A 55,966-nucleotide genomic window follows, 5' to 3' on the forward strand; every position below is an offset into this window, starting at 1 on the left:
TCGTCACGGTGCGTCCCTCCTCGGGCAGGAAGGCACGGGTGAAGCGGTCGACCGAGGCGAAGAAGATCTCGCCGCTGATGCGATAGGTGATCCTGCCGTCGCTCTCGCTGCGTTCGACCGCGAACATGCGGCGGACCTTGCCGGCGAAGAAGATGCCGGAGAGCAGCACGCCCGCCACCACGCCCTGCGCCAGGTCGTGGGTGAAGACGACGACGCAGACCGTCACGATCATCACCACGCTCGAGGTCGGCGGATGGCGGCGCAGGTTGGGAATCGAGTTCCAGCTGAATGTGCCGATCGACACCATGATCATGACCGCGACCAGCGCCGGCATCGGGATGCGCCCGACCAGTGGCCCCAGCACGGCAAGCAGGAACAGCAGCGCCGCGCCCGCGACGAAGGTCGAGAGGCGCGTGCGACCGCCCGAGGTCACGTTGATCACCGACTGGCCGATCATGGCGCAGCCGCCCATGCCGCCCACCAGGGCCGCCGCGATGTTGGCGCCGCCCTGGCCCAGGCACTCGCGGCGCTTGTCGCTGTCGGAATCGGTCATGTCGTCGACGATCTGCGCCGTCAGCATCGATTCGAGCAGGCCGACCGCCGCCATGGTGAGCGCATAGGGCAGGATGATGCGCAGCGTCTCCCAGGTGAACGGCACCTGCGGCAGGGCGAGGCTCGGCAGCGCCTCCGGCAGCTTGCCCATGTCGCCCACCGTATGGACCGGCAGATCGAGGCCGATGCTGAGCGCCGCCAGCACGACGATGGCCACCAGCGGCGAGGGCACGGCGGTGGTGAGGCGCGGCAGCAGGTAGATGATGGCGAGGCCGGCGGCGATCATCGCATAGGTGTGCCACGACACGCCGACCAGCTGCGGGAGCTGCGCCATGAAGATCAGGATGGCGAGCGCATTGACGAAGCCGGTGATCACCGAGCGCGAGACGAACTGCATCAGCAGGTCGAGGCGCAGGAAGCCGGCCGCGATCTGGATCAGGCCCATCAGGATGGTGGCGGCGAACAGGTAGTCGACGCCATGTTCGCGCACCAGCGGCGTCACCACGACGGCGACCGCGGCGGTGGCCGCCGAGATCATGCCGGGCCGTCCGCCCAGCAGCGAGATGACGATGGCGATCGCCACCGAGGCCCACAGGCCGACCTTGGGATCGACACCGGCGATGATCGAGAAGCCGATGGCTTCGGGGATGAGGGCCAGCGCCACGACCAGGCCGGCGAGGAAATCGCGGCGCGCCTGGCCGAGGCTGCCGAACCATTGCGTTCTGAAATTGCTGAACATCGAGCCGTCTATGCACATGCACATGGCGCCACGGGTCTTCCTCGCCTGGAGGCGAAGATGGTGTGTGGGACGTTCCATGTGAGAGTTGCCCGGCGGATCGGCGGCCGGAATAGCCACCCGGGGTTTCACCGGGTCCATGCGAGTGAGCGCGTGCGTAGACCACGCCCGGCGCTCGATTGCAATCCCGATGCATTGACGCGCCTTCTGCAACTTCCTCGGCCCGGGATGCGTTCAACGCCCCACGTCATGTAAGGAGCAAGCGATGGCTGCGAAGAAGAAGGTCGCGAAGAAGGCGGCGAAAAAGAAGGTAGCGAAGAAAGTCGCGAAGAAGGCCGCGAAGAAGAAGACGGTGCGCAAGAGCGCGGCCAAGCGCGAGCTGATCGACACGGGCACCAACAAGCTGTTCGTGCGGCGCAATGCGCTCGGCACCTCCTTCAAGGAAGTCGAGGATGTCGGCCGTTCGCTGACGGCCGATCGTCGCCGCAAGGCCAAGACCGTCGCCAAGCGCGGCCAGGGCGACAAGGGCGACCGGCGCCGCTAGCACGGAGGAGGCTCTTCATGAGAGTTCGCAAGTTCGGACTGGCCGACGCGACGCTCGAGCGCTCACCCGGGCAGGAAGGCGACATCTTCGCGGGCAACGTGATCGACCAGCGCCAGGGCGGGCCGATCACGATCGGCTATGGCCGCTATGGTCCAAACCAGCGCCTCGACGAGACCATGGCGGTGGACGACGTCATGCTGATCCTCGAGGGGCGGATCTCAGTCACCAGTCGCGACGGTACCGTGACAGGCGGGCCGGGCGAGTTCATCTACATGCCCAAGGGCGAAGCGGTGACCATCGTCTCGCACGAGGAGGGGGCGTTGACCGCCTACGTCACCTACCCGCACTGGCAGGAAGCGCGCGGCTGACGGGCTCAGGCGCTTCGCGCCGACAGGCGATGCTCGAGGAAGAAGCGCACGAACTCGGCGCTGGCGTCGGGACCGCGCGGATCGGTAAAGGAGCCGGCCGCGCTGCCACCGGACCAGGCGTGGCCGAGGCCCTGCAGCACCCACAGCTCACCAACGTCGCGTCCCTGCGCGTCGAAGCGAAGGGTCCGGGTGAAAGCGATGCCGGTCGCGGTCTCGCCGCGGGAGACCTGCGTGCGCACGCCAGGCCCGCCCGACGCCTGTTCGCTGGCCTGGTCGCCGTTGACCGGATTGACCGTCTCGTCACGATCGCCGTGGAAGACGATGGTCGGGACCACGGGGCCGGTTCGCACGGTAAGCCGTGCCGCAGGCGCGCCCTGCCGCATGGCCGAGAAGGCGGCATGCATGTCGCGCGCCGCGCCGCAGGCGAGGCCCGAATGGATGCCCACCGCGGCATAGAGGTCGGGATAGGTGGCGCCCATGATCGCTGCGGCCGCGCCGCCGGCGGACAGGCCCGCGACATAGACCTGGTCCTCGTCGACGGCCTGGTCACGGATGATCTGCCGCGTGAGCTCGGCGATCAGGTGAGGCTCTCCCAGGTCGCGGATCTGGTCGCCGACCTTGAACCAGTTCCAGCACTTGCTGGGGTTCGCGGTTTCAGGCTGCTCGGGATAAGCCACAAGGAACCGCCGCTCGTCGGCGAGTTCGTTCATGCGCGTGCCGGCGGCGAAGTCGTCGGGCGACTGCGTGCAGCCGTGAAGCATGACGATCAGGGGCAGGGGCCGCCGGTCGTGGCCGGCGGGCACATAGAGTTTGAAGCGCCGGTTGCCCGCGGCATTCGCCACACTGTGATACTCGAATGAACCGGGGGAGGTCTCGGAACGGGGTTCCGTGAGGGCTCGCATCGCTTCGACGAGCTTGCCGTCACGCGCCAGTCGGAGGACCTCGATCACGTCGGCGCGGTGTAACAACATGGGTACTCTTTTCTATACGCTGGCAGAGGACTGTTCGAGGAGCGCCTTTGCGGCCACTTACAACGGTCGCCCTCGGTCCCGCCACCTTCAACTACGCATTTGCCGGCGTCGAGTTGCGCTCAATGCGTCGTTTGTCGCAACTCCCGGCCCCCCAAACGGTTGAGGAGAAAGGTCCGGCAGCTTTGGGAGGCAGGCGTGCGTATTTTTTCGGTGGCAGTCATCGCGGGTGTCGGCATCGCCCTCTCGACGGGAGCGTTCGCCGAGTCCTGGCGGGCGAAGCCCGTCCTCGAGTCGCAGTCTCCGCTGCTCTGCCGGCAGGCCGATGTATCGAAGCTGTTCTTTGCGTTCGCGGAAATGGGCAGTGACCTTTCGGTGAAGGCGGGCGAGTCGGACGCTTTCCTGGTGCCGGTGTCGGCAGACGGTTCGATCTCACGGACCCTCTCGATACCCGTCGGGCAAAAGACCTTCACCGTCGACCTCACCGGGAACGCCAAGGGCCGCGACCTTCAGGTCTACAATCGGGACTATGCCTGTCTCTTCAAGCTCGAGCCGCTGCCCTGACGCAGCCCTAACAAAGAGGCAGCTTCGCGTGGTGGGGTTTGGCGAGGGGCGCGCTGCCCTGCGCCACTTGTTGCGCCCGAAGGGCCTTGCGGCGCGCTTTCTCCTCGGCGGTGAGGGGCTGCTTGGCCTTGGCCTGGCGGCAGGCGCGCGCGCCGGGCGGCGTTGCCACGCCAGCCTGGTTCGGCGCGGGTGATGCGACAGGCCCGGACGTCGTGCCCGGCGCCGACGGCGGCGCCCCGGACTCCGTCGTCGGCACGCCATCGTTCGCAGCCATCGCCGACGTGGTGGACGCCACCACCAGGAATGCGCAGAGCATGTGCCTCAAGGACATGATCCCTCCATGGATATGATGGACGTGACATGGCCGGAGCATTGCGTCGACAAGGTGTGAGGCCGTGGGCGGCGGCAAGGCACTGGCTGCGGCAAAGAGGATGCCCTTGTTTGTAATTGCGAACCATTCGCACTTCCAATATCGTCGCCGCCGTGCCGTCCGACACCACCACCACCCTGTATGTGGAGCATCGAGGCTCGCTGGTCGATTATGCGACTGGCATCGTGGGCTCGCGTCCGCAGGCGGAGGAGCTGGTGCAGGAAGCCTGGCTGCGCTTCGACGAGGTGGCGCGGCAGCGCTTCCTCGATGAGCCACTGGGCTATCTCTACCGCATCGTCCGCAACCTGGCGCTCGACGGCCGCCGCCGCAGCGCGCGCGAGACCGAGGCCCTGGCGAACGGCGTCGCCGAGGCCGTGACGCTGCCCGGCGCCGCGGCCACGCCGGAAATGCTGACGCTCTACCGCGACGAGCTTCGCTTGCTCGAGCAGGCATTGGCCGAGTTGCCGGAGCGCACGCGGCGCGCCTTCGAAATGCACCGCCTCGAAGGCTGCAAGCTCAGGGAGATCGCCGCGCATCTCGGCATCTCCCTGCCGCTGGCGCACAAGCTGGTCTCGGACTCGATCCGGCACTGCAAGAAGCGACTGGGCTGGAAATAATTTCCGCGCCTCGCATTATTCCATAGAAAACCGGACGGTCCGGTCGTTGGCAGTGTGCGGGGCAGCTCTCCGCATGAGGAGGGATGGAGCGCGTGACGGATGCCGACGCCGAACGGGCCTCGAACGAAGCAACCGACTGGCTGATCCTCCTGCAGGAGGAGCCGGACGATGCCGACCTGCGCCAACGGTTCGACGAATGGCTGAAGGCCCGACCGGAGAACGCATCGGCCTGGGCCTCGACGCAGACCTTTTCCGACATCGCCGCCCTGCTGCCCGCCGCGCGCGAGGCCGGCGTCGTCATCGCGCCCACGAGAGCCGGGGCGAAGGTGTTGCCGATGAGGCCGCGGAGCACCGGGCGCCGCTGGGCGATGCCCGCTCTTGCTCTCGCGGCTGCCGCCTGTCTTGCCCTGTGGGCCGGCCCCGGACTGCTCCTGCAACTCCGCGCCGATCACGTCACCGGCACGGCCGAGCTGCGCCAGCTAGAGCTGCCCGATGGCAGCCGCGTGACCCTGGCGCCGGCCAGCGCCATCGCCGTCGCCATGGCCGACGAACGCCAGGGGCGGCGCGTACAGCTCCTCTCGGGCGAGGCCTTCTTCCAGGTGCGGCCCGATCCTTCGCGCCCCTTCCGGGTGACGGCGCGTGACGTCGAAGCGACCGTGCTGGGCACCAGCTTCGACGTGCGTCTCAGCAGCGACGATGTCGCCGTCTCGGTCGAGGAGGGTATCGTCGCCGTCGCCGCCGCCGGCGCTCCGCCCGAGTCCGCGGCGAAGCTCGTTGCTGGGCAGTTCGTGCGGGTCACGAAGGGTGGTGGAACGACGAGGGGCAGCGAGCCGCCCGAACTGGTCGCGGCCTGGCGGCAGGGCCAGCTCTATGCCCAGGAGACGCGCCTCGGCGACGCGATCGACCAGCTGCGTCGCTACTTCGGCGGCACGATCGTGCTGACCGACGGCGGGCTCGCAGAGCGCCGCATCACCGGTGCCTACAATCTCGCCGACCCCGAGGATGCGCTGCGCGGCATGGCGCGTGTGCATGGCGCCAAGGTGCGCCGCGTGACGCCGTGGCTTCTGGTCGTCTCCGCTTCGTGAAGCCGAAAGTTTCGCCCGAACGATTTTGTTAGAAAAGTCGACGGGCCGCTCGTTGCCTCAGTGAAGGAACGAGGACGCGCTGCCCCTCCATCGCCCGTCGATGTGCCGCGTCGGATGTTCCTGCTCTGCGGGGAGATGTTGCGGCGATGGATACGCGTTTGGGTTCTCTTGGCGTAAAGGCGGCACTGGCTACGTCCGCGATCACGATGACACTGGCGACGGGCGCAGCGCCCGCCTTCGCGCAATCGTCCGACGTGCAGACCGTGCAGGCGCCGGCGCAGCGAACCTTCAACATCACGGCACAGTCGCTCGCCAGTGCGCTGCCGTTGTTCGGTCAGCAGTCCGGCCGCCAGATCTCGGCCGACAGCGCACTCGTGCGCGGTCTCGCGACGCAGGGCGTGCAGGGCACGATGAGCGTTGACGAGGCGCTGCAGCGCCTTCTCGCCGGCACCGGACTCACCTACAGCCTGCTTGGCGGCACGACCATCGCGCTCCAGCGCGTGGGACAGGCGCCGCTCGATCCCTCGACCCTGCAGCTCGATCCGGTGCAGGTGCAGGGCGTCTTCCCGGTGCCGTCGCAGGCGATGATCGACAACATCCCGCCCGCTTATGCCGGAGGGCAGGTGGCAACCGGCGGCCAGCTCGGCTTGCTGGGCAATCGCGACGTCATGGAAACGCCGTTCAACCAGACGAGCTACACCGCGCAGAAGGCGCAGGACCAGCAGGCGCAGACCATTCGCGACGTGCTGATCGACGATCCCTCGGTGCGCATCGTGCGGCCGACCGGGAACAACGGCGCGCAGAACATGACGATCCGCGGCTTCACCGTCGAGAGCACCGACATCGCCTATGGCGGCCTCTATGGCCTGCTGCCGTCCTATTCGATCGGCGTCGAACTGGCCGAACGCATCGAGGTGCTGAAGGGGCCCAGCGCGATGCTGAACGGCATGGCGCCCACCGGCGCGATCGGCGGCACCATCAACGTGGTTCCCAAGCGCGCGCACGACGAGCCGATGAATCGCGTGACCGCCGCCTATAGTTCTGCTGCTCAGTTCGGCGGCGCCGTCGATGTCGGCCGCCGCTTCGGGCCGGAGAAGGAACTGGGCGTTCGCCTCAACGGCGCCTATCGCGCCGGCCAGACGGCGGTGATGTGGAACGCCGAGGAATTGGGGCTGGGCTCGATCGGCGTCGACTATCGCGGCGACGGGTTCCGGCTCTCCTTCGACGGCGGCTACCAGTCCCAGTACATCAGCGGCGGCGTCGGCTATGTCAGCGTGGCGGCGGGCGCACAGGTCCCGGGCGCGCCCGACCTCAACAACAACTTCATCCTGCCCTGGACCAACACCTATTCGCAGGATCTGTTCGGCGCGCTGCGGGGCGAGGTCGATGTCTGGCCCGGAGTGACGCTCTATGGCGCCATCGGCGCGCACGACAATCGCTGGAACTCGCTGTGGTCAGGCGATCCCATCGTCTCGAGCCTGAGCGGCGCCAGCACGCAGACGCCCTATTCCAATACCTCCTACGAGACCAAGTGGACGAGCGAGATCGGACTGCGCGGCGAGGCCGAGACCGGCCCGGTCGGGCATACATTCGCCGTGAGCGCGACGCGCTACCAGCAGGTTTCCGGCTTCGGCCGCGGCATCGGCACCGCCTATGCGTCGAATATCTACACGCCGAACGTCATCGCGCGCCCCAACATCACGACCCAGTCGCCGCGCAAGTCGAGCACGCTCCAGCTCACCAGCCTCGCCGTTGCCGACACGCTCTCCTTCGCCCAGAAGCGCGTCCAGCTCACGCTCGGTGCGCGCTACCAGCAGATCATGGGCGAGAATTTCGACCTCACGACCGGCAGCACGACGTCGGGCTACCTGCAGGACGCGATCAGCCCCTCAGTGGCGCTGGTCGTGCGTCCGTGGAAGGAGGTGTCGTTCTACGGCAACTTCATCCAGGGCCTGCAGCCGGGCACGGTCGTCGGGCCCACCTACGCCAATGCCGGTCAGGTCTTCGCGCCCTACCAGTCGACGCAGTTCGAGGTCGGCACGAAGATCGACTGGGGCACGTTCACGACGACGCTCAGCGCCTTCCAGATCAGCCAGCCCAGCGCGATCGCCAATGCCGCGACCAACACGCTCACGCAGAATGGCCTGCAGCGCAATCGCGGCATCGAGGTCAACGTGTTCGGCTCGCCGGCCGAGGGCGTGCGGCTGCTGGGCGGTGCGATGTTCCAGGAGGCGATCCTGGCGAGCACGGCGGGCGGCCTGAACGACGGCTGGCAGGCGGCCGGCGCGCCCAACGTGCAGGTCAACCTGGCGGGTGAGTGGGACACACCCTTCGTCCGCGGGCTGACGCTCGACGGCCGCATCATCTACACCGGCCCGCAGTATGTCGGCCTCACCAACCCGCGGCAGAGCATCCCCGACTGGGTGCGCTTCGACGTCGGCGCGCGCTATGTGATCGCCGACGCGCAGAGCCCGACCGGCAAGCCTGTGGCGATCCGCTTCAATGTCGAGAACCTGCTCGACACGAATTATTGGTCGATGGTGTCGTCCACCACGCGCCTCAACGTCGGCACCCCGCGCACCTTCCGCCTCGCCCTGACGGCGGACTTCTAGGGCGTCGTTGCGCGGTGGCAGGGATGGGCACGGGTTTTCGCGCCTCGATGGACTGGCTGCACACCTGGGCCGGGGTGGTGCTGGGCGGATTGCTGTTCGCCATCTTTTGGATGGGAACGCTGTCGGTGTTCGATCGCGAGATCGATCGCTGGATGGCGCCGATGACGCGCCTCGCGCCGACCGATCAGATGACCGCGGTCGAGGCGCTGCGCGCTTCCTACGAGGCGGCGGCCGCCGCCAGGGCGACTTCGTGGTTCGCGCAGCTTCCAACGGAACGTGCTCCGGTGCTGCAGGTCACGTGGCGCGAGGGAGCGCGCCAGCTCGTGCGCCTGATCGACCCCGCCACCGGCACCGCGCTGCCCGATCCCGGCACCTGGGCGGGCACGGGCTTCCTCTATCCCTTTCACTACATGCTGCATGTCCGGCTGGGCTACTGGATCGTCGGCGTGGCGGGGATGGCGATGCTGCTGCTCTGCGTCTCGGGCGTGGTGATCCACCGCAAGATCTTCGCCGACTTCTTCACCTTCCGGGCCGACAAGCAGCCGCGCCGTCTGGTGCTCGACCTGCATAATGTGACCGGCGTGCTGGGCCTGCCGTTCCACTTCATGATCACCCTGTCGGGCGTGATCATCTTCTATGGCGTGTATTTTCCCGGCACGATCCAGTTCGCCTATGGGGACGAGGCCCGGGCCTTCGCTCGCGAAGCCTACGGGAACTATGACAGGCCGAGGCTCGGCAAGTCCGGCGCGCTCGCCTCGCTCGACGGCATGGTGGCCGAGGCGCGGCGCCTTTGGGACGGCGAGACGCCGCGATACCTGTTCGTCCGTCATCCCGGCGATGCCGCCGCCGTGGTGCAGGTGGCCCGCCACGGCGAGGATCGCGTCGCCGGCCGTTCCGACATCGCCTATTTCGACGCGACGACCGGCGCGCTGCTGCAGCAGCGTATCGCGCCGCAGCCGGTCCTGTCGGCGCAACGCTTCATCGCCGGGCTGCATCTCATCCAGTTTCGCCACTGGACCCTGCGCTGGGTCTACTTTGCCCTGGGCCTCACGGGCTGCGCGCTGATCGCCACCGGCTACCTCTTCTGGTTGGAGTCGCGCAAGAAGAAGGACGGCCGCCTCGGCCCGCGCGGCGTGCGCCTCGTCGAGGCGCTGACCGTGGGCTCGGTGAGCGGCATCGTCATCGCCACGCTTTCATTCTTCGTGTCAAACCGGCTGCTGCCGCTGGGCGCGGTCTTCCTCGGCGAGGATCGCGCGACGCTCGAAATGTGGGTCTTCCATCTCGTTTGGCTGGGCACGCTCGCGCATGCCGCTCTGCGGTCCAGGCGGGCCTGGAGCGAGCAATTCGGGGCGATCGCGGCCCTCGCACTCGCTGCCGTGATACTGAACTGGATCACCACTGGCGATCATCTCGGCCGCAGCCTCGGCCAGGCTCATCTCTGGCCGGTGGCCGGAATGGATATCCTGTTGATCGGCAGCGCAGCAACGACCGCGTGGGCGGCCTTTGCCCTGGGCCGGCGGCGGGCGCGCGCAACTTCGCTTGGTCCTGCCCGTTGATTGCCTCGCGCATCGGGAGGAAATTGGAGTTCATGAGCAGCCTGCAGGACGCCACCAAGGTCGCCGCCGCCTTGCGCGGCCAGAAGAAGTACCGCGAAGCTATCGACCTGATCGAGAAGGCGCTGGCCGCCGCACCCTCTGAGGATTTTGCGCGACTCGATGCCAACCGCGAGGGCTTGCGCGCCGCCGAAGAAGCGGGCCTGCACGACGTCGCCAGACGGTTTGCCGATGCCATTTCCCTCAGGCAAACAGAAGACGATTCCGACGAGGATTGAGTGAGGGACCTTGCCTCAAGCGCACGCCGACGTGAACGCCACGGGCGAGCCGGTGATCAGCATCGCGCCCGCACCTGCGAGCACCGTCGCGAGCGTGACGCGTCTCTCGAAGTCTGACGATGCCGACCGGGTGAGCCGCAGAAGCGCGAGGCCTGCTGCGACCAGCAGCAGCCAGGTCACGACCAGGACCCAGCGCAGCAGCGCGGCCCCGAACAGTTGGATATCCTGCCAGCCATAGGCGCAGCCCGCGCCCTGCAGCGCGTAGAGCAGCGAGAAGCCGAAGGCCCAGAGCAGGAAGCCGGCGCTGATCCGCGTGAGCAGGGTCACGACATCACCGACGGAGCGAGAAGGCAGACGAGCACGATCGCGAGCGTCGCTGCCGAATAGTCGCTGAACAGCCGCGCCACCCGGAGGTCGAGCGTGCGCCGGGGCGAGACCTGGCCGGCTGCGATGCGGGCGCGGCCGAAGGCCACACACAGCAGAGCGATGAGGGCGTGCAGCAGGGAATAGGCGAGCAGCGCCCAGCTGCAGGCGGCATAGGCATGCTCCTGCGGCGCGGGCAGCACCGTGACGCCGAGCGTCACCAGCGCGACGATCGTGCCCAGCTGCGCGGCAACTCCGGCCAGCGCCGCGCGTCCGGCCGGGGCCAGCGCGCCGTCGGCGCTCGCGGCGAGGCTTCGGCGAGCGAACAGGCTGCCTGCCGTCGCGGCCACGACTGCCACGAGGCCGGCCCCGAGACCGCCGTCGATGCGCTCGGGCGGCGGCCAGTTTGGCGCGATGACCCAAAGGAAAGCGTAACCGAACAGCAGGGAGGCGAGCGCTGTTCCGTCGGCCACCAGCAGGAAGGCGCTGCCCCACCAGCCAGGCGCGCCCGCAGCCTCGCGATGAATCGCCGCCGTCTCACCATGGCCGATCGCCAGCGGCCCGATGTCCTGGCGCCAGTCGAGCACCCAAGCCCAGCGCAGGCCGAGCGCCACGACGGCCGCGAGGGGGAGGATCGACAGCCAGTATTGGCCGGCCAGCAGGCAGAGGAAAAAGCAGCCCGTCACCGCGGCCGTGACGATCGGCAGGCGCGTGTTGCCGGGCAGCACGACGACGTGATCGATCGCGCCGGTCGTGGTCTCCACCGCCATCGTCTCGCGCCAGCCATGGCGTGGTTCGCCGAGATAGCCTTCGCCGCGTGCCAGCGACGTCGCGAGGGTGGGGGCGTCGGCCAGCGGCTCCCGATCGGTGACGGTGGGAAGGCTCGCGATGTTGTAGGCGGGCGTCGGGATCGGCATCGCCCATTCGAGCGTGCCGGCGGTCCACGGATTGCGGCGCCGGCGGCGCGCGTAATAGAGGTGCAAGGCGACGTCGATGGCGAACAGCGCGAAGCCGAAGGCCATGACGAAGCTGCCGACCGAAGACAACAGGTTCAACAGCGTCCATCCCGCCTCTTCGGGATAGGTATGCACGCGCCGCCGCATGCCCAGCAGGCCGGTCAGGTGCATCATGAAGAAGGTCACGTTGAAGCCTGTGAAGATCAGCCAGAACGCAGCCTTGCCCAGCAGGTCGTCGCGCGTGCGGCCGGTGAAATGCGGCAGCCAGTAGTAGGCGCCGGCGAGCATCGGGAAGATGAAACCGCCGATCAGCACATAGTGCAGATGCGCGACCACGAAGTGGGTGTCGTGCGCCTGCAGGTCGAAGGGCACCATCGCCAGCATCACGCCGGTCATGCCGCCGATCACGAAGATCACGAAGAAGCCCAGCAGGTAGAGCATGGGCAGCTTGAGCTCGGGCCGGCCGTTCCACAGGGTTCCGATCCATGCGAAGACCTGCACCGCCGTCGGCAGCGCCACCAGCGCCGAGGCGGCCGAGAAGAAGCCCAGCGCCATGTGTGGGATGCCGGTGGTGAACATGTGGTGCACCCACAGGCCGAAGCTGAGGAACGCTAGTGCCAGCAACGCCGCCACGATCCAGCCGTAGCCCAGGATGCGTGTGCGGGCGAGCACCGGTAGGACGGTGGAGATCACGCCGGCCGCGGGCAGGAAGATGATGTAGACCTCGGGATGGCCGAACAGCCAGAACAGGTGCTGCCATAGCAGCGGACTGCCGCCGCGCGCGGGATCGAAGAACGGCCAGTCGAAGGCGCGTTCCACCTCGAGCAGGATCGAACCCAGGATCAGCGGTGGAAAGGCCACGATCATCATCAGCGCGGTGATCAGCAGATACCAGGCGAAGAGCGGCATGCGGTCGAGCCGCATGCCGGGCGCGCGCAACTTCAGGACCGAGACGGTGATCTCGATGGCGGCCGAGATCGCCGAGATCTCGACGAAGGTGATACCGAGCAGCCAGACGTCGGCGTTGATGCCCGGCGTATAGGCCTTGGAGGAGAGCGGGGTGTACATGAACCATCCGCCGTCGGGCGCCACGCCGAACGCCATCGAGGCGATCAGGATCGTGCCGCCGAACAGGTAGCACCACCAGCCGTAAGCGGAGAGGCGAGGGAAGGCCATGTCACGGCTGCCCAGCATCTTCGGCAGCATGTAGAGCGCCAGCCCCTCGAACATCGGGATGGCGAACAGGAACATCATGATGCTGCCGTGCATCGTGAAGAGCTGGTTGTAGATGTCGGGCCCGACGAAGGCGCTGCCGGGGGTCGCCAGTTGCGCCCGGATCATCATCGCCAGCACGCCGCCGATTGCGAAGAAGACGAAGGCCGCCACCACGAAGCGCTTGCCGATGTCGGAATGGTTGACCGACACGGCGGTGCCGCGCCAGCCCGTCGGCGCGCCCCAGATCGCCTCGAGGACGCGGTGGCGTCGCAGCGCGTTCATCGCGTCCCCCCGCGCTGGAAGGCGGCCCAGCCCGCTTCGTCGTGCGCGATCACGCGGAACAGATGGCCGGAATGTCCGCTGCCGCAGAACTCCGCGCACTGGCCCTCGTACACACCCGGCTCGGCGGCCTGGATGCGCAGCACGTTCACATGGCCGGGGATGGCGTCCATCTTTCCGGCGAGCCGCGGCACCCAGAAACTGTGGATCACGTCGACGGCGGCGATGCGCAGCACGACCGGCTGGCCGGCGGGCATGTGCAGCTCGTTGTGCGTCACCCGCGTCTCCTCGTCGGTGCGATGGCTGAACTCCCATGACCATTGCCGCCCGGTCGCATCGATGACGACCGTGCCGGAGAGACCGGGCGCGATGATGCGCTCGCCCAGCATCAGCGCGTAGCCCACCAGCGCCAGCAGCACGACGATGGGCATGGCGACGCCGAGACCGCCGATCCACAGGGTCGGGCTGGTGCGGCTCTCGCTCCCGCGGCGCAGGAAGGCCAGCAGCAGCAGCACGAAGACCAGCAGGCTGAGCGCCGTCGCACCGGCCAGCATCGCCCACCAGAAGGTGGCCACGCGCGCCGCCGCCGGTCCCGCCGCGTCGAGCGTCGACAGCGGTCCGGAACATCCGCCGACAGCCATCGTTACCAGCGACGCACCCAGCGGATGGAGGAGGGACCGATGGCTATTGTTTCCGAAGGTTCCCCGCCGCGAGAGGCAGAGGTCCGAGTCGATCCGATCGAGGCTCAGTCCCATTTCCACCGGACCGAATCGCGCATCGCCGTCGCCGGCCATCCGATCCACGCCATGCTGGTCACCTTCCCGATCGCGCTCACCATGTGCACGCTGGGCGCCGACGGCTTCTACTGGTGGACGGGCGACGGCTTCTGGGCGCGCGCCGCCCTGTGGGCCAGCGGCATGGCCTTCCTGCTGGGCGTCGCGGCCGGGCTCGCCGGCACGGTCGAACTGCTGCTGGTGCCGGGTATCCGCGCCCGCTCCGCGAGCTGGACGCACTTCGTGCTGGCGGTGATGCTGCTCTCCATCCTCGGCGCCAACTGGGGTTACCGCCTTGCGGGCTACGAGCAGGCCGTGCTGCCCTGGGGCGTTCTGCTCTCGCTGCTCGCGGCGGGGTTCACCGCCATCACCGGATGGCACGGCGGCAAGCTGGTCTTCGACTATCACCTCGGCACCTCGTCCACCGGCAAGAGATGACCACGCGGTGACAGGAGCCACGCCGGCACGATCTCGTCGCCGACGAGCGGCTTTCCGAGCACCAGGAGCAGGATCACCAGCATCGTGAGGCCGGAGACCATCAGCAGCGGCGCCGGGTGCGGCGTCGTATAGTCGCCCTGCCGCTCGCCGACCTGCAGGGTGATGTGCCCGAGCCAGGCGTGTGCGAGCACGAGCAGGCCGACCAGCGCCAGCTTCACGAACATCCACGGCACGAAGACGTCGCGCAGGAAGATTAGTGCCGTGCCCAGAGCGATCGCGATCACCGCCGCCGGCGTCACGACACCGACATAGGCCACATGCGTCACCCGTCGGCGCCTCGAATATTGGTGCTGGTCGTCCCCCCGGCTGTGGCGCGCGAGCAGCAACGGCAGGCCGACAAGGCCGGCGCACCAGATCGACAGGGCGGCGATATGGAGGAATTTCAGCGCCGCGATCATGCCGTGCCGGCGGCCCGGATCCAGACCCGGCGCGCGATCAGCGCCGTCGCCAGCGCATAGGGGATGACGCCGGGCACCCACATGACCAGGCCCGCGAGCTGCTGGTCGGCGACCTGCTCCAGCCCCCAGGGCAGCGTCGACGCGGCATGGCTCGTATAGAGCGGCGTGCGCGCGAAGGTGAGCAGTGCGCCCAGCATGCCCATCTGCGCCATGGCGAGGATCGAAAACATCGACGCCGTCACCGGCGGCGCGGCGAACAGCTCCCGCCAGAACCAGATCGCGGTGCCCAGGAGGGTGAGCTGCATGAGCCAGTAGATCGCGGTGTCGCCGAGCGCGCGGTCGTAGAGCGCGGGGAGGTGCCAGGCCCACAGGGTCGCGGTCGAGGCTACGAAGGCGATGCCGAGATGTTTCGATCCACGCCCCGGAAAGGCGAGTGCCGCCAGCGGGGCGGCCACCGCGACCAGCAGCACGTGATGCACGGCGCGCGCCGAGAAAAGCGCGACGCTGAGTGCGCAGAGCGGCGACACGAACGTCACAGCGAGGATGCCGACCGACGCGAGCAAGAAGCGCGGATGCGACGACCGCATCGCCACCGCGGCCGCGACGGCGAGCGCCACCAGCAGCACCGGGTCGAAGTTCCAGCGGCCGATCCAGTCGTAGGGGTGAGGAGGAGCGCCGCAATAACTGGTCATGGTTCTGCGACGCCGTCCGCCGATAAAAGAGGGTCTTGATTCGGAACGCAACTGGCGGGCGGGAGTTCCCGCCAGCGCATCGCGTGTGACTGGAAGGTCCCTCGCTGCGCTCGCAATGATGGACCTTTCGCTTCCTTAACGAGACTTCTGCCTCAGCGCGTCATTGCCGTAGGCCAAGGCGAGGGCGAGCAGGGCGCCGCCGACGATGTTGCCCGCCGTGCTGACCAGGAGATTGAGGAGGCCCGAGGACCAGTCGACGCCGCCCGGCAGGCCGCTCAACCATCCCATCGGGATCAGCGACATGTTCGCGACAGAATGTTCGAGGCCGGCCGCGACGAACAGCATGATCGGGCCGACGATGGCCAGGATCTTGGCCGGTAACGTGTTGGCGTTCATCGACATCCACACCGCGAGGCAGACGAGGGCGTTGGCGAGGATGCCCGAGCAGAAGGTAGCCTGTGGCGACTTGTCGAGCTTCTCGCCGGCGACGCTCCGCGCCGCATCGCCCACGCCTCCCTCCAGCCCGCCGCTGGCCGCGAACAGCAGGGCGACGACGACGCTGCCGGCGAGATTGCCGAGCCACACGACGGTCCAGGCGGCAGTCATTCGGCCGGCGGGCAGCGCGCCCGTGGTCGCCGGCAGCACCATCATCGTGTTGCCGGTGAAGAGCTCGGCGCCCGCGATCATCACGAGGATGAGCCCGACCGAGAAGGCCAGTCCGGACAACAGCCGCACCGGACCCGTCGCCGGGCCCTCGCCGAGGCCAGACTGGGCGACCAGCGAGATCACCGATCCGAACGCGATGAAAGCGCCGGCGAGAACGGCCAGCACCGCCATGCGCGGCCACTCCTGCTGCGCCTTGGCCGCCAGCGTCTCGGCCGCGGCCTGTGCGATCGCTTCTCCGACCGGATCCTTGCCTGTGTCGTCCATCAATGCGACCTCGCTGGAGTCCGGTCCGCTCAGGCGGCCTCGATGCGAACCGGCACGGCCTTGACCGCGGGGGTCTTCGACTTGCGATCGTGGTGCTGCAGGGCGATCAGCGGGTTGAGTTCGGGATAGTAGCCCGCGATGGTGCCGTCCGGCAGGTCGAACGGGATGACCTCGAGCCCGTTGATGCGTCGGACATGCCCGTCATCGGCGTCGCCCACGAGGGACACGCGCTGGCTCGCGACGAGGCCCGCGCGTTCGATGTCAGCGGCATTCATCAACACGACGTCGCGCGTGCCCTCGATGCCGCGCAGCCGGTCGCTGTAGCCATAGATTGTCGTGTTGAACTGGTCGTTCGAGCGCAGCGTGATCAGGCGATAGCGGCCGGGCGCGTCCTCGACGTCGGTGGCCGCCAGCATCGCGGGCGCGGTGAACTGCGCGCGACCACTCTCGGTCTTCCATTCCCGCTCTCGCGCCGGGTTGCCGCGATAGAAGCCGCCCGGCTCGAACATGCGCTCGTTCATGTCGAAGAACTGCTCGGGATAGGTCTCGGCGATCAGGTCGCGCACCAGCGCGTAGTTGGCCGTCCAGTCGTCCCAGCGGACCCGGGAATTGGGCGCCAGCGTTTCCTTGGCGATGCCGGCGACGATCGCGGTCTCGGACAGGAGATGCTCGCTGGCCGGCGCGCGATGGCCGAGCGAGCCGTGGATGTGGCTGAAACTGTCCTCGATCGTCACCGTCTGCGGACCGCTCGCCTGCATGTCCTCCTCGCTGCGGCCAAGGCAGGGCAGCAGGTAGGCGACACGGCCGCTGAAGAGATGGCTGCGGTTCAGCTTGGTGGCGATCTGAACGGTGAGATCCATCCGCTCCCAGGCCGGCTCGATGCGCGTCTGGTCGGGAATGGCGCGCAGGAAGTTGCCGCCCAGCCCGATGAAGGCCTGCACCTCGCCGGCAAGGAGTCCCTCGCAGACGGCGACGGTGTTCATGCCTTCGGTGCGCGGCGGATCGAAGTCGAACATTGCCGCGAGCTTGTCGAGCGGCACCAGTTCGGGCTTCTCGGCAATGCCCACCGTGCGTTGGCCCTGGACATTCGAATGGCCGCGCACCGGGCAGATGCCCGCGCCCTCGCGGCCGATATGCCCCCGCATCAGGAGCAGGTTCACCAGCATGGCGATGTTCTCGAAGCCGTGGACATGCTGGGTGAGGCCCATGCCGTAGACGCCGATCACGCGCTCCGCCTCGACATAGACGCGGCCGGCTCCCTCGATGTCGGCGCGGCTGAGGCCCGATTCCTGTTCGATCCGTTCCCAGGAGGTCGCATCCGCCTTGGCGTGGAAGGCCTCGAAGCCGGTGCAGTGCTGGGCGATGAAGGCATGGTCGATCACCGTTCCGCCCTGGCGTTCGTCTTCGGCCAGGACGAACTTGCAGAGCCCCATGATCGCGGCGATGTCGCCACCGGCGCGCGGCTGGAGATACTGGCAGCTGATCGGAGTCTCCTGGCCCGTCAGCATCTGCAGCGGACGCTGCGGATTGACGAAGGAGGTGAGGCCCTTCTCGCGGATCGGATTGAAGGTCACGACCTTGCAGCCACGCTCGACCGCCTTCTGCAGCGGATGCAGAAAGCGCGGGCTGTTCGTGCCGGTGTTCTGGCCGAAGAAGAACATGGCGTCGCACTTCTCGAAATCGTCGAGCACGCAGGTGCCGACCGGCGAGCCGATCAACTCGTTGAGGGCCACCGACGTCGTCTCGTGGCACATGTTCGAGCTGTCGGGCAGATTGTTGTGCCCGTACAGCCGGGCGAACAGGGCGTACAGATATGAGGTCTCCAGCGAGGCCCGGCCGGAGGCGTAAAACACCGTCTTCTTGGGATCGCTCGCCTTCAGCGCCGTGCCGATCGCCGTGAACGCGTCCTGCCAGGTGCAGGGCACATAGCGGTCGCTCGTGGCGTCGTAGCGCAGCGGATGGGTGAGGCGGCCCTGCTGTTCGAGGTCGTGGTCGGTCCAGCTCCGCAGCTCGCTCACGGTATGGCTGGCGAAGAAGTCGGGCGTGCAGCGATGGGTGGTCAGTTCCCACAATGTCGCCTTCGCGCCGTTCTCGCAGAATTCGAAGGCGTGCGGATGTTTTGGCTTGCCCCAGGCACAGCTCGTACACATGAAGCCGCCGGTCTTGTTCTGCTGGCGCAGCGTGTCGAGCGCGCCCACGGACGACATCTCGCGGCCGATCGTCTCCACGATGCCCCGCAGCGACCCCCAGCCGCCGGCGCTGCCGTCGTAATCGGTGTGTTCCGGCTGATCCGTCATCGCCCTTACCCTGCATTTCAGTCGGTATGCAAAGCGAGGGCGACGCAAAGGTTGCGAGGGATTCCGGCCTGTTACCTATTGGCAGACGACAGACGCGCGCGGAGAGAGCGACGTAGCGCCAGGAGCTTTGCGTGGTCCTTGTCCCCCGCGGCGGCGGACACTGCGGCGAGCGCGGAAGCGAGCGCCTCCAGCACGTCCGGGTCTGTGCCTGCATAGTGCGCCACGGAGGAAAACGCGCCGGCGGCCACCGCCTCGAACGAGACGGGCGCCGCGACCACGCGCAGCCGGCCGTCAGCGTCATGGCGGCACCCCGAGGGAATCGGCCGATCAGCCAGGCGCACCAAGGCCTCACGGAGCCGGTCGATGCAGTAGAGCGCGGTCGTCGGGTCGTTGATGCCGGAGGAGAGCGCGCGCTGCGTGATCTCGACGATCCGCCGGATTGAGAAATCCAGATCCTGATAGGGCGTGCGTTCGATCCCGACGATGAGGGTGGCGCGCAGGGCGTCGCGCTTCTCTTCTTCGGGAGCCTTCGTCGCGATGACCCGCAGCAGCGGATCACGCTCGGTCACGAAGGTGCCGGGCCGTGCCACGACGTTGACGATCAGGTCGTCGTGGCTTGCAAGGCGCAGCATCGCGGCGCTGTCCACGGACTGAACGTATCCGCTCGTCTTTGGATGGATGACCAGCCCCTGGTCGAAATCCGGAGGCTCGGCTTCCGTCTCCGGCTCTCCATGGCCGATCTTCTCCGGGAACAGGCGGTCGATCGTGGCGGCGGTCTCATCCGCGAGCGATGCCAGCAGCGTCTCGAGGCGGATCGAGCTGGCGGTGTGGTGAATGAAATAGATCAGCACGGCGAGGCTGGCGACGGCGAGCACGACGCCGATCGCCACGGCCAGATGCGGCACGAAGCTCGCCCCCTCAACGCCTTTGACGGTGCGCAGTACGAGCAGGCAGTAGACGAAGGTACTGATGAAGGTGCCGAGCACCAGCTGATTGCCGCGGTCGCGCATGAAGTTGCGCAGCAGCCGCGGCCCGAACTGCGAAGAGGCGAGCTGCAGCGTCAGCATGGTGATCGAGAAGGTGAGGCCCGCGACCGTGATCATCGACGTCGCTACCGCCGACAGGATGGCGCGGGCGCCCTCCGGCCCGAATAGATAGATGAACTCGAAGCGTCCGTAGGCGTCCGCCTCCATCGCGGCGTCCAGTTTGACCGCCCCGAAGGAAAGCAGCACGGCGCCTGCCGCCATCAAGCTCGGCAGGAACCAGAAGCTGCCCCGCAGGCTCTCCCAGATGGAAACGAGGCGTGTCACAGACAGAAAGGCGCGCATCGGCATCAAACGCTGACCGCTGGCGATTGCTCCGCACGGGACGCCGCAAAAGCGTCGGCGTCGTCGTGTCGGAACCCCGTGCATCGCATCGCGTTCAGGAACCAAGGTGTAACGAGACCCGTGTCGTGGCTCGTATGTGGCACCGCCTTTCCCGCCGTTACGCTGCGGCCCTCGAGCTGCACCGCTGCCCCTCGTTCGAGGAGGGAGAAAGCATGAAAACAATGACATCCACCGGACAGGAGATCACTTCGCTCACCGGCGACGTGCTCAAGGAAGTCTCAGCGATCGCGAACGGCCCGTGCCTCTCGCTGTATCAACCGACCCACCGGCGCCATCCCGAGAACCAGGAAGACCCGATCCGCTTCCGCAATCTCGTGAAGGAGCTGGAAGCCTCCCTGCATCAGAAATATCCGGCGGCCGAGGCCAAGCAGCTCCTAGAGCCGTTCCACGCGCTGGCGCAGGACGGCGAGTTCTGGAATCACGCGCTGGAGGGATTGGCCGTGCTAGGCGCGCCGGGCTACTTCCGGGCGCTGAGGTTTTCGCAGCCTGTCGACGAACTGGTCGTCGTGGCCGACAGCTTCCACACGAAGCCCTTGCGACGCTTCCTTCAGACAGCTGATCGCTACCATGTGCTCAGCCTCAGCCTGCACGGCATCCGGCTGTTCGAGGGCAACCGGCGTTCGCTCGACGAGGTCGATATGACGAAGGCGGTCCCCGGCACGATCGACAAGACGACGGGCGAAGAGTCGCCCGAGGGCGCCGCCGGCGGGGCGGGGCTTCCCCTGCGGCATGGGCTGGGCGGCAAAGGGACCGAGGCGGACAACGAGGCGGACCGCTACTTCCGGGCCGTCGACCGCGCGGTGCTCGAGCACTACTCGCGGCCCTCGGGCCTGCCGCTCATCCTGGCGGCGCTGCCGGAGCATCACCATCGCTTCCACGAGGTCAGCCAGAACCCCTTCCTGGTCGCCGGGGGCATCAAAATCAATCCGGAGTCGCTGTCGGCGGACAAGCTGCGCGAGCTCGCCTGGGAGGTCGTCGAGCCGCAGTATCAGGCGCGGCTTGAGACACTTCACGGAGAGTTCGAGCAGGCGAAGGCGCGGGGCACCGGCAGCGACGAGATCGCCGAAGTCGCCGAGGCTGCTGTTGCCGGTCGCGTCGCGACCCTGATGGTCGAGGCCGGCCGCGAGATCGCCGGCCGTCTCGACGTCGAGACCGGGCGCATCGAGAAGGCCAAGCTGGATGCTCCCGATGTCGACGACATGCTCGACGATCTCGGCGAGCTGGTTACGAAGATGGGCGGAACCGTGCTGGTGGTTCCCGCCGAGCGGGTATCGCTGCCGACCGGCCTGGCCGCGACCTACCGATACTGAGCGGGGTCTACGCCCGCGCCGGGAGCGCGCCCTTGGCGGCGCGGATCTCGGCGACGGCGCGGTCCCACGCCGCGAGGCGTTCGGGGCCGGCCGGATGGGTGTCGAGCATGCCAGTGTCGCGGCGTCCCGACGCGCGTGCCATGGTCACCAGCAGGCCGCGTGCCTGGTCGAGGTCGACGTTCGAGCGATAGAGGATCACCGCCGCTAGATAGTCGGCCTCGCGCTCCTGCTCCTTGGAGTAGGAGATGCGGCCGATCGCGCCGCCGACCTGGGCTCCGGTATCCATCGCCGATCGCGTGATCTGGCCGACATAGGGGCTTCTGTAGGACGCGGCAGCGCCGGCGGCCCCCAGGAGGATGGCGCCGATCAGCGCGCCGGTCGTCGTGTTGCGCTTGTTCGTGGCGAGGTGGTTCGCGGCCTGATGGCCCATCTCGTGGGCAAAGACGAGGCAGACTTCCTCCTCGTTGGATGCGTACTCGACGACGCCGCGGTTAATGAAGATCGATCCGTTGGCGCCTGCACCCGCGTTCATCGAGCGGTTCGCCGTTGCGGTTATCTGCCAGTTGCACACGCCCACATTCATCTCGCGGCATGTCTGTTCGGCCGTCGGGCGGATTCGGTCCAATGCCGAGCGCATGATCTCTCCGGCCTGTTCGTCGGTCAGCGCGCGGCGCGCCGGCGGGCCGCCCGCACCCTGCACCTCGCTCTGCGCCAGGCTGAGATGATTGTCGCTGACCTGCGGCAGCTGATGCACCGCCCCGGCACACCCGCACAGCATGCACGCGCCCCCAAGCGCGAAGAAGGATCGCCGATTCATATACGCCCCCAAGCGCCGCCCCCGGTTGCAGCGTTCGGGGCGACGCTACCTAGAGGTAGGGCGCGGAGTCAACGCCGCGGTCTCTTCGCCGCGAAACAGACTACCGCCCGTGCTCGCCCGCGAGGTTGGCGGGTCTCATGATGAGGAACGCGGCGAGGGCCACCAGCATGAGGACGGCGACAGCGAGGAAGGCAAGGCCCCAGGCCATCGGCGACATGCCGCCGGCGAGGTCGAGCGTCCAGCCGACGACGAGGGGACCGACGAAGCCGCCCGCATAGCCCAGGGTCGAATGCACCGCCAGGGTAGCGCCGCGCCGCGCAGGCTCGGCATTGCCGGCCGCGCCCGCCGTGACTGACGAGGAATCGAGCCAGACGACGACGCCGTAGGCGATCACCAGGAACACCGCCAGCCAGTAGCCGGTCGATCCCGCGAAGCCCAGGATCGCGGCGAAGCCGATCGACAGGATCATCGCCGTGGCGACGAGGCGGCGGCGGCCGAAGCGGATCGAGGCTTCATTGCCCAGAACGCTGGCGAAGGTCCCGAGCAGCGCCATCACGGTCACCACCAGGGCGGGCGACAGCGTGCCCTCGGTGACGCCGGTGCTGCCTGCGACGAAGGCCAGGAAGGCGACGCCCCAACCGCGCAGCGCACTCATCTCGAGGGTATGGACACAGTAGACGACCGAATAGGCGAAGGCCGACCTGTTGCGGACCACGGGGCGGAAGTCGAACAGCGCCCCCTGTGCCTTGGCGCGCGGCGCCGGGGTCTTCGCCGGCACCGACAGCGCCACCATCGTCCAGGCGGTCGCGGCGGTGAGGGCGGCGAAGGCGAAGGTCCAGCGCCAGCCGATCTGGTCGGCCAGCACGTCGCCCAACAGGTAGGAGACCGCACCGGAGATGCCGATGCTGGCGGCATGCCCGGTGACGGCGCGCGACATCAGCTTGGAATCGACCTGGTCGGCCAGCAGCTTGAGGCCCGTCATGTAGGTCCCCGCCCAGCCGATGCCCGCGAGCGCGCGCGTAAAGAAGGCCGACCAGAAGCCGTCGGCGAACAGGCCGAACATCAGGTGGCCCGCGACCGTGCAGGCGACGCCGAACAGATAGACCTTCTTGCCGTCGATCCGGTCGGTGAGAGTGACCAGCACCGGCACCGCCACCATGTAGGCGCCGAAAAAGATCGCCGTGATCCAGCCCGCCTCGCTGTTCGACAGGCTCCAGCGCTGCATCATCTGCGGCAGCAGCGCGGGCCAGAAGCCGGCACCGATCTGCACGAAGATCTGGGCCGCGCAGACGATCGCGACCAGGCGCGCGCCGCTCGTCGTCCGGGTCGGAACTTCAGTCTGCATGGCTGGCCGTCGGTTGCGGTACCGGGATCATCCAGAGTGCCGCGAACGCCGTGAGGCAGAGGGCGGAGGAGATGATGAGGACTCCGGCCCCCAGCCGGTCGATCAAGAGGGCGAAGCCGAAGGGTGCCCCGGCCGACAGGAAGCGCGATGGGGCGCCCAGCAGCCCCAGCCGGTAGCCGTAGCTCTTGGGCCCATAGAGCGCGAGGGGCACCGTGCCGCGGGCGATGGTGATGACGCCGTTGCCCATACCGTGCAGCACCGCGAAGACGCTGGCCGCGATACCGCCGCCCAGGCTGAGCAGGATCGCGCTGCCCAGCGGATGCGTCGTGGTGGCGAGACGGCCCGAGGTCAGCGGATGGAGGTGTCGCAGCGGCCCGGCTTCGAGTAGGCGTGCCGCGACCTGGGCAGGGCCGATCAGCGCGCCGGCCGCGATGGCTTGAGTGGGCGTGGCGCCGGCCGCTTCCATGATGCGTGGGAAGTGCGCCGCCATCCCCGACGAGACGATCCATGCGCCCGAGAAGGCGATGGCCAGCAGGACCATCGTGCGGTCGAATTGCACCGGCTCGTCGACCGCCTTGAGGGTGGCGGCGAGATCGGTCGGGCGCGGCAGCAGCAGGAAATTGCAGGGAAGGCCGATCACGACATGCGCGGCGGCCCACAGCAGGCAGGTCTCGCGCCAGCCGATCTCGGCGGCGCCCCAGGCGGTGAGCGGCCAGGCGACGGTGCTGGCAAAGCCTGCCAGCAGGGTGATGCCGGTGATCGCACCGCGCGCATCCTTGCCGTAGAGCCGTCCCAGCGCGCCGAACGCGGCGTCGTACAGGCCGAGCCCCATGCCGATGCCCAGGAGAGTCCAGGCGACGGCGAAGGGCAGGAACGACTGCGCCTGCGACAGCAGCACCAGCGCCGCGGCGAACAGCAGGCTCGACGCCGACAGCACCCCGTTGCCGCCGGCCCGGTCGATCATCCGTCCCACCTTCGGCCCGATCATCGCGGAGATGATCAGTGCCGCGGAGAAGGTGCCGAAGAACAAGTTGGTCGTGATGCCGATGTCGCGCGCCATCTCGTCCGCCAGCACGGCCGGCAGATAGTAGGTCGAGCCCCAGGCCAGCGTCTGCGCCGTTCCCAGGACGATAATCGACGAAAGCTTGCGACGATCCATCACGCGGCTTTGGGGCCGGCGCAACAGCCGGTGGCGGCGGGCGCTGGCTTGGCCGGCGCACAGCATCCCGACGCCGCCGCAGGTCCGGCCGACGCGGCCGGGCCGTTGCAGACACCGGTTTCCGGCAGCACCAGCTCGACCTTGCGGGCCGCGTCATGGTCTCCCGCCAGCTCCGCGGCGATCGAGCGGACCTGCTCGTAGCCCGTCATCATCAGGAAGGTGGGCGCCCGTCCGTAGGACTTCATGCCGGCGAAGTAGAAGCCCGCCTCGGGCTGCGCCAGCTCACGCGCGCCATGGGGACGAACGGAGCCGCAGCTATGTTCATTGGGATCGATCAGCGGCGCCAGGATCGGCGGGCATTCCAGGGCGGGGTCGAGCGAGAGTCGCAGCTCGCGCAGGAAATCGAGCTCGGGCCGGAAGCCGGTCGACACCACGAGCTCGTCGACGATCACGGCACGGCCGCAGCAGGCCGAGCCCGCCGCCACGCGCAGCCGGTCGCCATCGCGCCCGATATGGCCGACCGCGAAGCCGGTCTCGCTGCGGATCTTTCCGCTGGCGACCAGCGCGGCGAAGGCGGAACCCAGCGCCCCGCGCACCGCGAGCTGGTCGGCCGCGCCGCCGCCGAAGGACCTGGCCGGATCGGTCGAGCGCAGCAGCCAGACGATCTCCGTTGCCGGGTTTTCGTCCTTGAGGCGGGCGAGGTCGATCAGCGTGCCGACGGCCGAATGGCCGCCGCCGAGGACCGCAACGCTGCGGTCGGCATAGCGGGCGCGGTCGCGGCGCAGTACGTCGGGCATGCCGTAGGCGATGCGGTCCTGCGCCTCCGTCTCGCCGATCGCCCGCAGCCCGTTCGCGCCGGCGGGATTGGGCGAGAACCAGGTGCCGCTGGCATCGATGACGGCGTCCGCCGTCAGTCGGCCGGGGCTCTTGCCATTCTCGGTGCGGATCTCGAACGGCGCCGATTCGCGGCCCTTGGTCTTCACCTTGTCGAAGCCAGCGCGGCCGATGGCGGTCACGCGATTGCTGGTGCGGATGCGATCGGCGAGCGGCGTGCGCGTGGCCAGCGGTTCGAGATACTGCGCCACCAGCTCGGCACCGGTCGGATAATGATCGGGCGCCGGCCTGTTCCATCCGGCGGCGGTCAGCAGGCGGTCGGCGGCCTTGTCGATGTTGTATTCCCAGGGCGAGAAGGTCTGCACGTGGCTCCACTGGCGGACCGCGTGTCCGACCGTGGGACCGGCCTCGATGACGACGGGCTCCAGCCCGCGTTCCAGCAGATGCGCCGCCGCGGCGAGGCCCACGGGACCGGCGCCGATCACGGCGACCGTCTTTTTCGTAGGGGTGATCGAATCGGGCATATTAGTCTCCTATCCTTCTAGAATATTGGAAAGACCAGGCGCAACAAAATCGTCATCTAGGCGACGCATGTCTTCCCTGTGGCCGGGCGGACGCCGTCGGCGCAGCATTCCTCGGCCAGGAAGGCGAGGAGATCGTGCATCAGTTCATAGTTGGCATGGCAGACCAAGGTCGCGCCTTCCCGCACCTGGGTGACGAGGCCGACGATCATCAGCGACTTGATGTGGTGGGACAGGGTCGAGGCCGCGACGTCGAGCTTGGCCTGCAGACGGCCGACCGGCATGCCTTCGGCGCCGGCGCGCACCAGGGCCCGATAAATCTTCAAGCGGGTCGGATTGCCCAGCGCTTCCAGGCGGGCGGCGGCATCGTCGAGCTTCATAACGACAAGGTAGGTTCCGCGGCCGAAGAGTCAACTATATTTCTGGAATGATAGAAATACACTCAGCTCGCGGACGCATGGACCTTGCCGGTCGCGCCGGGCAGCAGGAAGGTAACGGCCCAGCAGGCGAGGAGCATCGCCGCCGAGCCGCCGAGGCAGAAGCCGATCCCGCCCCACTGGTAGAACAGCCCGGAGAGAAGCGTGCCGGCGAGGCGGCCGCAGGCGTTGGCGGCATAATAGAAGCCGACGTCCTCGGCCGCCTTCTCCGACCCCGCATAGGCCAGGATCAGGTACGAGTGCAGCGAGGAGTTGACGGCGAAGGGCAGGGCGAAGATCGCCAGTCCCACCACGACGACGAGATCGGGGCGCAGGTCGAGCGGACTGTTCAGGGCGAGGGCGATTGCCAGCGGCACGGCAAGCAGGAGGCCCGCCCAGACGCGCGCGCCCGACACTTCACGGCTGAGCCCGTCGACGCTGCGCGGCACCAGCGCGGGCGCCACCGCCTGCAGCCCGCCATAGGCGATCGTCCAGGCGGCGAGGAACGCGCCCACCTCCACGAACCGCCAGCCCGAGGCGTAGAGGAACACCGGCAGGCCGACGACGAACCAGACGTCGCGCGCCCCGAACATGAAGACGCGCGCCGCGGCGAGAAGATTGACGCCCGTCGACTTGGCGAACAGTTCGCGCATGGTCTTCGATGCCTTGGCCTTGCCGAGTTCGCGCGGCAACAGCAGCAGTCCGGCAAGGAGGACGACGAACAGCAGCCCCGCCATCAGCCAGAGCGCGGCGCGAAAGCCGGCCGCCTCCAGCAGCAAGCCACCCACGAAGAAGCCGATGCCCTTCATCGCGTTCTTCGACCCGGTGAACCACGCCACCCACTTGAACAGACGGCCCGCACCGTCTCCCGCGGTCGCCTTGATGGCCGACTTCGACGCCGTCTTGGTGAAGTCCTTGGCCAGCCCCGCGATGCCTTGCGCCGCAACGACCCAGGCGATGGAGACGAGGGCCGTCCACGCGGGATCGAGCGCGGAGAGCATGAGCAGGCTCGCGATCTGCAGCAGCTGGCCGGTCATCAGCATGCGCGGGATGCCGAAGCGCGTGGCCAGCCAGCCGCCGGCGAGATTGGCCACGATGCCGGCGAACTCGTAGAGCAGGAACAGGAAGGCGAGCGTGAACGGCGAGTAGCCGAGCCTGAAGAAGTGCAGCAGCACGAGCATGCGCAGCGCGCCGTCGACCAGGGTGAAGCCCCAGTACGATGCCGTGACGATTAGATAGTCGCGCGCCTTCGTCCCCATCAGGCGCCTGCTTCGATCACCATTTTCGCCAGATCCACCATGCGGCAGACATAGCCGACCTCGTTGTCGTACCAGGCATAGACCTTGAGCAGCGTGCCGTCGGTCACCATGGTGCTCGGCGCGTCCACGATCGAGCTGCGCGTGTCGTTGCAATAGTCCGCCGACACCAGGGGCCGCGTTTCGTAGCCCAGGATGCCGGCCAGCGACCCTTTGGCCGCGATCTGGAACAGCTCGTTGACCTCGGTTTCGGTGGTGCCGCGCTTCAGTTCGAACACGCAGTCGGTGAGGCTGGCATTCAGGACCGGCGCGCGGACGGCGTGGCCGTTCAGCTTGCCCTTGAGTTCGGGATAGATGACCGTGATCGCCGTGGCGCTGCCGGTCGTCGTCGGTTGCAGCGACAGCATCGCCGAGCGAGCGCGGCGAAAATCCTTGTGCGGCGCATCGACGACGACGTTGGTGTTGGTCGGCGCATGGATGGTCGTGATCTGGCCATGCCGGATGCCGATCGATTCGTGCACGACCTTGACCACGGGCGCGAGGCAATTGGTGGTGCAGGAGGCAGCTGTCAGCAGGTGATGACGGGCGGGCTCGTAGAGATGGTCGTTGACGCCCAGCACGAGGTTCAGCGCGCGTTCGTCCTTGACCGGCGCCGCCACGATGACCTTCTTCACGCCGCGATCGAAGTAGGCCTGCAGCTGCTCCGGCTTCAGGAACTTGCCGGTGCATTCGAGCACCATCTCACAGCCAAGGTCGCCCCAGGCCACGTCTCCGGGCGAGGCGGCGGCGCTGAAGCCCAGATAGGTGCCGCCGACCGCCAGGCCGCGCTCGCCGTCCAGTTCGAAGGATGTGTGCCAGCGGCCATGCATGCTGTCGAACTCGAGGAGATGCGCGGTGGCGGCCGCACCGCCCTTGATCTCGTTGACGTGGATGACCTCGAGGCGGTTGTCGCGCCGGGGATCGTCCAGCGGGCGCTGTATGCCGCCGAAGGCGGCGCGCAGCGCGAGGCGTCCCATGCGCCCCATGCCGTTGATTCCGACCTTCATCGTCCGCTCCGCCGGCTCACGCCGGTGCTCTCGCAGAGTCGCCGATCTCGTCGAGGCGCTTCTTGAGTGCCATCCGGTCGAGCGAGGCATAGGGAAGATTGACGAAGATCTCGAGGCGCCGGCGGATCATGCCGTAGAGCTCGTTGATCATCGTGGCACGCTCGACCTCCGATCCCATGAACTTGGCGGGATCGGGCAGTGGCCATGCGCCCGTGACGGGCCGCTCGCCGAAATCCGGGCACTGTTGGCCCTGCAGCACGTCGCACAGCGTGATGACGAAATCCATGCGCGGGGCGTTCGGTCCAGTGAACTCGTCCCACGACTTGCAGCGCAAGCCCTCGACCTCGTGACCGAGGGCGCCAAGCTTGGCCAGCACCTCCGGCATCGGCTGTCCCGCCGGTTCGGAGCCGGCGGAGTAGGCGTTGAACCGGCCCTTGCCCACCTGCTCGAGGATCGCCTCGGCCATGAGCGATCGGGCGGAATTGTGCGTGCACAGGAAGAGGACGTTGAAGGCGGGGGTCATGTGAACCTCGGGTTGATCCTCGGGGAGGAGTCGCGCCAGGTCGCCACAGAGCTCCGGTCGCCCGCCACAACACGTCTCCGTCAGGAAGCTGAAGAGCGCGCGCAAACCGGCGAAGCGGACCGCATAGATGATGCTGCGCCCCTGCCGGGTGGACTGGACGAGGCCGGATTGTTCGAGAGCGGCCAGATGGAACGACAGCGTCGAGGGCACCTGCCCCAGGGCGCTGGCGAGTTCGCCGGCCGCCATGCCGGAAGCGCCCCGGGTCGCCAGGAGCCGCATCAGGTTGAGGCGGGTTTCCTGCGAAAGGGCACTGAATCCGGCAGCGGCGTCTGACGATTCCATAGTTCTCGAATAATCCAATAATGTGACATACGTATTACTCGGTTGGCCGTCATGAGTCGATGGCGATCCTCGGCAGATCGATCCGGAGGCGGCCCAGATGTCCCTATTCGAGCGCTACCTGACCCTGTGGGTCGCCCTGTGCATCGTCGTTGGCATCGCGCTGGGGCAGTTCTTTCCCACGCTCTTCCACGCCGTCGGCCGGGCGGAGGTGGCGCACGTCAACCTGCCGGTCGCGGCGCTGATCTGGCTGATGATCATCCCGATGCTGATCAAGGTCGACTTCGCCGCCATCGCCGAGGTGCGCCGGCACTGGCGCGGCATCGGCGTGACGCTGTTCATCAACTGGGCGGTGAAGCCCTTCTCGATGGCTCTGCTGGGCTGGCTGTTCGTCGGCCATCTGTTCAGGCCTTGGCTGCCGGCCGACCAGATCGAGAGCTACATCGCCGGTCTCATTCTGCTGGCCGCCGCGCCCTGCACCGCGATGGTGTTCGTGTGGAGCAACCTGTCGGACGGCGAGCCCGACTTCACGCTGACCCAGGTGGCGCTGAACGACACCATTATGCTCGTGGCCTTCGCGCCGATCGTGGGGCTGCTGCTCGGGCTCTCGGCCATCATCGTGCCGTGGCAGACGCTGCTGCTGTCGGTCGTGCTCTACATCCTGGTGCCGGTGGTGCTGGCCCAGCTCGTGCGCCGTGCGAGCCTGGCGAAGGGCGGCCAGGCGGGGCTCGACAGGCTGCTGGCGCGTCTGCAGCCCGCATCGCTGGTCGCGCTGCTGGCGACGCTGGTCATGCTGTTCGGCTTCCAGGGCGAGCAGATCATCGCGCAGCCGCTGATCATCGCGCTTCTGGCCGTGCCGATCCTGATCCAGGTCTACTTCAACTCTGGCCTCGCCTATCTCCTCAATCGCGCGGTCGGCGAGGACCATCGCATCGCCGCCCCCTCGGCGCTGATCGGCGCCAGCAACTTCTTCGAACTCGCCGTGGCGGCCGCCATCAGCCTGTTCGGCTTTTCCTCGGGCGCGGCACTGGCCACCGTGGTCGGCGTCCTCATCGAAGTACCGGTCATGCTGTCGGTGGTGAAGATCGTGAACGCCAGCAAGGGCTGGTACGAATCCGGCGCCGCGGTGTCGCGTCGGCGTTGAGCGTGTGCGGTGGCGGGCGACCGCCTTACGGAACCGGCGCCGCGCTCGCGGTTTCCCGGTGAGCAACGGCTGCTATCCTCCGCCCGCGACAGGGAGCGTAGGAGCAAATGGATTTTCAGGAACTGGTGCACAGCCGCCGCAGCACCCGCGGTTTCAAGGACAAGGCGATCCCGAAGATGGTGATCGCCGAGATCATCGAGGACGCCAAGCGCGCGCCCTCATCGATGAACAGCCAGCCCTGGCACGTTCACGTCCTGGCCGGTGGGCCGCTCGACGAGGTGCGCTGCCGCAACATGGAGGAGATGGTGGCGGGCAAACCCTCGAAGAGGGACATCTTCACCCATGGCCCCTACGAGGGAGCGCATCGCGAGCGCCAGGTCGGCGTCGCCAAGCAGCTGTTCGCCGCCATGGGCATCGCGCGCGACGACAAGGCGATGCGCCAGGACTGGGTGCTGCGCGGCTTCCGTCAGTTCGACGCGCCGGTCTCGCTGGTGTTGACCTACGACCGCGTGCTCGATCCCGGCGCCACCTGCCATTTCGATCTCGGCGCACTGTGCTACGGCATCGTGCTGGCGGCCTGGGACCGCGGCATCGGCGCCGTGGTGAACGGCCAGGGCATCGCCCGCTCCGACATCGTGCGCGAGGTCGCGAACATCCCCGAGGACGAGGCGATCATGACCTGCGTGGCCCTCGGCTATCCCGACGACTCGTTCCCCGCCAACGCCGTCCGCTCCGAGCGCACGCCCGCCGAGGAGTTCGTGAGGTACGTCGGCTTCGACTGAGAAAATCGGAAGTCAGTGAAATAAAGCGTACTTCGAGGGCTGGCATCGCGTGGCGCGCAGACGCGCGCTCTCCAGACGACTGGCTCGCGCCCGGGGCGGGCTGCGTCTTGCCGTCGCGTCGGCTACATGCATTGCGCCTGGACGGTCATCGCGGTCTCGAGGCCCTTCATGACCTTGGGCGTCATTTCGGGCGAAGCGGGGGTGCCGCCTTTGGCCATCACGGCGTTGGTCGTGGTCATCGCCCCGATCACGTCGGCGCGGTCCGCTCCGGTGATCTTGTCCGACATGCACTTGCAGATCTTGTCGGCTTCCGGAACGGGTGTGCCGATCTTGCACTGGGCCATGAAATCGTCGGCGGCCGCGGTTATCGTGGCGGTGACCGTCAGGCCGGCCGACAGAGCGACGGCCACCGCGGCGACGCGGAAGCCTGTTCCAAAAATACGCATTGATTGTCCCGTGGTGGCCGGCGTCGGAGTCGACGTCGCGCGCCGTGACCTGCTCACAACGGGCGCGCCGGCTCAAGCAGGAAAGGACGCTCCACGAGGGCGCCTGTATCGGCGACCGCCGCTTTCCGGACTTTCGCGCGCGCCACGGCCCTGCGGGTCGCGGCTCGCTTTAGAAGGCGATACTCGCCTCGCATGCCTACCAGGCATTGAGTCTTCGTGCCGCGGTGCCGAATTGGCCCAGCTGGTAAACGGCCGCGCCGGCTGGCGAAAAGGTGAAGGGCTGGAACGGCTCTGCGAGAAGCCGGTCGAGGAACGCGCGGGGAGCCACGCCGGTTGTGACGTGGGGGTTGAAGTCCGCGCCGGAGGATTTCGGGACGAAGGACGAGACATAGGCGATCAGCGCCGGGTCGATCACCGGATCTTCGGGCGTCGTGACGAAGGCCGTCGAATCGCCGGACGGCACGGTGAACGGCGTCACGGCGGCTATCAGCTCCCGCTGCAGCATGAGCAATTCCGGCGTCGGCCGCGCGGAGATTCCGGCGAGACCGCTGTCCTGGCTCGGGATGTAATAATACCGGAACGCTTCGAGCTTGAGGGCCCGGACATTGGCGCGCTTAATCACCGGCTCGATCGCGGCGTAGAGTCTGTCGAGGTCGGCCGTCCGCACGAAACGCTGGACCATGGTGATGTGCGGGCGATGCGTGGCATCCAGCCCGAATCCCTGCGGAAAGACCGCACGGAGCTGCGCGTTGCTGGCGGTGGAGCGCTCAAGCATGACGCTGTCCGGTTCGAGCAGGATGTCGATCGCCGTCACGGGCGGTTGTTCCGCGAAGACCCGCTTCCAGTCGTCCTTCATGCTGACGACGGTCCAACCGTCCTTCTTCGCCTGCTCGTAAAGTGCCTGCGGGAAGGCGCCCAGCGTGACGTCCGGCAATCCAAGCGCCGGGCCGTAGGCGTATTCGCGCGCGGCATCGTCGTGCAGCACCAGCAGCATGAAGCGCGCGCCGGCGCCGCCCTGCGTGTACTCCAGCATCTCCCTGTCGCCCCGGGAATTGCCGAAGGCGGCGATCGGCCACCGGCCGATATGTTGATTGATGGCGACGGGCTTGCCGGCCTTGTCGTCGTTGAAGTTCAGTTCTGCCAACCGCAGGAGGACCGGCTTGCCGTCGCGCATCTCGAACTTCGTCCTGATGCTGCTGCCGATCACCTGCTCCGGCGGGATGCCATAGGCCTTCTCGGTCCATGGGCGCATGAACTCGATGCCGCCGCCCGAGACGATGAAGTTCTGGAACCCGTTCGCTTTCAGGTAGGCCAGCAGCTCGACCATGGGCTGGTAGGTCATTTCGGTGAACAGCTTGCCCGTGCCCGGATGCCGGGCGGTCGCGATCCAGTCCCTGACGATCTTCTCGAACTCCACGGTGGTCATGCCGGCGTGGGTCGTCAGCATGAGGTCGAGGACGGCGTGGTCGCCGCCGGCGAGCGCCGTCTTGAAATCGCCTCTAAGCATCGACGCGAAGGGTTCCTGCGTCTTCCACTCCGGATGCTGCGGCGCCAGCGCCTTCACGCGGTCGAGCGCGAAATAGAGCTGGACCGGCACCGGCTGCTCGCACCACAGGGTGCCGTCATTGTCGAAGGTCGCGATCCGCTCGGCGGGCGGCACGAAGTCCGGCGAGCCCGGCCGTGTCACCTTCTCGACGAAGGCGACGATCGATCGTTTCGCCGGCCCGTCGTTCCACGAAGGCAGGGGCCCAGGAGGCGCTGGACCTCTCTGGGCGAAAGCCGGCGTGCCCAGGACGAGCGACGCGGCCGACAGCAGCGACACGAGGAAGCGTCTGGAGATCATGAAGCGGACCCTCGGTCGACCTTGAGGGAAAAGCGCTACTTCGGCGGTGCGCCTAGGCCCTGGTTCTCCAGCAGCATCACGTCACCCAGCTTTGAGATGACTTCGTCGAGGTTGAAGCTGGCGGCCTTCTGACGCTGGGGGAACTCTTTGAAGCTGGCCAGGAACTGGCCGACGTAATCCTGCGCGGGGATCAGCAGGAAGACGTGATCCATCAGCCAGTCGTAGTAGGTGTTGGACGTGATGTCGGCGCGCTCGTAGGGGTCGGTGCGCAGGTTGAAGATCTTCGGAACCCGGAGATTGACGAACGGCGCCGCCCATACCCGCAGCGTGCCCGGCACCTGCTGTTCCAGGAACACGAGCTTCCAGTTGTCGTAGCGCAGTGCCGTCAGCTGCTGGTCGTCGTTGAAGTAGAGAAATGAGCTGCGCGGGCTCTTCGGTGTCTGGCCCGTCAGGTAGGGCACGAGATTGTCGCCGTCGAGATGGACCTTGTAGGTCATGTCGCCCACCTTGTACCCGGCGGCGAGCTTTTCCTTGATGCCCGTCTCGCCGCCGATGGCCAGCAGGGTGGGCAGCCAGTCGAGATGCGCGACGATCTCGTTGGAGACCTGGCCGGGCTTGATCCGGCCCGGCCAGCGCACCATGGCCGGGACACGGTAGGCACCTTCCCAGTTGGTGTTCTTCTCGCTGCGGAACGGCGTCATGGCGCCGTCGGGCCACGAGTTCATGTGCGGCCCGTTGTCGGTCGAGTACATGACGAATGTGTTGTCGACGATCTTGAGATCGTCGAGCACCTTGAGGACCTGCCCGACATTGCGGTCATGGTCGATCATGGTGTCGTGATAGGGGCTCTGGAACGGCCCTGCCTGGCCGAGGCTTCCCGGCTTGGTGTGGGTGCGCAGGTGCATGTGGGTGAAGTTGACCCAGACCAAAGCGGGCTTGCCGGCCTTGTTCTGACGCTGGATGAAGTCGATGGCGCGCGCGGCGATGTCGTCGTCGATCGTCTCCATGCGCTTCTTGGTGAGTGGGCCGGTGTCGACGCAGACCTGCTTGCCGACCTTGCCGAAGCGCGGCTCGATCGTGGGATCGTCCTTGTCGGTGGCCTTGCAGTCGAGCACGCCGCGCGGGCCGAACTTGGCGCGGAACGCGGGGTCCTTGGGATAGTCCGGCAGTTCCGGCTCTTCTTCGGCGTTGAGATGATAGAGGTTGCCGTAGAATTCGTCGAAGCCATGGACCGTCGGCAAGAACTCGTTGCGGTCGCCCAGGTGGTTCTTGCCGAACTGGCCGGTCGCATAGCCCTGCGCCTTCAGCAATTCGGCGATCGTCGGATCTTCCTTGCGCAGGCCCAGCGGCGCGCCGGGCAGGCCGACCTTGGTGAGGCCGGTGCGCAGGCCTGACTGGCCGGTGATGAACGAGGCGCGGCCGGCCGTGCAGCTCTGTTCGGCGTAAATGTCCGTGAACATCATGCCTTCGCTGGCGATGCGATCGATGTTGGGCGTCTGGTAGCCCATCAGACCGCGCGAGTAGGCGCTGACGTTCGACTGGCCGATGTCGTCGCCCCAAATGATGACGATGTTGGGCTTCTGCGCTGGGCCCTGCGCATGCGCCGAAAAGGCAGCCAGCGAGGTGGCCAGCAGGCTGGCCGCACCCAGCAGGGCAGCGCGGCTGAAGAGCTTCTTCGAGTTCGGCTTCATGCATCCTCCGCGGACCTGTAGTCGGTCCATCGGAGGCCTATAGCCCGGCGGAAGCGAGCTCTCCTTGATCTGCGTCAACGACCAGGCGATCGATCCTGGCACGCTGTGCTTCGGCACCGGCGGCGTCGTGAACGGCGAGGGCATCGCCCGCTCCGACTTTGTCGGCAGTGTCGGCGTCGCCTGAGGCCTCAGCCGCGGCCCATCGCATAAAATTCGGGGTTCGGGCGCATGCTGGTGACGTTGGCCATGCGGTTGGACAGGCCGAAGAAGGCGGCGATGGCGGCGATGTCCCACACGTCTTCCTCGTCGAAGCCGTGCTTTCTCAGCGTCTCCATGTCGTCGTCGCCGACCTGGTGGGCGGACTGGCTCACCTTCACCGCGAAGTCGAGCATCGCCTTCTGGCGCGGCGAGATGTCGGCCTTGCGGTAGTTGATCGCGACCTGGTCGGCGATCAGCGGGTCCTTGGCGCGGATGCGCAGGATGGCGCCGTGGGCGATCACGCAATACTGGCACTGGTTGAGGTTCGAGGTCGCCACGACGATCATCTCGCGCTCGGCCTTGCTGAGGTTGCCGGGCTTGTCCATCAGCGCATCGTGATAGGCGAAGAAGGCACGGAACTCGTCGGGGCGATGCGCCAGCACCAGGAAGACGTTGGGGATGAAGCCCGATTTTTCCTGCACCTTCTCTATGCGCGCGCGGATGTCGGCTGGCATGTCGGCGAGGGCAGGGACGGGGAAGCGGCTGACGGCGGTAGCTTTGGCGGACATGGGGGTTCTTTCGAAACTCGTGAGCGTAATGGCCGCTCAGCTTTCCTCTTCTTCGTCGCCGCTGTCGAGCCACTCGACGACGCGGACCATGCGACCGTCCTTGTCGAACACGATCCTGAGGCTGTCATATTCCGTGCCGTCCGGCGTATCCTTCAGATACTGCCAGTGGGCCACCGTGCCGCTGCCATGGCCGCGCACGCGGACGGCCTTGCCGAACTGGCCTACGACGTCGGCATAGGTCGATCTGCCCGGCGTCAGCTTCTCGACCGCACCGGCATCAATCGGCTGGCCGATCTCACGGGCACAGGCGCCGAGCGCAAACACGCAGGCCACGGCGGCAATCGCCAGGCGGATCGCTCCCAGCCGTTCAGTTCGTATTGGCATGCTACACACCTCACCGCACGCTGACCGGTCGAAACACACCATGGATTCATGGCGATTCCTTGGCGGGCAACAGGTCCCACTTCGGCTCGTCACGATCCGCCGGCTTGCTCTTCCGGATGTGGCCGTCGAGCTCGATGTGCAGTTCCGAGAAGCGGCCGTTGCGCTTGACCAGCACCTCGAAGTGCTTGGGCTTGCGGCGCGGCTTCGCGGCCGGCTCGTAGCCCGCCGCCCGGGCGGCGCGGAGCACGATCTCAGGGTCCGCTGGACCATGATGGTGCTCGTGATGGTGGTCGTCATGGTGGTGATGATGGTGAGGCTTGTCATGCTCGATCTTCACGGTGCGGCCGTCGAGGACGAGGCGGGACACTTTCAGCTCCGAAGGTTTCATTTGGCCGTCGAGCGTGACCGTGTCGCCGACGTTCAGGGCGACCCGGTCGAGCCCCTTCGGGGTGACGTCGGCCAGGAGGGCGCCGCTCTTCGTCTGGACGACGAAGCGGTGTGCGAAGACGTGCAGGATCTTGCCGGAAACACTGACGTGATGGTCGGGCATTGCGAACTCCAGGACATGCGGGAGAGAAGGCGGCCCGAGCGATTGCGGCTCTGGCCGCCAGGGTCGGAGGCTCAGCGCGGCGCGGGCGGCGGCGGGCAGCGGCCCGGACCGCGATCGGCTTCACGGCCCGGCGGAGGCGGCGGCGGGGGACCGAAGGCCTCGCTGCGGCCGTCGGCACGCGACAGGACCTGCGCGGCGACGAAGCCGCGATCGAAGCGGCCCTGCACCGAGACCTGCTCGCCCTTGGTCACGACGGCGCGCTCGTCGCCGCGCGGTCCGAGATCGACCAGCATGCGCCCGCTGTCATCCTCGAGAATGAACTTGTTGCCGTAGATCTCCGCGACGCTGCCCCTCACGGCGACCACGTCGGACGGCTGCAATTTAGCGATCGCCATCGGCGTGATGAGCATCACTGCCTGCGGCTGCGCGGGCGCGACGGCCGGAGGCGGGGCGACACCGGCAGCCGGGGGTGGCGGTGGGGTCTGGGCGCCGGCGACGCCGCCGATGCCGGCAAGCAGCAGTGCGCCCGCGGCGACGGCCAGGGCCCGGCCGCGGGGCCTGCGCGATGAGGATGGAACGAGGGCGTTGGTCGTCATGATCGCCTCCTGTATGTGTTGCGATGGCGTCAACATAGGAGGCGCCTCTAAATGCACGCTGAACCCCGCGGTTCAGCCTGTGTTCAGCTTCGAGGGCCTATTTCAGCCGGCATGAGGCCCATGCCGGAGCCAAGGATGCCATGAAGGTTCTCCTCGTCGAAGACGACGGACCGCTCGCAGAGATGATCGCGCGCGCGCTGCGGGCCGAGAACTTCGCCGTCGACATCGCCGCCGACGGGCTCGACGGCCAGCATATGGGTGAGACCGAGGCCTATGACGTGGCCGTCCTCGATCTGGGCCTGCCCAAGGTTCCGGGCGCGACGGTGCTGCGGTCCTGGCGCAAGGCCGGCCGGCAATTGCCGGTGCTGATCCTGACGGCGCGCGACGGCTGGACCGAGAAGGTCGACGGCTTCAAGGCCGGCGCCGACGACTATCTCACCAAGCCCTTCCGGGTCGAGGAACTGATCATGCGCCTGCGTGCGCTGGTGCGGCGCTCGACCGGCCATGCGACGCCGCGCATCGAGAGCGGCGCAGTCTCGTTCGACGCCCAGACAGGCGTGTTCGAGCTCGACGGATTGCCGCTCAAGCTCACGGCTCTGGAATGGCGCGTGCTCGAATGCCTGATCCTGCGCAAGGGTGTGGTGATCGAGCGCGGCGATCTCACCGAGAAGGTCTACCAGGGCGACGTCGGCACCGATTCCAATTCGCTCGAGGTCATCGTCGCCCGGCTGCGCCGCAAGATCGGTCGCGACGCGATTGAGACGGTGCGCGGCCGCGGCTACCGTCTGACGGCGGCGGCGCCGTCGTGAAGGCCGACGCGTCGCTCGGCCGGCGATTGCTGCTTGGCGCCTCGGTCTTCATCGTCGTGGCACTGGTCGTCGCGGCCACCGTTATCGCCTTCGTGCTGCATCACTTCGTGCAGGGCCAGATCGACCAGCGCCTCGACACGCAGGTCAACTTCCTGGCTTCGACGGTGCGTGTCACGCCGGCGGGCGACCTCTCGCTGGACGGCAGCGCCGATGGACCGCCCTTCGACCGGCCGGGGCGCGGCTGGTATTGGCAGGTGAGCGGCCCGCGCAACGTGCTGCGATCGCGCGCCCTCGGCGACGATACGCTCGACGTTTCCGGCCTGCCGCTGCCGCCACCACCCCCGCCGCCGCCTCATCGCACTGGAACTCCGCCGCCGCCGCCACGTGCGGTGCCGCCGCCACGTCCGGCCGACGGTCCCGGTCCGGGCGGCGAGGCGCTGCACTACCGGATCCAGCATGTCTTGATCGACGGCGTGCCCGTCGAGATCGTCGCCACGGCGCCGCGGGCGGCGGTGATGGGCCCCTTGCGAGAGGCGATGACGACGCTCGGGCTGTCTCTGCTCGTGCTGGGTGCGGCGCTCGTGCTGGCTATCGTGCTGCAGGTTCGGCTGGGCCTGCGTCCGCTCGACCGGCTGCGCGGCGCCATCGCTGACGTGCGGGCCGGACGGAGGGCGACCGTCCCCGAAGAGCAGCCCGCGGAAGTGCGGCCGCTGGTCTCCGAACTGAATGAGCTCCTGAAGCAGAACGCCGCCAATCTCGACCGCGCCCGCGCCCACGTCGCCAACCTGGCGCATGGCTTGAAGACGCCGTTGGCGACTCTCAGCGTTGCGCTTTCTTCCAGAGGTGATGCCGGAAAGGACGGCAAGTCTGCGCTCGCCGAACTCGTCGAGGTAATGGAGCGCCGCATTCGCCATCATCTCGGCCGTGCGCGGGCCGCGGCGCTCGCCGGACCGACGCGGTCACAGACATTGCTGGCGCCGGCGATCGGCGACCTGGGTGCCGTGCTTACGAAGGTCCATGCCGGGCGCGGCGTCGCCTTCGCCGCCGACATTCCGCCCGGCCTGGCCGTGGCGTGCGAACCGCAGGATTTCGACGAGATCGCCGGCAACCTGCTCGACAATGCCTTCAAGTGGACCTCGACGTCCGTGACGGTGCGGGCCGTTGCCGAGGAGCGGAGGGTGCTCCTGCGAATCGAGGACGATGGGCCGGGCCTGTCGGCCGAACAGGTGCCGCATCTTTTGAAGCCCGGACAGAGGCTCGACGAGACCGCGCCGGGCTTCGGGTTCGGCCTGTCGATCACCCGCGAGCTGGTCGACCTCTACGGCGGCAGCCTCGACTTCGCGGCGGCGCCCGACGGCGGCCTGCGTGTCAGCCTGCGCCTGCCGATGGCGGGCCAGTGATGGCATTGGTCAGAGACGGAAGCGTGTCCGATGATCACGGGCGGAAGGAACTGTCGCGACGGAGGGCACGTGCGTGAGTGAGCGCGACCGCTACATCAAGGCCTGGGGTGATCGCCGTGCGCGCCTGTTCATGCTGTGCGTGGCTGTCCTGGGCTTCGCCTTCACCGTGCGGTCATCGCACTGGATCGCGGGCCTCTGCTTCATCGGTGCAATGGTCGGCGCCTATGGTTACTACGAGTTCCGCTGTCCACGCTGCCACCAGCGCTTTCTGCCGGTCCTGCGCGCCCAGATTTGGTTCGATAATGGTCGGTGCCAGGGTTGTGGGCTCCGCGTGAACCTGCTCCCACCTGATGAAGGTGCCGGATCGGCTTAGTGCTGGCTGGTGTTCGGTAACCCCGGCCCGTGCAACGGCTTCGATCTTTCGTCGTTGGTGCCCATGGACATCGACGATTTTGCCGGCACCTCGCCGGAATTGCTTCCCGAGACCTATCTCGCCGGCGACCTCGAAGGTTGGGGCGTGGTCGAGCGCGTGACCGGCGGCCTGCAGCAGCGCTTCACCGTCAAGGCGCGCGGTACCTGGAATGAGGCGGCACACGTGCTGAGCTTCACCGAAACCTGGACCTTCGACGATGGACGCCAGGATACGCTCACCTGGCGCATCGCGAAGCTCGCGTCCGGACACTACAGCGGCCAGGAGTCGCGTCTGGACGGCGAAGCCGAGGGCGACCGGGCGGGCTGCGCGTTCCATTGGCGCTATACACGCGACACGCCGCAGAGCGGCGGTGACGACAAGTCGATGGTGTTGAACTTCAACGACTGGTTCTACCGCATCGACGAACGGGTCGTGATGGTGCGCGGCAGCGCCGGGCGCGCCGGCATTCCCTTCTCCATTCTGCACGCCACCTATCGCCGGATCTGAGTCGCATGCCGGCGATCAGGAGCTGGCCAGCGCCGAGCTCGTATACTGCGCGATCATGCGTTCCTCGTCGGTCGGCACGATCCAGGCGGAGACGGTCGAGCCGTCCGTGCTGATGCGTCCCTCGCAGGTGTGGTTGAGTGCGGGGTCGAGGGCCACGCCGAGCCAGCGGCAGCCCTCTAGGATCTCGGCGCGGGTCGCCGCATCATTTTCACCAATGCCGGCCGTGAACACGATGCCATCGACGCCGCCCAGGGCCGCCGCGAGCGAGCCGATCTCGCGCACGATGCGGTAGACGAACAGGTCGATGGCTTCGCGCGCCGCCGGCTCGCTCGAGGCGCGCAGGGTGCGCATGTCGGAGGAGATGCCCGACACGCCGAGCAGGCCCGATCTGCGATAGAGAAGATCCTCGATCGCCGCGAAGCTCATGCCGCGCTGCTGGGCGAGGTAGAGCAGCACGCCGGGATCGAGCGCGCCGGCCCGCGTTCCCATCATGAGTCCGTCGAGCGCCGTGAAGCCCATCGTACTCGCGATGCTGCGCCCATCGTTCGTAGCGCACAGGCTGGCGCCGTTGCCGAGATGGGCGATGACCAGCTTTCCCTCTGCCAGTGCCGGCTGGGTGGCGCGCAGGCGTTTCGTTACGAAATCGTAGGACAGGCCATGGAAGCCGTAGCGCCGCACGCCGCCCGCGGTCAGTTCGCGCGGCAGGGCGAATTCCTGCGCGAGCATCGGCTGGGTACGATGAAACGCGGTATCGAAACAGGCGATCTGCGGCAGGTGCGGGGCCGCGTCCAGGATCGCGGCAACCGGCGCCAGATTGTGCGGCTGGTGCAACGGTGCCAGCGGCACGAGCGATTCGAGTTCGGACACGATCGCCCGGTCGATGCGGACCGGTGCCACGAACTTCGTGCCGCCATGGACGACGCGATGGCCGAAGGCGAGGACGGGGCGGCCGGCGAGCAGCGCCTGGCCATGCGCCATGATTTCGGCCGTCGCGCCGTGATGGTCGAGCGCGCGGTCCGGCCATTTCCGCTCGGCCACCGTCTTGCCTGCGGCGTCCCGTACTTCGAGGTGTGGACCGACGCCGATGCGCTCGATCTGTCCACGATAGAGGAGGGCGCCGTCGGCACCGGCGTCGTAGAGCGCGAATTTGATGCTGGAGGAACCCGCGTTGAGGACGACGATGCAGCCGGTCTCGGTCATCGGGTCGGCCTCAGGCGACGATGCTGGCGCCGCCGTCGACATACACGGTGCCGCCGGTGACGCGATGGGCGAATGGCGTGGCCAGATAGGCGCAGGTGTAGCCGACATCCATGATGTCCACGAGCCCGCCCAGCGGCGCCTTGTGCGCGGCCTCGTTGAGCAGCAGTTCGAAATCCTTCAGCCCCAAGGCGGCACGGGTCTTGAGCGGACCGGGCGAGATGGCGTGGACGCGGATGCGGCGGGGCCCCAGCTCGTAGGCGAGATACCTGCACGCCGCCTCGAGCGCGGCCTTGACCGGTCCCATGACGTTGTAGTTGGGCACGACCCGGTTGGCGCCATAGTAGCTCATGGCGAACATGGTCCCGCCGTCCTTCATCAGTGGTGCCGCAAGCCGCGCCATCCGGATGAAGGAATGGCAGGACACGTCCATCGCCTTAGCGAAGCCCTCCGCCGAGCAGTCGAGCAGCCCGCCGCGCAGGTCGTCCAGCGGCGCGAAGGCAATGGAGTGAACGAGGATGTCGAGTTGGCCCCAGCGGTCGGCGATCTGCTCGAACACCGCCTCGAGCTGCCCCGGCACGGCGACGTCCAGGGGCATCTGGATCTGGGCGCCGAGCTCGCGCGCCAGCGGCTCGACATGGGGCCGCGCCTTCTCGTTTAACCAGGTCAGGGCGAGATCGGCCCCGGCTTCGCGAAAGGCCTGGGCGCAGCCATAGGCGATGGACTGGTCGTTGGCGACGCCGACGATCAAAGCCTTCTTGCCTGACAGAACGGGCCGCATCTGCTCGGTCATGGTGTCCTCAGGCGATGGACGTGGCGGAACTGACCCGGCGCGCGGCCGCCACCAGCGACGCGACGGCGCAGGAGGCCAGCCGCGTGGTCAGCGAATCGGCGCGGCTGGTCAGGATTATCGGCACGCGCGCGCCGAGCACGATCCCGGCGGCGTCCGCTCCGGCCAGGAAGGTGAGGCTCTTGGCCAGCATGTTGCCGGCCTCGAGGTTGGGGACGATCAGCACGTCGGCGCGGCCGGCGACCGGCGACGAAATGTTCTTGATCGATGCCGCCTGGAGGCTGATCGCATTGTCGAGGGCGAGGGGACCATCGAGGACCCCGCCGGTGATCTGGGCGCGATCGGCCATCTTGCACAGGGCCGCGGCCTCGATCGTCGAGGCGACCTTCGGGTTTACCGTTTCCGTGGCGCTCAAGATCGCGACGCGCGGCTGGGCGATGCCCAGCGCATGCGCGAGATCGATGGCATTCTGCACGATGTCGACTTTGTCCTCGAGCGTCGGCGCGATGTTCACCGCGGCGTCGGAGATGATCAGCGCCTGCTCGTGGCGGGGCACGTCCATGACGAAGCAGTGGCTGATGCGTCGCGCCGTGCGGATGCCGGTCGCGCTCGAAACGACCGCGCCCATCAGCTCATCCGTATGGAGGCTGCCCTTCATCAGCGCCTCGGCGCGACCGCAGCGCACGAGCTCGACCGCCTTGGCCGCGGAATCGTGACTGTGGGCCGATTCGACGATCTCGAAGGCACCAATGTCGAGCGACGCCTTGGCCGCGACGGCGCGGATGCGGGCCGCAGGACCGACCAGGATGGGCGCGAGCAAGCCTTCGCGCGCCGCCTCCATCGCGCTCTCCAGCGAGACCTCGTCGCAAGGATGCACCACGGCCGTGGTCAGCGGCTCGTGCATGCGCGCCGCAGCAATGAGCCGCTCGTACTTCTCGCGCGGGGCCGCGGACGAGGGCGTGGCGTCAGGCATCCTGGTTCTCCTGCGGCAGTGGACGTGCGCCAACGAACATGGGCTCCAACCGCTGCATGAGCCGCTGCTCCTCCGGCGTCAGATTGCCGGAGGCCGTCAGAATGTCCTGAACGACCTGCCAACCGGCTGCCCTCGACTGCGGATCGTCGGGCAGGAGCTGCGGGATGGCCCGGATCGCGCGCTCCTCGTCGAGCCGCATCAGCAGGTATTGGTCGCGGAACAAGAGCTTCAGCTCGTCGAAGCCGATGCGCCGGTTGGCGGGCAGGATCTGGCGCACCGCCTGCAGCACGGCGAAGCCACGCTCATCGACCGTCCGCCGCGGCAGGCGAACATGCATCAGCGCACGGACCACCGCCTCGGGCAGTCCACCGGTCTCGAAACGTGCCTCGAGGTCGGCGCGCCAGCGCCCGGCGATGACTTCGCGCGCGAGATCGCGGCCGATTTGCCGTCGTGCGGGCACGGCGTCCGCTGCGAGCCCCACCGCCGCCTGCAGGGCTGGCGCCCCGTAGGTGCCGAGGAACATCGCCTCCGTCGTCGCGTCGCGGACCAGCCGATAGCCTTCCAGGCAAGTCGAGATCCAGGTGGACGTCATCTTCTCCAGGGTGAGCAGGGGATTGTCCGGCGCCGCCGGCTCGCGATGGCTGCGGACGGTCTCCGCCAGCGGCTTGATGCAGGCCATGGCGGGATTGCGGTCGGAGAAGGCAGCGAAGCGCAGGCGGTGGGCGTTGGCCGCGCGCAGAAGCTCGGCCGATTGCGGTGTCACCATCGCGCGCACGACCGGCTGAGCGAAGGTGCGGTAGAGGCCGTGGTTGATCTCGGAGACGCGCGCGACGGTGGCGAAACGCTGCTCGTCCTCGTCACTATTGCTGCCGAGCTGGCGGATGTCGTCGAGCGTCCGCGCCTCGAGCTGGAACAGGTACTTGCCGTGGATCAGGGCCGGATTGGCCGTCGTGCCGTCGATCTCGGAAATCACCGCCTCGTAGAGGCCCGGCGGCAGCAGGTCGATCATCTGCATGCAGGAGGCGAACTCGGCATGCTCCTTGGTCGCGACCTTGCCCGAGACGAAGATGCCGAGATGCCCGATCGTCTGGTGCAGCGTGTAGACGATGGTCTGCCCATTGGCGACGATCTCGTCCTCGTGGCCGTACAGGTCGGTAATCCAGCCGAGCGCCTGCTGCGGCGGCGTGATGTTGTCGCCCCATGAGCACAGAACGATGATAGGCGAGCGGATGTTGCGCAGGTCCACGCGGGTGCCGTCGGAGGTACTGATCTCGCCTGAGGTGAGCTTGTTGCCGACGAAGAGATTGTCGGCGATCCACTGCATCTCACCGGCATTGAGCAGGACGGGGCTGCCCCACCAAGTCTCGAAGTCGAGGAAGCGGGTCGTCTCGGTGTCGACCTTCGAATAGAGATTGTAGGGCTTCGCCCACAAGGTGTTTGCGGGGTTCAACGATTCGAAATTGCCGACCAGATGGGCGCCATCGAAGATGCCGTTGCCGAGGTCGCCCGTCAGGGCGGTCAGCCAGGTGCCGCCGAGCGACCCGCCGAGATAGCGCATCGGATTGCGGCCGTGTACGCCCGCCCAGTAGGAGAGCGGCGACCCCGCCAGCAGGATGGGTCCGAATAGGTCCGGACGGATGGCTGCCGTCATCATGATCTGCCAGCCGGCCTGGCAGTTGCCGACCACTACGGGCTTACCCTCAGCCTCAGGATGGCGCGCGGACACGGCTTCAAGGAACGCCGCTTCGGCCCGGCAGACATCCTCGATCGTCTGCCCCGGTTCGGGGGCCGACCGGAAACCGATGAAGTAGGTGGTATGGCCCGCGGCCAGGGCGACGCCGATCTCGCTGTCCTGCTTCATGCCGCCGATGCCCGGGCCGTGGCCGGCGCGTGGGTCGACGACCACGAAGGGCGGCTTGGCCGGATCCGTGACCGTACCTTCGGGGGGTACGATCCTGACAACGAAATAGTTGACCGGCCGCGGCAGGGTGCGACCGTCGAGGACCGGCTCGAAGGCGAAGCCCAGCACGTTCGGAACATCCTCAGCACTGCGCTCGATGAAAGTGTTCCCGCGCTCGCGCAGGGCATCCAGTGTCAGGACGGATCGCTGCCAGGCATCGATCCAGTATTCCTGGAAGAAGTTGAACGGCGATTCGACCGACACTGGGCTCTCCCCGAGATTGGCCTACACGCTAGAGGGTGGGGCGGATGCGGGCCTTGATCTTCGTCAAGTATCGTGTCGGCGCAATGACGCTGGGTGCGGCCGTCCGAGGTCCCGTCAGGCCGCCAGCAGGTCAGCCACCGCCGCCCTCTGAGCCTCGGTCAAGGCCACACTCCGACGTGTGGCGGCGTCGACATAGACGTGGACGAAGTGGCCGACGGCGGCGGGTGTCTCGCTTTCGCGGCTGAAGATCGCGAGCTCGTAGCGCAGCGAGCTGTTGCCGATGTGGCCGAGGCGGATGCCGACATCGACCGTCTGGGGAAAGTCGACCGGCGCCAGGAATTCGCAGCCGCTGGCGATGCACAGGCCGATCGAGGTCTGGCCCGGCGCCCGCAGGATGCCGCGTTCGATGGCGAGCGTGGTGAGAGACGTGTCGAACCAGTTGTAATAGACGGCGTTGTTGACGTGGCCGTAGGCGTCGCAGTCCGACCACCGGCTCGCGACCGGCATCCACCATCCATAGTCCCCGCGTCGCTCGTCCTTTGCCGCCTTCACGCCCGCCATCCCGATCCCCTGATCTTGCTGGGGGACCTTGTACAAGCGGCGCAGGAAAAGGGGCAATACGCAGAATCCGCGGGATCTCCGCTGTGAGACTCCTAGAACTCCGCCTTCACCGGCATCCGGAAGAGGAACGTCGTCTTCTCGGGCGTGGAGGTGGCTGTGAGGGTGCCGCCATGGGCGCGGGCGATCTCGCTGCAGATGTAGAGGCCGAGGCCCAGACCCTGCTGACTGGCGCGGGCCTCGCCGCGGAAGAATGGCTGGAACAGCTTGGCCAGCGCCACGTCGGGAATCGGGTTGCCGGCATTGCGCACGCTGAGTTCGAACGTGCCGTCCTTCACTTGCGCCTCGACCTCGATGGGCGTGCCGGGGGCGCCATGGACGACGGCATTGCCCAGCAGGTTGGAGAGGAGCTGACCGATGCGGCCGGGGTCGCAGAACACGCTCTCGCTCATCGCGATGCTGGCGGCAATGCGGCGGTCGGGCGCCGTGGTGCGCAATTCGTTGACCACCTGCGTCAGGGTCGGCGCGAGCAGTACATCGCTGCGCGCGAGATCGATGCCGGTGCCCAGCCGGCCCCGCGCAAAGTCGAGGATATCGTCGATCAGGGCCGACATGCGCGAGACGCTGCCCTGGGTGAGTTGAAGCATCTCGTCGAGCGTGAGCTTGCCGCGCTTTACCAACTGGGCGCCGGCCTGGATCGACGCCAGCGGGTTGCGCAGGTCGTGTCCGAGCACGGCGATGAACTGTTCACGCAGATCCGATTCACGGTTGGCATGCGCCAGCCGGGCGGTGGTCGCCTCGGCGTGCGTCTCGGCTCGCTCGCGCGCGATGCGCTCGGTGGCATTCAGGCGGCGCAGTTCCATCATCTTCATGATCTGCCGCGCGGTCAGGCGCAGCAGGGCCTTCTGGTTCTCGTCGAGTTCGCGCGGCTTGTAGTCGAGGACGCAGATCGTGCCGAGCGGCAGGCCGTCCGGCGTTTCGAGCAACGCGCCGGCGTAGAAGCGCAGGCGGGGATCGCCGGTCACCAACGGATTGTCGGAAAATCGCTCGTCCGCCAGCGTGTCAGGCACGATGAACAGATCGGGCTGCAGGATCGCATGCGCGCAGATCGACGCGGGCAGCGGAGTCTCGCGGACGCCCAGTCCGACCTCGGCCTTGAACCATTGCCGCCCGCTGTCGACCAGGTTGATGACGGATATCGGCGTGCCGCAAATCGCGCTGACGACGCGGACGACCTCGTCGAACTCGTCCTCCCGTGGCGTGTCGAGAATGTCGTACGCCCGAAGCGCGGCGACGCGCCGGCCTTCATCGGAGTGTCGGCGAGCTTCCATCAGCCCTTGTAGCAGGCGCCGCCGCCGTCGTCCCCCCTGCGCCGGCTCGCCCATCAGTTCGTGCACGGCCCGCGCTACCGCCTCAAGGGTGTAGGGCTTCTTCAACACGTTGCGGCTGCGATGTTCTCTCGGCAGCTACGCGTGCTCGCAGCGGTCGCCAAGATTGAGCGCCGCCTCGATGGTCGCCGCCATCGCGACGCTGTCGGCACCCAGGCGGTGCAGGATGTCCTCGGCATCGAGCGCTCGGTAATCGTCGTGCCGAAACCCTTGTGCCGGGGCTGCTGAACCGTCGGACCGTCGCTCTCGGACCATTCGAGAATGAGGTCGTCGCGCACGGCGGAGCGGAAACGGGCAAGAGGCACGTTCCCATATTGTCGCGTTGCGAACACGGTCTTCGCGCCCTATCTCCCGCCGGCATGGGAATTGAAATCGAGCGCAAGTTTCTCCTCATCGGCGAGGAATGGCGCGCTAGCGCCGTTCGCGAGCAGCATCTGAGGGACGGTTTGGTGGCCATGACTGGCGGCCGCAAGGTCCGCGTGCGCATCTGCGACGGGCAGGCGACCCTTACCGTCAAGACGCGCGAGGCGCCGGGCGTGAACGCGGAGTTCGAGTATTCCATTCCCCTCGCGGATGCGGAGGAAATGCTGACCCGACATTGCGATGGCAACGTCATGAGCAAGACCCGATCCTTCGTGCCCTACCGCGACTTCACCTGGCAGGTCGACGCCTATGACGGCGTCATGGCAGACGTGGTCCTGGCCGAAGTCGAACTCACCCGCATCGATTGCGATGTCCCGCTGCCCCCTTGGGTCGGACGGGAAGTCACTGGGGATCCCGCCTATCGCAAGATCAACCTGTTTCGTGCCCGCACCGGCCGGACCGCGGCAGATTGAACCCGGTGCCGAGGGGGCGGCGGCTCACTCTGGCGATCGCGTCGACGGTGACGGAGGCGCTTCTTGTAAGCCGCCTGAGGCTGCTGTCGTGGGAGGGAGCGGCTGGAACCCGTTGTCAGTCGATGATCACGTCCTTGCCGGTCCCCTTCAGGCGGGCGATGCCGTCCTTCATTTTCTGCAACTGCTCGGGCGTGTGGCCCTTCCATTCCACCACTTCGCCCACAATTCGAAGCGGTTCGCGAGAGCGGTATGATTTCGTCGGGTTTCCTGGGAACTTCTTGTCAGTCAGGTTGGGATCATCGATGAACAGGCCGACGGGCTCGACGATGTAGATCCTCTCCCGCCCTTCGCCTGCTGCAAGTTCGGCTCCCCAGATCGCGGCTTCCAGGGTCTGGCTGAAATAAACCCAGGACATCGGCGTTCCCTCGCGGTAGTTCGACCTGAATCCCACCCGGATGAGGTCGCCCGTTCGAAGGTCCGCGCGTGTCCCGTGATAGAAGCAATCAGCCGTTCCGGAGTCTTGCATGCAGACCCTCCCCGTTGAGATTCTCCGGCAGACGCTACTCGGACAGACGCTGTGGGTTCCGTCGGGCGACCTCGATATTTCTCGTGCCCCATCGAGACGCTGAGAACCCAGGGTCCCGTCCTGTCGTCCCCGACGCTGCCAGCGAAAAATGAGGGCAGCTCCGGCCGTCAGGTCAGAACATTTCCGGCCGCCGGTCGGCCGTCGGTTCTCTCGGGAATATTCGCCAACACATCTTGCCCCTCCGCGACGAGCTGCCGGTACGACTGTTCGAACCAGCCGATACGTTCCTCGAGGGCGGCGAGGTAAGGGGGGCGCTCGATCTGGTGCGCGACCGCCTGAACACTCTCGCAGATCGTGTTGTCTTCGCGGATGACGCGGCGGGAATAGTGCTGGACCAGGCGATTGCGAACGAGATCGCTTGCGTGGCGCCACAGGCGCGCGTGCCAGGGGCCCTCCACCGGAAAGGGCGCGGGATAGACCCAGGCGCGCAGGAGCGACCGGTTGTGCGCCACCGGAACGAATTGCTGGATGCAGCACTGAAAGATGTCGCGGTCCGACCGGAACAGCGCCACGAGGAAGTTCGGCAGGATCTGCAGGATGCAATAGCAGGTAGGTCGGAACGAGCCGTCGGCGCAGGCCGCGGATAATTCCTCGAAGACCTGCGGCCGGTCGCTATTGATCAGGGCGCTGTGGGCGCCGAAACGGGCATAGGTGAGCTTTTCGCGGTCGAGATAGCCGGTCTTGCCGAAGGTCGTCGGATGGACGGCGACCGTGTGGTAGTCGTCGAAGGTGATCTGGAGTCCGAGTTTCCAGTTGGCCGCAAGCTCATGGGAAAGCGCGAGCGGCTTGTGGGGGGAGCGCGACAGGGTTGCGAGGATCGGGAAGCCGGGGCCGAGGAAGTCCGCGAGCGAGCAGCGCTTGCCCGAGGCGGGGAAGCGGCCGAAGACGAGTGTGCCGCAGGTCGCGATCTCGATGGGATTGAGGCGCGCGCCGAGCGCGCGCGACACGGTGCCGAAATTCTCCTGGCATTTCGGGATCCCGATGGCTGAGCCGTCGTGGTCGTATCGCCAGTGATGGAAGCCGCAGACAATCGGCCCGTTACCCTTGTCCTTCGTCCGCAGCGGATAGAAGCGATGGGCGCAGACATTCTCGAAGCCCTTCAGTTCCGTCCCGAACCGCTGCACGAAGACCGATCGCGTCGCCAGCGAGGCGCGGAACCAGTCGCCATCCTTCTCGACATCGTCCGTAAACCCGAGGAACGTCCAGACATAGGAAAGGCAGCGTTGCTCGTGCGCGAACGCAAGCGGGTCGACCAAGGTGCGCGCCCAGTCGGGGGCGAAGGCGGAATCACCGCGTAGAGCCATTGTGTGCCCAAGCTGCCATCTTGCGATGGCTCCGTCCATCCATGGCCTCAGAACTTCACCTGGCCCGATTTGCCGACGGAATTCTTCAGCACGAGCGAGACGGTGGCGCCGGCGGGGATCGCGGACTTGGCCTCGCCCTTCAGGGCGGTGTCGTCCGACGCAGCGAGCGGGACGGTTTCGCGCGTGCTGCCCGAGACAATCAACACCGAGCCCGAAAAACCCTTGGCGGACGTGGGTTTGTTGTTCTCGTCGAGGATGTTGAGGGTGACGGTGTTGCCCGCCACGACCAGCTCGGCGTGGACGCCGGCCACGTCCTGCACGACCCCGCCGTTCGGCCCCTTGGTGCTGCCGTGACTGTGCTGCGCGGTCGCCGCGCCGGCCCAGAGGATGGCAAAGGCGAGGATCAGGAACTTCATCATGTGCTTTCTCCTTGTTGTCGAGCGGCGGTGCGGTCGCGATGGAACAGCGCGTAGAGCGCTGGCAGCACGACCAGGGTGAGGAGGGTCGAGGAAAGGATGCCGCCGATGACCACGGTGGCGAGCGGCCGCTGAACCTCCGCCCCGGCACCAGTCGCCAGCGCCATCGGCACGAAGCCCAGCGAGGCGACCAGTGCCGTCATCATCACCGGGCGCAACCGTTTGGTCGCGCCGGTGCGCACGGCCTGGTCCACCGTCATACCTTCGGCGCGCAGGCGCTGGATGAACGAGAGGATCACCAGGCCGTTCAGCACCGCGACGCCGCTCAGCGCGATGAAGCCGACGCCGGCACTGATCGACAGCGGAATGCCGCGCAGCGCGAGCGCCGCGATGCCGCCGGTCAGCGCCAGCGGCACGCCGCTGAACACCAGCGTGGCATCGGCCATCGAGCCGAGGCTCATGCAGAGCAGGGCGAAAATCAGCAGCAGCGCCACCGGCACCACCACCGCCAGCCGCTGCGAGGCGCCGACGAGCTGCTCGAACTGGCCGCCCCAGCCAATCCAGTAGCCGGCCGGCAGCTTCACCTGTTCCGTCACCTGTCGCTGCACCTCGCCGACGAAGGAGCCGAGGTCGCGGTCGCGCACATTGGCGCTGACGACGATCCGGCGCTTGCCGTCCTCGCGGCTGATCTGGTTGGGACCCGGCGCGGTTTCGATCGCCGCGACCGCCGATAGCGGCACGTAGGGCGCGGCCGCACCGCCTCCGGTCTGCACGACCGCGCGCCGCCCGGTGTCGCCCGCCGTCGCCGCCGCCTGCGGCACCGGGATGGGCAGCGAGGCCAGCGCCTCGAGATCGACACGTAGATGCTCGGGCAGGCGCACCACGATGTCGAAACGTCGGTCGCCCTCGAAGACCAAGCCGGCCTCCTTGCCGCCGACCGCGATCTCGACCACCTCCTGCAACTCGGCCAGCGTGATGCCGTAGCGCGCCAGGGCGGCGCGGCTGGGCTTCACGGTCAGCATCGGCAGGCCGCTCACCTGCTCGGTGCGCACATCGGCGGCGCCGGGGACGCGCTGCACCACCGACTGCACCTTGTTCGCGAGGGCGAGCAGCGTGTCGAGATCGTCTCCGAAGATTTTTATGCCGAGGTCGCTGCGCACGCCGGAGATCAGCTCGTTGAAACGCATCTGGATCGGCTGGGTGAATTCGTAGTTGTTGCCCGGCACATCCGAGACGCGTTTCTCGATCGCTGCCACCAGGTCGGCCTTGGGCCGGTTCGGGTTGGGCCATTGGCTGCGGGGCTTCAACAGGATGAAGGTGTCGGCGACGTTGGGCGGCATGGGATCGGTGGCAACCTCGGCCGTGCCGATCTTGCCCGCCACTTCCCTGACCTCGGAGAATTCGAGCACGGCCTTCTCGACCGCCTCCTGCATCTGCACCGACTGGCTGAGGCTGGTGCCGGGGATGCGCATGGCATGCATGGCGATGTCGCCCTCGTCGAGCGAGGGAATGAACTCGCCGCCCATGCGCGACGCTGCCACGCCGCTCACCGCGACCAGGAGGAGGGCCAGCCCGACCACGGCGCCGCGCAGGCGGATTGCCTGGTCGAGCACCGGGGCGTAGAGGCGGAGCGCGCCCCGCATGAACAGGTTTTCCTTTTCCGCCACCTTGCCGGTGACCAGCAGCGCCACCGCAGCCGGTACGAGCGTCATCGAGGCGATGGCGGCGCCCGTGAGCGCCAGCAGGACGGTCAGTGCCATCGGCGTGAACATCTTGCCCTCGACGCCGGTGAGCGTGAGCACCGGCAGGTAGACGACGCCGATGATCAGGGTGCCGAACAGGCTCGGTTTGATGACTTCGCGGGAGCCGGCGAGGATCGCGGCGAAGCGCTCCTGACGGGAGAGCACGCGGCCGCGCCGGTGCTGCTCCTCGGCCAGCAGGCGCAGGCAGTTCTCGACCACGATCACCGCCCCGTCGACGATGATGCCGAAGTCGATGGCGCCGAGGCTCATCAGGTTGGCGCTGATATGGTTCTCCACCATGCCGGTGATGGTGAAGAGCATCGACAGCGGGATGACGCAGGCTGTGACGAAGGCCGCGCGGAAGTTGCCCAGGATCAGGAACAGTACGACCACGACCAGCAGCGCGCCTTCCAGCAGGTTCTTCTCGACCGTCCGTATCGTGGCATCGACGAGCTTGGTGCGGTCGTAGAAGGCGCGCGCCACGACGCCCTCGGGCAGCGAACGTTCGACCTCGGCAAGCCGCGCGGCGACGCGCTGGGCCGCCGTCCGGCTGTTCTCGCCGATCAACAACATGGCGGTGCCGATCACCGCTTCCTTGCCGTCGACCGTCGCAGCGCCTGTCCGCAGCTCGTTGCCTTCCTTCACCTCGGCGATGTCGTCGATGCGGATCGGCACGCCGCCGCGCGAGCCGACGACGATGCCCCGGATGCCCTCGATGTCGTCGACCTGGCCCGGCGTGCGCACGAGATACTGCTCGCCATTGCGCTCGATATAGCCCGCGCCGACATTGGCATTGTGGGTGGCAAGTGCCGCCATCACGTCGCGGAAGGTCAGCCTGTAGGCCATCAGCTTCGCGGGTTCGGGCAGGACGTGGAACTGCCGCTCGAAGCCGCCGATCGTGTTGACCTCGACGATGCCCGGCATCGTGCGGAGCTGGGGCTTGATGATCCAGTCCTGGATGGTCCGCAGCTCGGTGGCCGAGTAGGGCGCACCGTCGGGCCGCTTAGCACCGGGTTTGGCCTCGACCGAGTACATGTAGATCTCGCCGAGCCCGGTCGAGACCGGCCCCATCGAGGTCTCGACGCCGGGTGGGAGCTTGTCCTTCGCCTGCTGGATGCGCTCGTTCACGAGCTGGCGGGCGAAGTAGATGTCGGTGCCATCCTTGAACACCACGGTGATCTGGCTCAGCCCGTAGCGCGACAGCGAGCGCGTATGGTCGAGCTTCGGCAGGCCGCCCATCGCCGTTTCCAACGGGAAGGTGATGCGCTGCTCGACCTCGAGCGGCGAGTAACCCGGCGCCACGGTGTTGACCTGCACCTGCACGTTGGTGATGTCGGGCACCGCGTCGATCGGCAGGCGCGTGAAATTCCAGGCGCCCAGCGCGCCGACGGCGATGGTGGCGAAGATGACCAGCCAGCGGTTCTGGATCGAGAAGGCGAGGATGCGGTCGATCATGGCTGTGTCCTCCACACCACCACCGTCGTCCTGAGCGGAGCGAAGCGCAGTCGAAGGACCTCCTTTTTTCCGTTCGAGGGATCGTGCGCAGTGAGGCGCAAGAGAGGTGCTTCGACTGCGCCGCCTTTCGGGCGGCATCGCTCAGGACGACGGACGGGCGGGTGGCGCCCCTCAATGCTCATGCGCCGCTCCCGCCTTGCCGATCTCGGCCTTGATGACGAAGCTGTTCTTCGCGGCGTAGGTGTCGCCGGCGAGCACGCCGAAGAGCACCTCGACCCAATCGGCGTCGCGCGCGCCGAGTTCCACCTCGCGGGCGGCGAAGGTCTCGCCCTCGCGCACGAAGACCACGGTCTTGCCTTCCAGCGTCTGCAGCGCGGCGGCACGGATCGCCACGTCGACCGGCTTGGCCGACAGCACGACTCTGCCGTCGACGAACAGGCCGGGCCGCAGCCGGTTGTCGCCGTTCTTCACGATCGCCCGCGCGATAGAAGTCTGCGTGTCTGTCGAGCCGATCGGGGACAGATAGTCGATGCGCGCCTCGACCGGGGGGCCGCCGTCGCCGACATCGACGGCAACGGTATCGCCCGTGCGCACGCGGCTGAAGTCGCGGCGAAACACGGCGAAGTCGATCCACATGGTCGAGAGATCGGCGATGGTGAAGAGCGGCTTCGCCTCCGACGCGAACTCGCCCAGCGTGCCGTCGCGGTCGATGACGGTGCCGTCGATCGGCGCCTTCAGCTCGTAGCTGGTCAGGCTCTGGTTGCTCTCGACCGTCGCCAGCACCTCGTCCTTCTTCACCCTGTCGCCCAGCCGCTTCCGCATGCTTCGGATCACGCCGGGGAAGCGCGGCGTTACCTTCACCAGCGTCTCCTGGTTGGGCTGGATGATGCCGTTGAGACGAAGCATGTCGCGCAGCTCGTGCGGGCCGGCCTGCAGCAGTTCGATGCCGGCCGCCGCGACCTGCGCATCAGAGAGCTTCACGCCCTCGTCATGGCCGTGGGCGCCTTCTTTCTCCTCGCCGTGACCCTGGCCGCCCCTGGCCGGGCTCGCCGTCTTGGCAAATCGCGGATCGAAGGCGTACCAGCCGGCGGCGCCCGCCGCGCCGACGCAGACCAGCGCGATGGCGAGATATCTCAGGAACCGCATCATTTCGCCCTCGCGAGCTGGAGAGGGCTGCCGGTCAGCCCTTCGATGGTAGCGATCGAGGTGTGGAAGCTCGCCAGCGCCTCGTGTTCCTGGAGCTCGGCATCGGCCACGGTCCGGTAGGCGTCGAGGATTTCCAGCAGCGTGTAGCGGCCCTGGCCGTAGCCCGCCTCGACGGTCGACAGGGCGGCCCGTGCCGCCGGCAGCACCGTGCGGCGCAGCAGCTCGACCTGGGCCAGCGCGCCGGTCGCGGTGTCGTGTGCCTTGCCGACGATGGCGATCAGGGTGAGCCGGTTGACCGCCCGTTCGGCGCCGGTCTTCTGCGCGGCCTCCCGCGCTTCGCGGATCGCGCCCGTATTTCGGTCGATGACGTTGATCGGCACCGACACGCCGAGGCGGAGTGCGTTCTGGCTGGACTCCGCATAGTGGCGCCAGGCGACACCGGCGGTGATGTCGGGCAGCGGCTTGAGCCGTGCCGACA

Annotated in this window: 55 protein-coding genes, 1 pseudogene and 1 other annotated feature (2 of these 57 cut by a window edge); of the genes and pseudogenes, 19 read left to right on the top strand and 37 right to left on the bottom strand. The window is 67.4% G+C overall.

Going from position 1 to position 55,966, the window contains the following annotated elements; translation table 11 throughout:
- Nucleotides 1-1,291 carry the 5' portion of a SulP family inorganic anion transporter gene (locus tag ACQY78_RS24310; protein ID WP_428686482.1) on the bottom strand. It extends 188 nt beyond the left edge of the window, so 1,291 of the gene's 1,479 nt are visible here — the first part of the coding sequence; its start codon is at nt 1,289-1,291; its stop codon lies off the left edge, out of view.
- Between the two features lie 83 nt (nt 1,292-1,374).
- Nucleotides 1,375-1,430 (bottom strand) — a sequence feature (sul1 is cis-regulatory element that is thought to sense ions involved in sulfur or methionine metabolism; They are found in Alphaproteobacteria).
- Nucleotides 1,431-1,640: 210 nt separating this feature from the next.
- On the opposite strand from ACQY78_RS24310, the gene ACQY78_RS24315 reads away from it, so the two are divergent.
- Both ACQY78_RS24315 and ACQY78_RS24320 read left to right on the top strand, forming a co-directional pair.
- The gene (locus ACQY78_RS24315) at nt 1,641-1,832 is read left to right on the top strand and encodes a hypothetical protein (protein WP_428686484.1); all 192 of its coding nucleotides are present in this window, start codon (nt 1,641-1,643) and stop codon (nt 1,830-1,832) included.
- 17 nt (nt 1,833-1,849) lie between these two features.
- Nucleotides 1,850-2,200, top strand: a complete 351-nt coding sequence (locus ACQY78_RS24320; RefSeq protein WP_428679844.1) for an ethanolamine utilization protein — start codon at nt 1,850-1,852, stop codon at nt 2,198-2,200.
- A 5-nt stretch (nt 2,201-2,205) separates the two neighbouring features.
- Here the strand turns inward: ACQY78_RS24320 and ACQY78_RS24325 are convergent, their stop codons facing one another.
- On the bottom strand, nt 2,206-3,171 hold the full coding sequence (locus tag ACQY78_RS24325) for an extracellular catalytic domain type 1 short-chain-length polyhydroxyalkanoate depolymerase (protein ID WP_428679847.1): 966 nt from the start codon (nt 3,169-3,171) through the stop codon (nt 2,206-2,208).
- A gap of 195 nt (nt 3,172-3,366) precedes the next feature.
- Between ACQY78_RS24325 and ACQY78_RS24330 the strand changes: the two genes are divergently transcribed.
- The 7 genes from ACQY78_RS24330 to ACQY78_RS24360 all read left to right on the top strand — a co-directional run bounded on the left by ACQY78_RS24330 (nt 3,367) and on the right by ACQY78_RS24360 (nt 10,247).
- On the top strand, nt 3,367-3,732 hold the full coding sequence (locus ACQY78_RS24330) for a hypothetical protein (RefSeq protein ID WP_428679850.1): 366 nt from the start codon (nt 3,367-3,369) through the stop codon (nt 3,730-3,732).
- Between the two features lie 122 nt (nt 3,733-3,854).
- Nucleotides 3,855-4,082, top strand: coding sequence for a hypothetical protein (locus ACQY78_RS24335; RefSeq protein ID WP_428679853.1), 228 nt, complete (start codon nt 3,855-3,857; stop codon nt 4,080-4,082).
- 97 nt (nt 4,083-4,179) lie between these two features.
- A complete protein-coding gene (locus ACQY78_RS24340) occupies nt 4,180-4,719 on the top strand; it encodes a sigma-70 family RNA polymerase sigma factor (protein WP_428679856.1) in 540 nt (179 codons plus the stop codon).
- A gap of 83 nt (nt 4,720-4,802) precedes the next feature.
- A complete protein-coding gene (locus tag ACQY78_RS24345) occupies nt 4,803-5,804 on the top strand; it encodes a FecR family protein (RefSeq protein ID WP_428679858.1) in 1,002 nt (333 codons plus the stop codon).
- Between the two features lie 146 nt (nt 5,805-5,950).
- A complete protein-coding gene (locus ACQY78_RS24350; RefSeq protein ID WP_428679861.1) occupies nt 5,951-8,416 on the top strand; it encodes a TonB-dependent siderophore receptor in 2,466 nt (821 codons plus the stop codon).
- A 23-nt stretch (nt 8,417-8,439) separates the two neighbouring features.
- Entirely contained in the window at nt 8,440-9,972 is a 1,533-nt protein-coding gene (locus tag ACQY78_RS24355; protein WP_428679864.1) for a PepSY-associated TM helix domain-containing protein, read from the top strand.
- A 32-nt stretch (nt 9,973-10,004) separates the two neighbouring features.
- Nucleotides 10,005-10,247, top strand: a complete 243-nt coding sequence (locus ACQY78_RS24360; protein WP_428679867.1) for a hypothetical protein — start codon at nt 10,005-10,007, stop codon at nt 10,245-10,247.
- 15 nt (nt 10,248-10,262) lie between these two features.
- Here the strand turns inward: ACQY78_RS24360 and ACQY78_RS24365 are convergent, their stop codons facing one another.
- Genes ACQY78_RS24365 through coxB form a run of 3 tightly spaced genes read right to left on the bottom strand, consistent with a single transcriptional unit; the run spans nt 10,263 to nt 13,701 of the window.
- The gene (locus tag ACQY78_RS24365) at nt 10,263-10,574 is read right to left on the bottom strand and encodes a hypothetical protein (RefSeq protein ID WP_428679869.1); all 312 of its coding nucleotides are present in this window, start codon (nt 10,572-10,574) and stop codon (nt 10,263-10,265) included.
- Nucleotides 10,571-13,063, bottom strand: a complete 2,493-nt coding sequence (ctaD, locus tag ACQY78_RS24370) for a cytochrome c oxidase subunit I (protein WP_428679872.1) — start codon at nt 13,061-13,063, stop codon at nt 10,571-10,573. The genes ACQY78_RS24365 and ctaD overlap by 4 nt, the downstream gene beginning before the upstream one ends.
- Entirely contained in the window at nt 13,060-13,701 is a 642-nt protein-coding gene (coxB, locus tag ACQY78_RS24375; protein ID WP_428679875.1) for a cytochrome c oxidase subunit II, read from the bottom strand. The genes ctaD and coxB overlap by 4 nt, the downstream gene beginning before the upstream one ends.
- A gap of 39 nt (nt 13,702-13,740) precedes the next feature.
- Here coxB and ACQY78_RS24380 point away from each other — a divergent pair, with 39 nt between their 5' ends.
- The gene (locus ACQY78_RS24380; protein ID WP_428679878.1) at nt 13,741-14,271 is read left to right on the top strand and encodes a DUF2231 domain-containing protein; all 531 of its coding nucleotides are present in this window, start codon (nt 13,741-13,743) and stop codon (nt 14,269-14,271) included.
- On the opposite strand, the gene ACQY78_RS24385 is transcribed toward ACQY78_RS24380, so the two are convergent.
- The 5 genes from ACQY78_RS24385 to ACQY78_RS24405 form a co-directional block, all read right to left on the bottom strand.
- Entirely contained in the window at nt 14,238-14,729 is a 492-nt protein-coding gene (locus ACQY78_RS24385; protein ID WP_428679881.1) for a CopD family protein, read from the bottom strand. The two genes, ACQY78_RS24380 and ACQY78_RS24385, sit on opposite strands and share 34 nt — an antisense overlap.
- Complete coding sequence (locus tag ACQY78_RS24390; RefSeq protein WP_428679884.1) at nt 14,726-15,421, bottom strand: cytochrome c oxidase assembly protein; 696 nt, start codon at nt 15,419-15,421, stop codon at nt 14,726-14,728. The genes ACQY78_RS24385 and ACQY78_RS24390 overlap by 4 nt, the downstream gene beginning before the upstream one ends.
- A 135-nt stretch (nt 15,422-15,556) precedes the next feature.
- A complete protein-coding gene (locus ACQY78_RS24395) occupies nt 15,557-16,351 on the bottom strand; it encodes a formate/nitrite transporter family protein (protein ID WP_428679886.1) in 795 nt (264 codons plus the stop codon).
- Nucleotides 16,352-16,380: 29 nt separating this feature from the next.
- Nucleotides 16,381-18,648: an FdhF/YdeP family oxidoreductase gene (locus tag ACQY78_RS24400; RefSeq protein ID WP_428679889.1), complete on the bottom strand. Its 2,268-nt coding sequence runs from the start codon at nt 18,646-18,648 to the stop codon at nt 16,381-16,383.
- 71 nt (nt 18,649-18,719) lie between these two features.
- Entirely contained in the window at nt 18,720-19,982 is a 1,263-nt protein-coding gene (locus tag ACQY78_RS24405; RefSeq protein WP_428679892.1) for a DUF2254 domain-containing protein, read from the bottom strand.
- A 206-nt stretch (nt 19,983-20,188) separates the two neighbouring features.
- On the opposite strand from ACQY78_RS24405, the gene ACQY78_RS24410 reads away from it, so the two are divergent.
- Nucleotides 20,189-21,346: a hypothetical protein gene (locus ACQY78_RS24410; protein ID WP_428679894.1), complete on the top strand. Its 1,158-nt coding sequence runs from the start codon at nt 20,189-20,191 to the stop codon at nt 21,344-21,346.
- 7 nt (nt 21,347-21,353) lie between these two features.
- Here the strand turns inward: ACQY78_RS24410 and ACQY78_RS24415 are convergent, their stop codons facing one another.
- From ACQY78_RS24415 to ACQY78_RS24450, 8 genes are all read right to left on the bottom strand, one after another.
- Nucleotides 21,354-22,100 (bottom strand): M48 family metalloprotease, encoded by a 747-nt coding sequence (locus tag ACQY78_RS24415; RefSeq protein WP_428679897.1) that lies wholly within the window; start codon nt 22,098-22,100, stop codon nt 21,354-21,356.
- Between the two features lie 163 nt (nt 22,101-22,263).
- Nucleotides 22,264-23,508 (bottom strand): MFS transporter, encoded by a 1,245-nt coding sequence (locus ACQY78_RS24420; RefSeq protein WP_428679900.1) that lies wholly within the window; start codon nt 23,506-23,508, stop codon nt 22,264-22,266.
- A complete protein-coding gene (locus tag ACQY78_RS24425) occupies nt 23,498-24,667 on the bottom strand; it encodes an MFS transporter (protein ID WP_428679903.1) in 1,170 nt (389 codons plus the stop codon). Before ACQY78_RS24425 ends, ACQY78_RS24420 begins: the two co-directional genes overlap by 11 nt.
- Nucleotides 24,667-26,025, bottom strand: a complete 1,359-nt coding sequence (locus tag ACQY78_RS24430; RefSeq protein ID WP_428679906.1) for an FAD-dependent oxidoreductase — start codon at nt 26,023-26,025, stop codon at nt 24,667-24,669. Before ACQY78_RS24430 ends, ACQY78_RS24425 begins: the two co-directional genes overlap by 1 nt.
- A 56-nt stretch (nt 26,026-26,081) precedes the next feature.
- Nucleotides 26,082-26,402 carry an ArsR/SmtB family transcription factor gene (locus ACQY78_RS24435; RefSeq protein ID WP_428679909.1) on the bottom strand — a complete coding sequence of 107 codons (321 nt, stop codon included), beginning with the start codon at nt 26,400-26,402 and terminating at the stop codon, nt 26,082-26,084.
- A gap of 62 nt (nt 26,403-26,464) precedes the next feature.
- Entirely contained in the window at nt 26,465-27,697 is a 1,233-nt protein-coding gene (arsJ, locus tag ACQY78_RS24440; RefSeq protein ID WP_428679912.1) for an organoarsenical effux MFS transporter ArsJ, read from the bottom strand.
- Nucleotides 27,697-28,740: an ArsJ-associated glyceraldehyde-3-phosphate dehydrogenase gene (locus tag ACQY78_RS24445; protein ID WP_428679915.1), complete on the bottom strand. Its 1,044-nt coding sequence runs from the start codon at nt 28,738-28,740 to the stop codon at nt 27,697-27,699. Before ACQY78_RS24445 ends, arsJ begins: the two co-directional genes overlap by 1 nt.
- 16 nt (nt 28,741-28,756) lie before the next feature.
- Nucleotides 28,757-29,605, bottom strand: coding sequence for a metalloregulator ArsR/SmtB family transcription factor (locus ACQY78_RS24450; RefSeq protein WP_428679918.1), 849 nt, complete (start codon nt 29,603-29,605; stop codon nt 28,757-28,759).
- Between the two features lie 97 nt (nt 29,606-29,702).
- On the opposite strand from ACQY78_RS24450, the gene arsB reads away from it, so the two are divergent.
- Nucleotides 29,703-30,746: an ACR3 family arsenite efflux transporter gene (gene arsB, locus ACQY78_RS24455; protein ID WP_428679921.1), complete on the top strand. Its 1,044-nt coding sequence runs from the start codon at nt 29,703-29,705 to the stop codon at nt 30,744-30,746.
- A 107-nt stretch (nt 30,747-30,853) separates the two neighbouring features.
- Nucleotides 30,854-31,528: a nitroreductase gene (locus ACQY78_RS24460; protein ID WP_428679924.1), complete on the top strand. Its 675-nt coding sequence runs from the start codon at nt 30,854-30,856 to the stop codon at nt 31,526-31,528.
- 122 nt (nt 31,529-31,650) lie between these two features.
- Here the strand turns inward: ACQY78_RS24460 and ACQY78_RS24465 are convergent, their stop codons facing one another.
- The 7 genes and pseudogenes from ACQY78_RS24465 to ACQY78_RS24495 all read right to left on the bottom strand — a co-directional run bounded on the left by ACQY78_RS24465 (nt 31,651) and on the right by ACQY78_RS24495 (nt 37,805).
- Nucleotides 31,651-31,974 (bottom strand): hypothetical protein, encoded by a 324-nt coding sequence (locus ACQY78_RS24465; RefSeq protein WP_428679927.1) that lies wholly within the window; start codon nt 31,972-31,974, stop codon nt 31,651-31,653.
- 823 nt (nt 31,975-32,797) lie between these two features.
- A pseudogene (locus ACQY78_RS24470) lies at nt 32,798-33,817 on the bottom strand (HAD family hydrolase); the annotation flags it as partial.
- Nucleotides 33,818-33,852: 35 nt separating this feature from the next.
- Nucleotides 33,853-35,508, bottom strand: coding sequence for an arylsulfatase (locus ACQY78_RS24475; protein WP_428679932.1), 1,656 nt, complete (start codon nt 35,506-35,508; stop codon nt 33,853-33,855).
- A 188-nt stretch (nt 35,509-35,696) separates the two neighbouring features.
- Nucleotides 35,697-36,275: a peroxidase-related enzyme gene (locus tag ACQY78_RS24480; RefSeq protein ID WP_428679936.1), complete on the bottom strand. Its 579-nt coding sequence runs from the start codon at nt 36,273-36,275 to the stop codon at nt 35,697-35,699.
- Nucleotides 36,276-36,311: 36 nt separating this feature from the next.
- Nucleotides 36,312-36,659, bottom strand: a complete 348-nt coding sequence (locus tag ACQY78_RS24485; RefSeq protein ID WP_428679939.1) for a hypothetical protein — start codon at nt 36,657-36,659, stop codon at nt 36,312-36,314.
- Between the two features lie 46 nt (nt 36,660-36,705).
- Entirely contained in the window at nt 36,706-37,209 is a 504-nt protein-coding gene (locus ACQY78_RS24490; RefSeq protein WP_428679942.1) for a hypothetical protein, read from the bottom strand.
- Nucleotides 37,210-37,280: 71 nt separating this feature from the next.
- Nucleotides 37,281-37,805, bottom strand: a complete 525-nt coding sequence (locus ACQY78_RS24495) for a hypothetical protein (protein ID WP_428679945.1) — start codon at nt 37,803-37,805, stop codon at nt 37,281-37,283.
- 140 nt (nt 37,806-37,945) lie between these two features.
- Here ACQY78_RS24495 and ACQY78_RS24500 point away from each other — a divergent pair, with 140 nt between their 5' ends.
- From ACQY78_RS24500 to ACQY78_RS24515, 4 genes are all read left to right on the top strand, one after another.
- Nucleotides 37,946-38,614 carry a response regulator gene (locus ACQY78_RS24500; RefSeq protein WP_428679948.1) on the top strand — a complete coding sequence of 223 codons (669 nt, stop codon included), beginning with the start codon at nt 37,946-37,948 and terminating at the stop codon, nt 38,612-38,614.
- Nucleotides 38,611-40,014: a sensor histidine kinase gene (locus ACQY78_RS24505; RefSeq protein WP_428679951.1), complete on the top strand. Its 1,404-nt coding sequence runs from the start codon at nt 38,611-38,613 to the stop codon at nt 40,012-40,014. The genes ACQY78_RS24500 and ACQY78_RS24505 overlap by 4 nt, the downstream gene beginning before the upstream one ends.
- A 73-nt stretch (nt 40,015-40,087) precedes the next feature.
- Nucleotides 40,088-40,387, top strand: a complete 300-nt coding sequence (locus ACQY78_RS24510; protein WP_428679954.1) for a hypothetical protein — start codon at nt 40,088-40,090, stop codon at nt 40,385-40,387.
- A 57-nt stretch (nt 40,388-40,444) separates the two neighbouring features.
- Nucleotides 40,445-40,933, top strand: a complete 489-nt coding sequence (locus ACQY78_RS24515; RefSeq protein WP_428686486.1) for a DUF3833 family protein — start codon at nt 40,445-40,447, stop codon at nt 40,931-40,933.
- A 15-nt stretch (nt 40,934-40,948) separates the two neighbouring features.
- Here ACQY78_RS24515 and ACQY78_RS24520 read toward each other — a convergent pair whose 3' ends face one another.
- The 6 genes from ACQY78_RS24520 to ACQY78_RS24545 form a co-directional block, all read right to left on the bottom strand.
- A complete protein-coding gene (locus tag ACQY78_RS24520) occupies nt 40,949-42,133 on the bottom strand; it encodes an acetate/propionate family kinase (RefSeq protein ID WP_428679957.1) in 1,185 nt (394 codons plus the stop codon).
- 10 nt (nt 42,134-42,143) lie between these two features.
- On the bottom strand, nt 42,144-42,923 hold the full coding sequence (gene fabI / locus ACQY78_RS24525; RefSeq protein ID WP_428679960.1) for an enoyl-ACP reductase FabI: 780 nt from the start codon (nt 42,921-42,923) through the stop codon (nt 42,144-42,146).
- Nucleotides 42,924-42,930: 7 nt separating this feature from the next.
- Nucleotides 42,931-43,893, bottom strand: a complete 963-nt coding sequence (locus ACQY78_RS24530; RefSeq protein ID WP_428679963.1) for a phosphate acetyltransferase — start codon at nt 43,891-43,893, stop codon at nt 42,931-42,933.
- Nucleotides 43,886-46,057, bottom strand: a complete 2,172-nt coding sequence (locus ACQY78_RS24535; RefSeq protein ID WP_428679966.1) for a DUF3141 domain-containing protein — start codon at nt 46,055-46,057, stop codon at nt 43,886-43,888. Before ACQY78_RS24535 ends, ACQY78_RS24530 begins: the two co-directional genes overlap by 8 nt.
- Before the next feature lie 114 nt (nt 46,058-46,171).
- Entirely contained in the window at nt 46,172-46,618 is a 447-nt protein-coding gene (locus tag ACQY78_RS24540; RefSeq protein WP_428679969.1) for an acyl-CoA thioesterase, read from the bottom strand.
- Nucleotides 46,619-46,710: 92 nt separating this feature from the next.
- The gene (locus tag ACQY78_RS24545) at nt 46,711-48,054 is read right to left on the bottom strand and encodes a GAF domain-containing sensor histidine kinase (RefSeq protein WP_428679972.1); all 1,344 of its coding nucleotides are present in this window, start codon (nt 48,052-48,054) and stop codon (nt 46,711-46,713) included.
- Nucleotides 48,055-48,087: 33 nt separating this feature from the next.
- Here ACQY78_RS24545 and ACQY78_RS24550 point away from each other — a divergent pair, with 33 nt between their 5' ends.
- Together ACQY78_RS24550 and ACQY78_RS24555 are read left to right on the top strand one after the other, a co-directional pair.
- Nucleotides 48,088-48,231, top strand: coding sequence for a hypothetical protein (locus ACQY78_RS24550; protein WP_428679975.1), 144 nt, complete (start codon nt 48,088-48,090; stop codon nt 48,229-48,231).
- Nucleotides 48,216-48,839, top strand: a complete 624-nt coding sequence (locus ACQY78_RS24555; RefSeq protein ID WP_428679978.1) for a CYTH domain-containing protein — start codon at nt 48,216-48,218, stop codon at nt 48,837-48,839. Before ACQY78_RS24550 ends, ACQY78_RS24555 begins: the two co-directional genes overlap by 16 nt.
- 115 nt (nt 48,840-48,954) lie before the next feature.
- On the opposite strand, the gene arr is transcribed toward ACQY78_RS24555, so the two are convergent.
- The 6 genes from arr to ACQY78_RS24585 all read right to left on the bottom strand — a co-directional run.
- On the bottom strand, nt 48,955-49,365 hold the full coding sequence (gene arr, locus ACQY78_RS24560) for an NAD(+)--rifampin ADP-ribosyltransferase (protein ID WP_428679981.1): 411 nt from the start codon (nt 49,363-49,365) through the stop codon (nt 48,955-48,957).
- A 167-nt stretch (nt 49,366-49,532) separates the two neighbouring features.
- Complete coding sequence (locus tag ACQY78_RS24565) at nt 49,533-50,729, bottom strand: aromatic ring-hydroxylating oxygenase subunit alpha (RefSeq protein ID WP_428679984.1); 1,197 nt, start codon at nt 50,727-50,729, stop codon at nt 49,533-49,535.
- 47 nt (nt 50,730-50,776) lie between these two features.
- Nucleotides 50,777-51,148, bottom strand: a complete 372-nt coding sequence (locus ACQY78_RS24570) for a hypothetical protein (RefSeq protein WP_428679987.1) — start codon at nt 51,146-51,148, stop codon at nt 50,777-50,779.
- Complete coding sequence (locus ACQY78_RS24575; protein WP_428679990.1) at nt 51,145-54,342, bottom strand: efflux RND transporter permease subunit; 3,198 nt, start codon at nt 54,340-54,342, stop codon at nt 51,145-51,147. Before ACQY78_RS24575 ends, ACQY78_RS24570 begins: the two co-directional genes overlap by 4 nt.
- A gap of 171 nt (nt 54,343-54,513) precedes the next feature.
- On the bottom strand, nt 54,514-55,491 hold the full coding sequence (gene ihpB / locus ACQY78_RS24580; RefSeq protein WP_428679992.1) for a divalent metal ion exporter adaptor subunit IhpB: 978 nt from the start codon (nt 55,489-55,491) through the stop codon (nt 54,514-54,516).
- A protein-coding gene (locus ACQY78_RS24585) for a TolC family protein (protein ID WP_428679995.1) crosses the window boundary here: on the bottom strand, nt 55,488-55,966 show its 3' end. The gene runs 796 nt beyond the window's last position; the window shows 479 of its 1,275 coding nt (coding positions 797-1,275); its start codon lies beyond the right edge, outside the window; the stop codon is at nt 55,488-55,490. Before ACQY78_RS24585 ends, ihpB begins: the two co-directional genes overlap by 4 nt.

The sequence above is a fragment of the Reyranella sp. genome (assembly GCF_965279625.1).
Taxonomy (GTDB): domain Bacteria; phylum Pseudomonadota; class Alphaproteobacteria; order Reyranellales; family Reyranellaceae; genus Reyranella.

Coding starts and splice junctions, on each gene's coding strand:
- ACQY78_RS24490 (WP_428679942.1), bottom strand. CDS start 37,209: ATGCCCGACCATCACGTCAGTGTTTCCGGCAAGATCCTGCACGTCTTC.
- ACQY78_RS24435 (WP_428679909.1), bottom strand. CDS start 26,402: ATGAAGCTCGACGATGCCGCCGCCCGCCTGGAAGCGCTGGGCAATCCG.
- ACQY78_RS24500 (WP_428679948.1), top strand. CDS start 37,946: ATGAAGGTTCTCCTCGTCGAAGACGACGGACCGCTCGCAGAGATGATC.
- ACQY78_RS24345 (WP_428679858.1), top strand. CDS start 4,803: ATGGAGCGCGTGACGGATGCCGACGCCGAACGGGCCTCGAACGAAGCA.
- ACQY78_RS24410 (WP_428679894.1), top strand. CDS start 20,189: ATGAAAACAATGACATCCACCGGACAGGAGATCACTTCGCTCACCGGC.
- ACQY78_RS24400 (WP_428679889.1), bottom strand. CDS start 18,648: ATGACGGATCAGCCGGAACACACCGATTACGACGGCAGCGCCGGCGGC.
- ACQY78_RS24520 (WP_428679957.1), bottom strand. CDS start 42,133: ATGACCGAGACCGGCTGCATCGTCGTCCTCAACGCGGGTTCCTCCAGC.
- ACQY78_RS24395 (WP_428679886.1), bottom strand. CDS start 16,351: ATGGACGACACAGGCAAGGATCCGGTCGGAGAAGCGATCGCACAGGCC.
- ACQY78_RS24355 (WP_428679864.1), top strand. CDS start 8,440: ATGGGCACGGGTTTTCGCGCCTCGATGGACTGGCTGCACACCTGGGCC.
- ACQY78_RS24430 (WP_428679906.1), bottom strand. CDS start 26,025: ATGCCCGATTCGATCACCCCTACGAAAAAGACGGTCGCCGTGATCGGC.
- ACQY78_RS24480 (WP_428679936.1), bottom strand. CDS start 36,275: ATGTCCGCCAAAGCTACCGCCGTCAGCCGCTTCCCCGTCCCTGCCCTC.
- ACQY78_RS24325 (WP_428679847.1), bottom strand. CDS start 3,171: ATGTTGTTACACCGCGCCGACGTGATCGAGGTCCTCCGACTGGCGCGT.
- arsB (WP_428679921.1), top strand. CDS start 29,703: ATGTCCCTATTCGAGCGCTACCTGACCCTGTGGGTCGCCCTGTGCATC.
- ACQY78_RS24385 (WP_428679881.1), bottom strand. CDS start 14,729: ATGATCGCGGCGCTGAAATTCCTCCATATCGCCGCCCTGTCGATCTGG.
- ACQY78_RS24565 (WP_428679984.1), bottom strand. CDS start 50,729: ATGGCTCTACGCGGTGATTCCGCCTTCGCCCCCGACTGGGCGCGCACC.
- ihpB (WP_428679992.1), bottom strand. CDS start 55,491: ATGATGCGGTTCCTGAGATATCTCGCCATCGCGCTGGTCTGCGTCGGC.
- arsJ (WP_428679912.1), bottom strand. CDS start 27,697: ATGGGGACGAAGGCGCGCGACTATCTAATCGTCACGGCATCGTACTGG.
- ACQY78_RS24570 (WP_428679987.1), bottom strand. CDS start 51,148: ATGATGAAGTTCCTGATCCTCGCCTTTGCCATCCTCTGGGCCGGCGCG.
- ACQY78_RS24350 (WP_428679861.1), top strand. CDS start 5,951: ATGGATACGCGTTTGGGTTCTCTTGGCGTAAAGGCGGCACTGGCTACG.
- ctaD (WP_428679872.1), bottom strand. CDS start 13,063: ATGAACGCGCTGCGACGCCACCGCGTCCTCGAGGCGATCTGGGGCGCG.
- ACQY78_RS24495 (WP_428679945.1), bottom strand. CDS start 37,805: ATGACGACCAACGCCCTCGTTCCATCCTCATCGCGCAGGCCCCGCGGC.
- ACQY78_RS24425 (WP_428679903.1), bottom strand. CDS start 24,667: ATGGATCGTCGCAAGCTTTCGTCGATTATCGTCCTGGGAACGGCGCAG.
- ACQY78_RS24320 (WP_428679844.1), top strand. CDS start 1,850: ATGAGAGTTCGCAAGTTCGGACTGGCCGACGCGACGCTCGAGCGCTCA.
- ACQY78_RS24360 (WP_428679867.1), top strand. CDS start 10,005: ATGAGCAGCCTGCAGGACGCCACCAAGGTCGCCGCCGCCTTGCGCGGC.
- arr (WP_428679981.1), bottom strand. CDS start 49,365: ATGCAAGACTCCGGAACGGCTGATTGCTTCTATCACGGGACACGCGCG.
- ACQY78_RS24465 (WP_428679927.1), bottom strand. CDS start 31,974: ATGCGTATTTTTGGAACAGGCTTCCGCGTCGCCGCGGTGGCCGTCGCT.
- ACQY78_RS24530 (WP_428679963.1), bottom strand. CDS start 43,893: ATGCCTGACGCCACGCCCTCGTCCGCGGCCCCGCGCGAGAAGTACGAG.
- ACQY78_RS24405 (WP_428679892.1), bottom strand. CDS start 19,982: ATGCCGATGCGCGCCTTTCTGTCTGTGACACGCCTCGTTTCCATCTGG.
- ACQY78_RS24460 (WP_428679924.1), top strand. CDS start 30,854: ATGGATTTTCAGGAACTGGTGCACAGCCGCCGCAGCACCCGCGGTTTC.
- ACQY78_RS24450 (WP_428679918.1), bottom strand. CDS start 29,605: ATGGAATCGTCAGACGCCGCTGCCGGATTCAGTGCCCTTTCGCAGGAA.
- ACQY78_RS24475 (WP_428679932.1), bottom strand. CDS start 35,508: ATGAAGCCGAACTCGAAGAAGCTCTTCAGCCGCGCTGCCCTGCTGGGT.
- ACQY78_RS24575 (WP_428679990.1), bottom strand. CDS start 54,342: ATGATCGACCGCATCCTCGCCTTCTCGATCCAGAACCGCTGGCTGGTC.
- ACQY78_RS24380 (WP_428679878.1), top strand. CDS start 13,741: ATGGCTATTGTTTCCGAAGGTTCCCCGCCGCGAGAGGCAGAGGTCCGA.
- ACQY78_RS24390 (WP_428679884.1), bottom strand. CDS start 15,421: ATGACCAGTTATTGCGGCGCTCCTCCTCACCCCTACGACTGGATCGGC.
- ACQY78_RS24485 (WP_428679939.1), bottom strand. CDS start 36,659: ATGCCAATACGAACTGAACGGCTGGGAGCGATCCGCCTGGCGATTGCC.
- ACQY78_RS24445 (WP_428679915.1), bottom strand. CDS start 28,740: ATGAAGGTCGGAATCAACGGCATGGGGCGCATGGGACGCCTCGCGCTG.
- ACQY78_RS24540 (WP_428679969.1), bottom strand. CDS start 46,618: ATGGCGGGCGTGAAGGCGGCAAAGGACGAGCGACGCGGGGACTATGGA.
- fabI (WP_428679960.1), bottom strand. CDS start 42,923: ATGACCGAGCAGATGCGGCCCGTTCTGTCAGGCAAGAAGGCTTTGATC.
- ACQY78_RS24420 (WP_428679900.1), bottom strand. CDS start 23,508: ATGCAGACTGAAGTTCCGACCCGGACGACGAGCGGCGCGCGCCTGGTC.
- coxB (WP_428679875.1), bottom strand. CDS start 13,701: ATGGCTGTCGGCGGATGTTCCGGACCGCTGTCGACGCTCGACGCGGCG.